Raw genomic sequence first — 56,661 nt, 5'->3', positions numbered from 1 at the left:
CAACAGTCCCTGCACCATCTCCTGCACGCTCGTCGCCATGTACGGCTGCGCCACGTCGCCGCTCATGGTTGTGACGCCTTCAGGTGATCGAGCAGCCCGCCGAACGCGGCGGCGTCGAGTACCAGGACCGGCCGGTCCTGGTTCGGGATCGCCCACTGCTTCGTGTCCCTGATCCCGACCTTGTCGCCGCCGGCGCCGACCTCCACGCACGCGTTTTCCTCCCAGTGCGTGTACGTCGACTTGTGCCAGCCGGTCATCGTGTCGTGGGGCGTGTCCTGCGTCATCGCTGCTCCCCGTCGTCTTTCTCGATCGCCACAAGATCGAGCATCGTTTGCCGGACGTTGGCGATCAGCAGTGACGCGGTCCGGAGGTCTAGTACGGCCTCGCGGTCGTCGAAAGTGATCGCCGCGACGGCAGCCCCGGAGTCGTGTCGAACGATCTTGGTGACCACGGGGACCAGGCGGCCGTCGTGGTCGACAAGCGTCACTCGTCGATCGGGTGTCCGCCGTGCTGCCATCTCCGTGATGGTCGCTCACGCGGCGGAGGCTCGCTAGGAAAATTGCGCAAAATCCTGTTGTTTCATCCGAATGCGCGCACTTGTGTGACGGAACGTGATCGCAATGCCTTGATCATCACCCGGTTGGCGGCGGCGAGTTGCGCGAAATCCTGGAGAGGATGAGGTTTCGATCCGACTCAGGAGGCAAAATGTTGCAAGATCCCCGCCCGTTCATGGCGTTCGCCACCACCAGCTCGGCCAGTGGTACCTGCCCGACGTTGTTCGTGACCAAGCGAAAAACCCTCGTGATCCAAGGGACGACCGTGACCGACCCGCTGGCGCTGGCCATCATGCGGGCGCGCGGGAACGGCATCCCGTCCTACGAAAGCGCGGTCGAGGTCCCGGCCGAACTGCTGCCGTTCGTCGACGTCGCCGCGCTCGAACAGCTGGCCTTCGCGCGCGAGGATCGGCCGGTGTTCCTGGTCGACCCGGCCGCGGCAGGCAACGCGGCCGCACTCGCCGCGACGATCACGCGGTCATGACCTGGGTGAACCGCGGCGCCGAGTTCGCCGACCTGCTGCGCACCTTCAAGACCAGCGCGTGGCGGTGGGAATGCCAGGGCACCTACCACGAACCCGAGGAACAAGGGCCGATCCAGGCGTGGCGGGAGGGGCGGCCCGACTTCGCATTCGTCGAACCGTGGTTCGCCCAGATCCGGCGGCAGCGCGCCGAGGGCAAGCGGTTCGAGCGGGTACGGATGCTGACCGACCCACTGACCGAGTACCTGCAGTGGCTCGCGGCCATGACACACCTGAACATCGCGGCGGGCGAGGATATCCGCTGGATTGGCGAGACCGAGGCGCGCGAGCTCGGCGCACCGCGGCACGACTTCTACATTCTCGACGACGAGCGGGTGGCGATCATGCACTTCGACGAGCGCGGGGCCGCCGGTGCCGAGGTGACCGACGATCCGGTGGTGGTCGACGATCACCGCCGGTGGCGTGACACCGTATGGCCCGTGGCGGTGCGCCACGCCGAACTTTTTGAGCCCGCCAAGAGGAGTCCATGACCGATCCGTCCGACCGTCGTCTGGAGTTCGGCGACCGGCTGCAGCAGATCCGCAAGGTACGGATGACCGCGAAGGACTTCGCCGACGCTGCAGGCTGGCAGCGATCAAAGATCTCGCGGATCGAGCGCGGCCAGTCGCTGATCTCCGATCCGGACCTGACGCACTGGGCGACGATTCTCGACGTGCCCGCGGACGTCGTCGACGAGCTGCGCGCCGAGCTCCGGGCGATCCGGCTGGACGATGCACGGTGGCGGGCACGCCTGCGCCGCGGCCACGAAAGCGTCCAGTGGTCGTTCGCTGAGGCCGAGGCCAAGGCCGCCAAGATCGTCGTATTCGAATCGTGGATCGTGCCCGGCCTCGTGCAGACACCCGCCTACGCGGAAGCTGTCTTCCGGAGCATGGCCGAGTTGAAGGACGGCGGCCGCGACGTCGCGGCCGCCGTCGCTGCACGCATGCAACGCCAGGCCGTGCTCTACGACAGCACCAAGAACGTCCAGCTGCTGATGACCGAGGCGGCGCTACGGAACCCGCTCGCCGACGCCGACGTGATGGCCGGCCAGATCGACCGCCTGGTGGCCGCCACCGCGCTGCCGACCGTCCGGTTCGGGATCGTGCCGCTGGGCGTACGCCTTCAGTTCCCGCCGCTGAACGGCTTCTGGTCGTTCGACGACTCCGCACTGGGCGTCGAGACCTTCCACACCGAGATAGTCACGACCGACGTCGACGACGTCCAGCCATACAACCGGTTCCTGTCGGCGGCGTGGGACGTCGCGGCCGAGGGCGACGACGCGCGCACGTTGCTGCTCAGGCTGCCCAGGATCGACGGCTGACGGCGGGTGCCCGGACGGACCGGGCCCAGGGCACCCGCTGGTCCTATCGCAGCTGCCGTCGTCTGTCGCTTTCGAACTGGCGGCCGCTGTGTTCGACGCGGTCGACCCGAGTTGCCGTTGCTCGAACCGGGCGGCCCGAAGTCCCGAACTCGACGTCGACGTAGACCCGGCCGAGGGTCGAGCGGCCGCGGTTCGGGTAGAAGCTGCTGACCTCGCGGACCTCGAACACTTCGGCTAGCAGTTCCGCGGCCCTCTCGGTCTCGGCCGTCGTGCCTTCGACACGGATCCTCACTGTCGCCTCCTGAGGGTTGGATCTTGGTGGGGGAAGTTCCCCGTTGGCCTCGGCTAGATGCCGTACCGCCACACGGTGAGCGAGTACGCCGAGTACCAGCAGCCCGCGAGGACGAACACCGCGGTGACGGCGACCGCCGTCGCCGTGCGGCGCTTGGCGAGTCCGATCGCGATGGGCAGCAGCAGGGCGAAGGCCGGCAGAAGGAATCTCGCGCGCATGAACGGGAAGCCGGCCGTGCCGACGGCGAGGGCCAGGACCCCGATCCCGTAGGCCGCGAGCGGCCACGGCACCCGGCTGATCGTCAGGACGCCCAGCGCGACGGCGCCGAGCGTCACGATCACCACCAGGAGCTCGAACGGGCTGGGTTCGCTCGTGAGGATCCGGCCGACGTACTCGACGGCTTCGCGGCCGCCGTCCCACCGCACACCCCACCCGCGCAGCTCGACGTCCTGCCAGCCCGTCAGGCTGCCCGTCCGTGCCGCGACGTATCCCCACCACCCCAGCAGCCCGAGCGGCGCGACGGCCGCCCAGCGGACCGCCGGCCACCGGTCGTCCGCGCGCCGCGCGACGGCGACCACCGCGGCGATCGCCACGACCGCGATCAGCACGACGGCGGTCGAGCGGACGGCGCCGCCGAACAGCACGCACAGCCCGGCCAGTGCCCACCGTCGCTCGAGCAAACCGACGAGCGCCCAGGCGGCGAACGCGACGAACAACGATTCGGTGTAGACCATGCTCTGGGTGATCGCCATCGGCGCCCCGGCCCACAGTGCGACGAGCACCAGGCCGACGCGGTCCCCGCCGACGAGCCGGCCGATCCGCTGCAGCCCGACCGCCGCGGCGATCCCGGCGACGGTCGACACGATCAGCCCGGCCACGACGAGCGGTACGCCCAACTGGCCTAGCACGTTGATCGTCCACGGATACAAGGGAAAGAAGCCCAGCGGCGCGTCCGCGTACGGCTGCCCGGCCGCGTCCAGCGTCCCCGTCATGCCGCGGTAGCCGTGCTCGGCCAGCTGCAGGTACCACTGCCCGTCCCAGGCGGTGAGCCGGTCGACGACGGGCAGCCCGCGCTGGGCAGCCATCGCGGTGAGCATGACCACGCTGACGACCCGGACGGTCAGGAAGACGAGCCCGGCCCGTAGCGCCCAGACCCGGGCCGCGGCCGGCGCCGGGGCATCCGGAGATGCCCCAGCGGCGCGGACCGCTTGGACCTCGCGCGGATCCAAAGTGATCCGTTTGTGATCCCTCGGACCGAACTGCGTCCAAGTTGCCGGGCCACACAGTGCGTGTGACCAGGCGCGACGTGCCCCCGGCAGGACTTGAACCTGCGACCTAGAGATTAGAAGGCTCTTGCTCTATCCAGCTGAGCTACGAGGGCCGACGTCGGCGACGTTGGGTGTCGCCCAGCATCGGCAGCTTAGCCGTCGCCAACCTGTCGATCGTTCGACACCGCCAGATCGTTTCAGGTCGAGCCCACCCTTTTTTGGAACGCCCGTGAGCGCGTCACGACGCGGGGTGACGCGCTCACGGGCCGGGGCCGCTTCGGGGGAGCGGCCCCTGGGTTCGCGCAGGTCGCGAGTCGACTCGTCCGCGAGCGACCGGCACGAACCGCCGGGGTGGTCAGTCCCAGATCTTGAGGGCGCGGATCACGAACGGGCCCTGGGGTACGTAGGTGCCGCCACCCGGATAGGTGATGAAATCTCCCTCCGTGGTGCACTCCTCGCTCTGATAAATCGTCACGTCCCGGCTCAGCCGGTTGACGAACGAATGCCCGCCGAAGCCTTCGGGTAAGGGAATGCATTCGTCGGGATTGGCGGTGCGCAGGTCGAATTTGTGCACCGCGCCGCCGTACGATTCCGCGCCCCAGACGCAGAACTCGCCCTTCTGGCAGGCGGGTTCCGGCGGCGCGGTGGTGGCGCTCGCGACTCCAGTGCTGGTCAGCAGGCCGAACATGGCCAGCAGGAGGACGTGCGGGAGGCGGGCGCGCAGGTTCGTCAAACGTCGTTGCATGGCTGGGTTCTCCCCCGGGAATCGGCGGCTCTATGGCCGTCGGTGAATGTGTGATTCCACGATGGCGCGCGGGGAAGGGTTTGTCTGCCCGCATTTCTACTTCTGTGGATAAGTAGTTGTGCGCCGCTCGATCGGGGCGAGTTGTCCACATATCGCCGGGGCGCCTTGCGCGTGCCGGAATCGGCTGCTACGCGGGCGCGGTGGAGTCCCGGACGACCAGTTCGGTGGGTACCTCGGCGGGCGCGGGGGCCTTCTCCCCGCGCAGCAGGCCCAGCACCAGTTCGCCCGCCGCCCGTCCCTTGGCGGCGAGGTCCTGCCGGACCGTCGTCAGCGGTGGTTCGGACCACCGGGCGGGGGAGACGTCGTCGTAGCCCACGACCGAAAGGTCACCCGGGACCGACAGGCCGAGCTGCCTGGCGGCCGAAATCGCCGCAAGGGCGAGCAGATCCGACATGCACAGCAGCGCCGTCGGCCGTGGCCGCCGGTCCAGCAGGCCGAAAGCGCTCGGGAGAGCTGCTTCGACCGACAGTCCGGACGCCTCCCAGATCGGCACGTCCGCCGCCGGGATCCCCGCCTCGGCCAGCGTCTCCAGGTAGCCGGCCATCCGTTCGCGGTTGTCGTGGAACCGGCTGTTCCCGGCCTCGGCCACGCTCAGTTCGCCGCCGCGCGGAGCCGAGAGGCATTGCGCCGAGAAGATCCCGATCCGCCGGTGCCCGAGCTCCACCAGGTGCCGCGCCGCGGCGGCCGCTCCGGCCCGGTCCGCGACGCCGATCCTCGCCGAACCGCGGATATGCGGCTGGTCGATCACCACCAGCGGCAGGCCCCGGTCCCGGACCGCGGTCAGCGCCGGGGCGCCGTCGGCCAGCGAATACGCCACCGCGATGTCGGCCTGCGCGGTCAGGATCCGCTCCGCGCGCGGGCCGCCGCTCTCGCCATCGCCGGGCAGCAGCAGAAGGGCGTGCCCCTCGGGGTCGACGACGGTCGAGAGCGCGTCGAGGGTGACCGACAACGCGGGATCCGAGAACGCCGTCGAAAGATTCGTGTCGAGCAGGACGGCGATCGCGCCGGTGCGGCTGGTGGCGAGGCTGCGGGCGGTCGGATTCGGCCCGGCGTACCCGATCTTCTTGGCCGCGCGAAGCACCTCTTCCCGCAGCTGGGCGGACAGCTGGTCGGGCCGGTTGTAGGCGTTGGAAACGGTCGCGCGGGACACCCCGACGGCGTCGGCGACATCGTCCAACGTCGGCCTTCGCCGTCGCGTGCTGGTCACCGCCGCAGTCTAGTCCCGGCCGGGGCCGGTGGACTTTCTGAAGCGCTTAAGTCATTCTGGGGGAAGAGGAATCGAAAGGAGACTGGGGTCTATGCGTGACCGTACGGCCGTTTTCGTCGTGTTCGCGCTCAACGGGGCCGCGCTCGGCTCCTGGGCGCCGCGGACGCCGGCGTTGTCGGAAAGGGTGGACGCCTCTCCGGGTGTCTTCGGGCTCGCCCTGCTGGGCGCCAGCGTCGGCATGTTGATCGCGGCGTCGGTTTCGGGGCGGCTGATCGAGCGGTACGGCGCCCGCGCGGTGGTCGCGGGCAGCACGATCATCGCCTGTGCGGCGTTGCCGATGATCGGCTTCGCGACGTCGGTCGTCCTGCTCGCCGGGGCGTTGTTCGTCCTCGGGGCGAGCGTCGGCGCGCTCGACGTGGCGATGAACGTCGCCGGAGTCGAGGTGGAGCGCCGGTCCGGGCGCGCGATCATGCCGATACTGCACGCCGGGTTCAGCTTCGGGGCGTTGGCGGGCTCCGTCGCCGCGGGGTTCGCCGCGTCGCACCAGTGGTCGCCGGGGAGGCATCTCACGGTCGCCGCGCTGGCCGCTCTGGTGGTGCTCGCCGTCGTCATCGCCGCCGTGCCCGGCGCGCGACCCGAACACGCCGAACCCGTCGAGAAGCCGCGAGTGGCGCCGATCAAACGTCCCGTCCTCTGGCTGCTCGCCGCCATCGCGCTGTTCTCGGCGATCGCGGAGGGCGCGAGTTCGGACTGGTCGGCGTTGCTGATGACGTCCGTGCACGGGGTCGGCGAGGGCGCTGCCGCCTTCGCGTACTCGGGGTTCGCCCTGGCCATGGCGCTCGCCAGGCTCGCGGGTGCCTGGCTTCAGAACCGTTTCGGCCCGACGCGTGCGTTGGCGGTGGGTGCCGGGATCGCGGCGGCGGGCCTCGTGCTCGCCGCGCTGGCCCACGTTCCGGTGTTCGGGTTCGTCGGTTTCGCGCTGGCGGGTGCCGGGCTCGCCGCGGCCTTCCCGATCGCCTTGAGCCTCGCGGGCGCGTCGGGCAAACGCGCCGACGGAACGGGGGGCGAGCGCGAACTGGCCTTCGTCACGGCGATCGCCTACACCGGTTTCCTCGCCGGGCCGCCGCTGATCGGCGGGATCGCGCAGGTGACGTCGCTTTCGGTGTCGTTCCTGTTCGTCGGGCTGACCGCCGCGCTGATCGTGCCGTCCGCGGTGGCCGCGGCGCGGGCGGGGAAACGGGAGGAGGTGGGCGAACCCGTCGCCCGTTGACATCTCCGCCGGACCCCGGGCAAGCTGGCACCTCGGTAAACTGAAATGAATGCGCTTCGGTCGCTGTTTCAGCAAGGCTAATCCTGGGAGGCGCTGATGCTCGGGGGTGGCGGAGGTATCCCGGCTCGGCTGGTGCGGACCACGGTGCCCTGGCTTACCGGGGTCCCGGTGGCGTTCCGGCTGGCGATGCTGGTGCAGGCGCTGTGGGCGGCGGGTGCGGGGTCGTCGGTGCTGTGGACGTTCGTGGCGCTGCATCTGGTGCCCAACATCGTCGCGGCCGTCTGGATCTTCCGCTGGTCCGCGGCCGGGACGAGGCTGGTTCCGTTGGTGGACAGCGCGTTCGCCGTGCTCTTCGTCTTCGGGGCCGCGCCGTTCGCGCAGGACACCGCGATCACGTCGATCACCTGGACCCACCTGATGGGCACGGTGATGATCTGGGCCCTGCTGCGCGGAGCGGCGGCCGGAGCGCTGGCCATCGTGGCCGCGGTGGTCCCGCACACGCTGCTGGACCCGGCCTCCTCGCTCGGTCTCCTGCTCACGCTCGCGACCGCGCTGGTGGTGTCCCTCGCGGTCGCCGGACTGGTCGGCGCGTCGATGCGGTTCGCGGTCGGATTCGGGGAGCAGCAGGGCCGGGCGGCGGAACGCGAACGGCACCGCCGCGACGTCCACGACACCGTCCTGCAGGTGATGGAGTCGTTCGCGATCCCGGCGCCCGCCGACGAAGTCGACCCGGCGGCCTGCCTCGACCGCGTCCGCCGGACCGCGCGCGCCCAGGCGATGCGCATCCGGATCAGCCTCGAACACGAATCCACCGAAGGGATCGGGCTGCATCAGCGGTTACGGCTGCTCGCCGCCGAAATGGCCGCGGAGGGGCTGCGCGCCGAGGTCGTCGTTCAGGACGACGCCGCGCCGGAGCTTTCGGAGGAGGCGGCCATGGCGCTGCACGACTCCGCCAGGGAAGCGCTGCGCAACACGCTGAAGCACTCCGGGACCAGGCGGGCCGTGGTGAGCGTCGAAGAGATCAGCGGCGGGGTTTCGCTGACGGTGCGCGACCACGGCACCGGTTTCGACGTCGGCGACCGGCGGCGCGGCTTCGGCCTCGAGAACTCGATCATCGCGCGGATGGCGGAGATCGGCGGTTTCGCGCGGATCGAATCCAGCCCGGGCCTGGGAACGAGGGTGGTGCTCCTCGCCCCCTCAGCCCTGAGTCTCCCCGTCGGGTGAGTCCCGCCACTGGAGGAACGGACGGTCCAGCGACCACTTGCCGTCCACCCGCTCCACGACGCGGTACTCGCAGGTCTTCGGGTTGGACAGGGACTCGAACAGCTCGATGCTCCAGCCGAAGAGCCGCCGGCACAGCAAGCGGATGGTGAGCCCGTGTGAGACGACCAGCACGGTTTCGGGGTGATCTTCGCCGCACGCCGCCAGCTCGCTGAGGAACGCCGCGACCCGGTCGTCGACGTCCGCCCCCGACTCGCCGAACGGGAGCCGGTAGAAGAAGTGCCCGAACTCGTGGCGGCGTTGTTTCTGGACCTCCTGCTCCAGCGGGTCCTGGAGGTTGCCCCAGTCCTGTTCCCGCAGCCGCGGCTCCGGCACGATCCGCTCGCAGGTGTCCCGGATGTCCAGTAGCCGCAACGTTTCCCGCGTACGCAGATAGGGGCTGACGTAGACGGCCGTCCGATGGCCGCCGAGGACCTCCTTGAGCTCCGGGCCCGCCAGCTTCGCCTGCTCACGACCGGCGTCGGTCAGCGGCAGGGCGTGGTCGGGGATCCGGGTGTAGGCGAGCTCGTCGACGTTGCCGAGCGACTCGGCATGCCTCAGCAGGATGATCCGCACGCCGCCATCTTGCCGGTTGCGCGTTCGGCATACCCTCGTGACGTGCCTTCAGACCCCGAGACGAAACCGGCCCCACCCGCACGGAAGGCCGGTGTCCTGCCGCTGGTGTCGATCGGGGCGCTCCTGGCCGCGGTGGTGGCCGTCGGCCTGGTCGCGCTGACCGGTGGCGCCGGTTACGTCATCGCCGGACTCCCGGACCCGGGCCTGGTGACCCGCTACGGCATCACCGTCGTCCGGGTGCTGGCCGAGGCGGCTTCGGTGCTGTGCGTGGGTTCGCTGCTGCTGGCCGCGTTCCTCGTCCCGCCGCAGAAGTCCGGCACGCTTGCCGCCGACGGTTACGCGGCCATCCGCGTCGCCGGCTTCGCGGCGTGGGTCTGGTTCTTCGCGGCCACCGCGTCGATCTTCTTCTCCGCGGCCGACGGCGCGGGCCGCCCGTTCACCGAGGTGCTCTCGCCGCAGGTGCTGGTCGACCTCGTCGACGCGATCGAGCAGCCGAAGGCCTGGCTGTTCACCGCGTTGATCGCGCTGCTCGTCGCGCTCGGCTGCCGTCTCGCGCTGACCTGGGGCTGGACGACGGTGGTCTTCTTCCTATCCGTCGGCGGCCTGGTCCCGGTCGCGGTCACCGGGCACTCCGCGAGCGGCGGCTCGCACGACATGGCGACCAACAGCCTGCTGTACCACCTGGTCGCCGCCGCGTTGTGGGTCGGCGGGCTGGTCGCGCTGCTGGCGCTCGGCTGGCGCCGCGGCGAGAACCTCAAGCTCGCCGCCACGCGGTTCTCCAAGCTCGCGCTGGTCTGCTGGATCGTGATGGCGGTCTCCGGCATCGTGAACGCGCTGGTGCGGATCAGGATCGCCGACCTGTTCACCACCGACTACGGCCTGCTGGTGGTCGCGAAGGTCGTCGCGTTGCTGCTGCTCGGTGTCTTCGGTCATCAGCAACGGCAGAAGGGCGTCGCCGGGCTGGTGAACGGTGCCGGCGGTGGTCAGCTGCTGCGGCTCGCCGCGGTCGAGGTGCTGATCATGTTCGTCACGATCGGCATCGCCACAGGTCTCGCGAAGACCCCGCCGCCGCAGGAATCGCTGACCCAGCCGTCGACGACGGAACTGCTGATCGGATACGACCTCTACGGTCCGCCGACCGTCTTCCGGCTGCTCACGGACTGGCGGTTCGACCTCGTCTACGGCACCCTCGCGCTCGTTCTCGCGGGGCTGTACCTCGCCGGGGTCCGGCGGTTGCGGCGCCGCGGCGACACGTGGGCAACCGGCCGGACGATCGCGTGGCTCGCGGGCTGTTTCGTGCTGCTGATCGCGACGTCGTCCGGTATCGGCCGGTACGCGCCCGCGATGTTCAGCGTGCACATGGGCAACCACATGTTGCTTTCCATGGTGGCGCCGGTGCTGTTCGTGCTCGGCGGGCCCGTGACGCTGGCGCTGCGCGCGCTGCCCACGGCGGGCAAGGACGCCCCGCCCGGACCGCGTGAATGGCTGCTCGCCTTCGTGCACTCGCCGCTTTCGCGGTTCCTGACCCATCCGATCGTCGCGCTGCTGCTGTTCGTCGGTTCCTTCTACGGCCTGTACTTCTCGGGCCTGTTCGATTCGGCGCTGAACTACCACTGGGCGCATCTGGCGATGAACGCGCACTTCCTGCTCGCCGGGTACGTCTTCTACTGGCCGGTGATCGGGGTCGACCCGGCGCCGAGACGGCTCCCGCCGCTGGGACGGCTGGGGATGATGTTCGCCGCCATGCCGTTCCACGCGTTCTTCGGGATCGCCTTGATGAGCATGCAGACCGTGCTCGGGCAGGACTTCTACCGCGGGCTGAAACTGCCGTGGGTCACCGATCTCCTGACCGACCAGCGGCTCGGCGGCGGGATCGCGTGGGCTTCCGGTGAGCTGCCGGTGCTGCTGGTGCTCGTCGCGCTGCTGGTGCAGTGGGCGCGGCAGGACGAGCGGGAGGCGCGGCGCCGGGACCGCCGAGAAGAGGCCTCCGGTGACGCGGATCTGAACGCCTACAACGCGATGCTGAAGAAACTCGCGGATCAGGGCCGGGGGCCTGGGCAGGGCTCTTAGTCGTCGGTCTGACGAACGGTGACCTGCCCGAACCGCCGCCTTACCACACCTCTCCGACCGCCCGGCCTTCTCCGCCCCGAGTTGTCCACAGGAAGCCCACAACGCCCGGAGTTGTCCACAGATCCGGCTTTCGTCCCTTTCCGCCCTTGAGTCCGAGGCAATCTGTGCTCAAGGGAAACGCCGGGAGAGTCCCGGAACGAGGAGAAGGGCGAGTGTGATGGCGATGGGCGAAACGTGGGTGACCATGATCGGCAACCTGACCAGCGAACCGGTCCACCATCCGGAGCGGGTGCACGGGCACGACGTCGTGTCGTTCGGCTTGCGGAGTGTCGAACGCCGATACGACAAGGAAAGAGGGGAGTGGGGTGAGGGCCGCCAGCTCGCGGTCAAGGTCACGTGCTGGCGCAAGCTGGCGATGGCGGCGTTCTCCTGCCTGAGCAAGGGAGACCCGGTGATCGTGGCCGGGCGCCTGCGCGGCGCCGAGACCGCGGAGGAGATCCCGGCACCTCTGGGTCTACCTGAGCTTGAGGCCTTCTCCATCGGGCCCAACCTCGCGCGCTGCTCGGCCGAGATCCACCGGGTCGGGCGGGATCGGCCCAGGGCGATCCCGCCGCTGCCGCCGTCCGCGGGGAATCCCATGGTCACCGCGCTGGAGGAGGCACCCGTGGGCTGAGGTTCCGATGCTCGCTCAGTGATATCGGGCTGACTGTCGGTAGCTCGGTGGTGACCGCCGTCAAGGCCGCGATCGCCTCGCTCTACGATCGTTTGCATGGCCGAGTTCATCTACACCATGAAGAAGGTGCGCAAGACCGTCGGGGACAAGGTCATCCTCGACGACGTCAGCACCGCGTTCTACCCCGGCGCCAAGATCGGCGTGGTGGGGCCGAACGGCGCGGGTAAGTCCACCGTTCTGAAGATCATGGCGGGGATCGAGCAGGCCAGCAACGGCGAAGCCTTCCTCCAGCCTGGCGCCAGCGTCGGCATCCTCATGCAGGAGCCGGAGCTCAACGAGGAAAAGACCGTCCGCGAAAACGTCGAAGAAGGCCTTGGTGACATCAAGGTCAAGCTCAACCGCTTCAACGAGGTCGCCGAGCTCATGGCGACCGACTACAGCGACGAGCTGATGGAGGAGATGGGCAAGCTCCAGGAGGAGCTCGACCACGCCGACGCGTGGGAGATCGACTCCACGGTCGAGCAGGCCATGGACGCGCTTCGCTGCCCGCCGCCGGACGAGCCGGTCACCCACCTCTCCGGTGGTGAGCGCCGCCGGGTCGCGCTGTGCAAGCTGCTCCTGTCCGCGCCCGACCTGCTGCTCCTCGACGAGCCCACCAACCATCTGGACGCCGAAAGCGTGCTGTGGCTGGAACAGTTCCTCGCGAACTACGCCGGCGCCGTCCTGGCCGTCACCCACGACCGGTACTTCCTGGACAACGTCGCCGAGTGGATCATGGAGCTCGACCGCGGCCGCGTCGTCGGCTACGAGGGCAACTACTCCACGTACCTGGAGAAGAAGCGCGAGCGCCTCGAGGTCCAGGGCAAGAAGGACGCCAAGCTCGCCAAGCGGCTGAAGTCCGAACTCGAATGGGTCCGGTCCAACGCCAAGGCGCGCCAGACCAAGTCGCGGTCCCGGCTCGACCGCTACGAGGAGATGGCGGCGGAGGCGGACAAGCACCGCAAGCTCGACTTCGAAGAGATCCAGATCCCGCCGGGGCCCCGGCTGGGCAGCGTGGTCGTCGAGGTCGAGAAGCTGCGCAAGGGTTTCGACGACCGCGTGCTGATCGACGGCCTGTCGTTCGACCTGCCGCGCAACGGCATCGTCGGCGTGATCGGCCCGAACGGTGTCGGCAAGACGACCCTGTTCAAGACGATCGTCGGGCTCGAGGAGCCGGACGACGGCCGGGTCAAGATCGGCGAGACGGTCAAACTGTCCTATGTGGACCAGAACCGCGGCGGGATCGACCCGAAGAAGACGGTATGGGAGGTGGTTTCGGACAAGCTGGACTACATCCACGTCGGGCAGACCGAAATGCCCTCGCGTGCCTACGTCAGCGCGTTCGGTTTCAAGGGGCCGGACCAGCAGAAGCCGGCGGGCGTGCTCTCCGGTGGTGAGCGCAACCGGCTGAACCTGGCGCTGACCCTCAAGCAGGGCGGGAACCTGATCCTGCTCGACGAGCCGACGAACGACCTGGACGTCGAGACCCTTGGCTCGCTGGAGAACGCTCTCGAACAGTTCCCCGGCTGCGCCGTGGTCATCTCGCACGACCGGTGGTTCCTCGACCGGGTCGCGACGCACATCCTCGCCTGGGAAGGCACGGACGAGAACCCCTCGCAATGGTTCTGGTTCGAGGGTAACTTCGAGGGCTACGAGAAGAACAAGGTCGAACGTCTCGGTGCCGAGGCGGCTCGTCCGCACCGCGTCACCCATCGCAAGCTGACCCGCGACTGAGGGCCGGGGGTTCCCCGTGGAAGCCAGCAAGCGCAAACGGCCGGGCTTGCCCACCAGCATGGTGGGCGGGCGGACGGCTGCCACCGGGGGAACCCTGTCCGCTGTCGGCAGGTTGATCGAACGCGCGGACGCCTTGCACCTGAGGGCGCCCGAGCTCGCACTGGTCCTCGGGGAGCGCGCGGCCGCGCTCGCCGAGGCCGCCGGTGCCGACGAGCAGTGGATCCGTGCGGAGAGCCTGGTGGTGAGCGCCCGGGTGCGGCTGGGAGGCCGTCCCCGGACGGTCGGCCGGGCCGTGGCCGCTCTGCGCGCCGCGGAACACGCGGGCTACGGCGACATCGCCGCCCGGCTGAGGATCGACCTGGCGGTCTGCGCGCGCAGCGTGGGCATCCCGCTGACTGGCCTGGCCGTGCTGCGTCCGTTGCTGGCCGATCCGGCGGTTTCGCCGTCGCACCGGGCCGAGGCGCTGTGTCATCTCGTGGGCTGCTTGGCGCAGTTCGGCCGCAAGGCGGAACTGGACCGGGTGCTCGCCGAGGCGGACAAGCTCGTGCTCGGCGACGGCTCGATGACGGCGGATTCCCAGTTGCTGATCCGCGCGCTGCTGCGGGTCGGGGTGTCGGCGCACCGTCGGCGGCACGGTGACCTGACGTCGGCCGCCGACGCCGCGCGGACCGGGCTGGGCATGCTCGAAAAGCTCGGAAACCCCGACGACGACGGAGGTCTCGTCCGGATCCGGCTGATCTTGCAACTCGTCTGCACGTTGCTGGACCGGGGCGACACGGAGATGGCGCTGGAGGTCGCGCAGCCGATCCTCGACGCGCCCGTCCGTGCCGCCGGGATCGCGCCCGCCGCGTGGCTGCGGCTGGCGGTGGCCACTCGTGTCCTGCTACCCGCGGGGTCAGGAGAAGCCGCGGGAATGCTCGTCCGTGAGGCGGTCTCCGGAGCCGAGGACCACAACCTGCATGCCGTCACGGCACGGCTGTGGCTGGAACTCGCGCAGATCGAGGAACGGCTCGGCCGCGCCGAGGAGGCCATCGGCTGCCTGCACCGTTCGCGTGCGGCCGAACATCTGCACGCCCGCGCGCGCAGGCAAGCGTGCAACGTCCTGGTCGGCGAATTCGGTGCGGCCGAGAACGCCGCCGTCGACCTGGACGACGTGCTGCGGGCAGTGGCCACGCGGCCGTCCGCCGCCGCGGCGACCGTTCCCGCGCCGGAACCGGCCGAGGTGACCGCGGTGATCCCGCCGATCGACGTGGCGCCCCCGAAACGGGCCGCGGCCGAGCCGCCGGTTCGCCGTGAGCCGTCGCAGCCCGCGCGGCAGAGCAGGCACGCGGAAACCGCGTCGGCCGAACCTACGCGCGCTGCGGCGCCGTCCCGCCCGGCGGAGCCTGCCGCGACACCGGTCGCGGAAAAGAGCGAGGCGCCGGTGCTGAAGCCGCCGTCCCGCCCCGAGCCCGCCCGGGAAACGGCGGCGTCCGACAGCGACTGGCGTCGTCGGGTGCCGAAGAAGGCCAAGGCGCCGGCCAGCGTCGAGACCAAGGCCGAACCCGTCGCGCCGAAACTGCTGCCACCGCCGAAGCCGGAACCCGCGCCGCGCCCAGAGCCGGTGTCGCGCCCCGAACCGGTGTCGCGCACCGAACCGGTGTCGCGCACCGAACCGGTGTCGCGCACCGAACCGGCGTGGCGTTCCGAACCGGTGTCACGTCCGGAACCGGAGCCCGTGCGCCGTCGCCGTCAGGAGGAGCCGGCGGCGCGCGAGACCGTCGCGCCCGAACCGGCGATCGCCCGGCCGGAACCCCCGGCTCCGGCCACGAGGCGCCGGGCCGAGGAGCCGTCACCCGTGGCGGCGTCGGAAACCGTCCTGCCGGAACTGCTTCTCGCTCCCGAACCCGCCGCCGAACCGCGGCCGCGCGTGACGGCGGAGACGCAGCCGCCGCGTCCGCCGGGCACCGCCGCGCCGTTGTGGGAGAGCGACGAGTGGGCGGCCGAAGAGCGGGCCCGCCGGTCTTCGGCGCCGGTCTCGCGCAAGACCCGGCACGACGCCGAACACGGTTCCGTGGCGGCGAAGTCGGTGCTGGACCGGCTCGGGATCTCGAGCACGGGCGGGCAGGGCGGTGGCCGCCGTCGCGCGGACGGCACCGCGGATCCCGTGCACCCCGAACCCGCCGCCGAAGAACGCGTTGTCGAAGAGCGCGCCGCCGAAGAACGTGCCGACACCGGCCGTCCCCGCCGGGATCATTCTCTGGCCGAGTACAGCGAACCCGCCGTCCCGCTCGCGCCGCCGCCCCGGGAGGACCCGGCGCCGTCGCAGGGAAGCGGGACGAGTGAAAGCCCTCGCCCGGCCGCCAAGGAAGAGGTCGCGGATCCGTGGTTGCCGCGGTTGCGGATGCCGCCGGCGCTCGACCCGCTGACCGACACCGGCTCCTGGCGTCCGATCACGCCCTTCCCGGAGAGCTACGCCCGCGCGATCGCGGAGGACGAGCCGCCGCCGGACGCCGGTCTCGCCGACCTGCTCGCCCGCGCGCTCGCGGAGCATCAGGCGGGCACGGCCAGTGCCGCCGCGCTCGTGAAGCAGCTCGGGTCCCAGGACTCGGGAAAGCGTCCCGTCAACGGCCACGACCGGCACCGGACCAACGGCGGCGACTGACCCGGGCGGTAGCAAAGGTCCCTTGCTCCCACCTCGGTGAAGCGGCGCTCGGCTTGAACGATTCAGTCGGCCCGGTGAGGTCGCCCGAAGTGGCTCCGTGCGGCAATGGGTGCTGGTCACCCCGGTGCGGCGGGTCGCGTCGAGGCCCGGACAGACCGCTGATGTGACCCGCGAGTAGCTGAACCGATCACGGCGATTCCGGTATCTGAGCAGGGAAATCTTCGACGGCCGGGAAGGACCCGGCCTTGTGGAGCCGACTGTCCGGAGCTGTAGGTTGGGTCTGGTCCGGTACAGAGTCGTGCCGGTCGCGGTGTCAATCTCGCTACAGTGGAGAGTTGCCTCAATGAGCTCGACGGGAGTCTCGTCCCCGCCCGGAAAAGATGTCGGCACCGAGGATGGCGCCCGGCGCCGGTCGGCGAACCCGGAGCAGATCCGGGACGACCTGATCGACGCCGCCGCGGCGTACGCCCCGGAGATCGGCGACTTGATCCGCTTGTACTACCGGCACATCCCCGCTGAAGAGATCCTCGGTGACGATCCGGTCGACCTCGTCGGCGCCGTCCGCTCGCATCTGCAGCTCGCGAAGGACCGGATGCCCGGCCGTCCCGCGGTGCGCTTGCTGAACCCGACGGGCCCCGAAGACGGCTGGACGCGTGAGGCCACCGTCGTGCAGGTCGTCACGGACGACATGCCGTACCTGGTGGATTCCGTCGCGGCCGAGTTCGCGCGCGACGGGGTGCAGGTGCAGCGCATCGTGCACCCGATCGTGGTGGTGAGCCGGGATCTGACCGGGGAGCTGCTGGAGGTCCACCCGGACGCCGACCCGGCGGAGCCGCCGGCGAATTCGGCGGCCGAGTCGTGGATGTACATCGAGATCGACCTGGTGACGGATCCGAACCGTGCCCGTGAGCTGGACAACCGGCTGTCGTCGGTGCTGGGTGACGTCCGCGAGGTCGTCGAGGACACCGACAGGATGGCGGAGACCGCGCGCCGGCTCGCCGACGAGCTGGACGAGAACCCGCCGAGCCTGCCCGGCCACGAGGTCGCGGAGGGTGCCCGGCTGCTGCGCTGGCTCGCCGACGGACACTTCACCTTCCTCGGGTACCGCCGTTACGAGCTGATCGACAACCCGCATCCGGACAACGACGAACCCGCCCTGCGCGCGGTGCTCGCCACCGGGCTGGGCGTGCTGCGCCAGGACAGTCTGGCCGCGCGCAGCCTCACCGCCGGCCCGGACACGGCGGCGTCCGCGCTCGCACCGACGCTGCTGGTGCTGACCCAGGCGAGCGCGCCGTCCACGGTGCACCGCCCGGTCTACCCGTACTACGTCGGCGTGAAAACGTTCGACGACAACGGGAACGTCACCGGCGAGCACCGGTTCCTCGGCATGTTCACCACCACCGCCCTGCACGAGAACGTGCTGGACATCCCGGTGGTCTGCAACCGGGTCCGCGAGGTCATCCACCGCGCGGGCTTCCCGATGGAGTCCTTCTCCGGCCAGCGGATGCTCGAAGTGCTGCAGAACTGGCCGCGCGCGGACCTGTTCTCGGCCGACACCGACTCCCTCTACTCGACGACGACGGGCGCGATCACGCTTTCGGATCGCAGACGGCTGCGCCTGTTCCTGCGCCGTGACCCGTACGGCCGTTTCTACTCGTGCCTCGTGTACCTCCCGCGCGACCGCTACACGACCCGTTCGCGGCTCGCGATGCAGGAGGTCCTGCTCGAAGAACTCGAAGGCACGCAACTGGAGTACAGCGCGCGTATCGGCGAGACCGTACTCGCGCAGGTGCACTTCATCGTGCACACCGATCCGTCGCAGCGGTCCGAACCGGACACCCTCCGCATCCAGGAACGGCTCAACGAAGCCGTGCGCAGCTGGGACGACCGGATGGTCGAGGCGATCCTCGCCGAACGCCGCGAGCGCGCCGGGGACGGCGGCGTCGCGATCGGCCTGATGGGTGAGGAGTCCGCCGGTGAGCAGGGGCAGCGGTTCGCCGCGGTGTTCCCCGAGGGCTACAAGGAGGACTTCACCGCGCTCGAAGCGCTCGCGGACCTCCGTGCCCTGGAGTCGCTGACCGACGAGGGCGACCTGTCGATGTCGTTCTACCTGCCCGCCGACGCGGAGGCGGGGGAGCGGCGCTTCAAGCTGTACCTGCGCGGCGAGGGCGTCACCCTCTCCCAGGTGCTCCCGGTCCTGCAGCGGATGGGCGTCGAGGTCGTCGACGAGCGGCCGTACGAACTGCGCCGCGAGGACGGCGGCCGGTCGTGGATCTACGACTTCGGCCTGCGGATCGACCCGCAGGTCCTCGACCACGCGGACAGCGACCTCCGTACCCGCTTCCAAGACGCCTTCCACGCCGCCTGGCGCGGCGACTGCGAGGTCGACGGCTTCAACGGCCTCGTCCTGCGCGCCGGGCTCACCTGGCGCCAGGCGGCCATCCTGCGGGCCTATTCGCGGTACCTGCGTCAGACGAAGATCCCGTTCTCGCAGGAGTACATCGAGAACACCGTCCTCGCGCACACCGACATCGCCACCGCGCTGGTGCGGCTGTTCGAGACGCGCTTCGACCTCGCGCTCGGCGACGAGGCCCGCGCCTCGCAGGCCGAACAGCTCACCGCCGAGATCGGCAGGCTGGTCGACGAGGTGACGAGCCTCGACGAGGACCGGATCCTGCGGCGGCTGATGTCGGTCATCCTCGCCACGCTGCGCACGAACTACCACGTCACCGACGAGGACGGGAACTCCCGCCAGTACCTGGCGCTCAAGCTCGACCCGAGCGCGGTGCCCGAACTGCCCGAGCCGCGGCCGAAGTACGAGATCTTCGTGTACTCGCCCCGGATCGAGGGCGTGCACCTGCGCTTCGGCGACGTCGCGCGCGGTGGCCTGCGGTGGTCCGACCGCCGCGAGGACTTCCGCACGGAGATCCTCGGCCTGGTCAAGGCGCAGGCGGTCAAGAACGCGGTCATCGTGCCTGTCGGCGCGAAGGGCGGTTTCGTCGTGAAGCGCCCGCCGGCGGCGACCGGTGACCCTGGCCTGGACCGCGACGCCCAGCTGAACGAGGGCATCGCCTGCTACCGGATGTTCATCTCGGGCCTGCTGGACGTGACCGACAACCGCGTCGAGGGCAAGACCGTCCCGGCGCCGCGGGTGGTCCGCCACGACGGCGACGACAGCTACCTCGTGGTCGCGGCGGACAAGGGGACCGCGAAGTTCTCCGACATCGCGAACGAGGTCTCGGCGAACTACGGGTTCTGGCTCGGCGACGCCTTCGCGTCCGGTGGCTCGGTCGGGTACGACCACAAGGCCATGGGCATCACCGCGAAGGGTGCTTGGGAGAGCGTCAAGCGCAACTTCCGCGAGCTCGGCAAGGACACCCAGACCGAGGACTTCACCGTCGTCGGCATCGGCGACATGATGGGTGACGTCTTCGGCAACGGCATGCTTCTCTCGGAGCACATCCGGCTCGTGGCCGCCTTCAACCACATGCACATCTTCCTCGACCCGAACCCGGATTCGGCGACCTCGTTCGCCGAGCGGCGCAGGCTGTTCGACCTGCCGCGTTCGTCGTGGGAGGACTACGACCGCTCGCTGATCAGCGAGGGCGGCGGGGTCTACTCGCGGTCGGCGAAGACGATCCCGATCAGCCCTCAGGTCCGCGAGGCGCTCGGCCTCGGCGAGGACGTCACGAAACTGGCGCCCAACGACCTGATGCAGGCGATCCTGCTGGCGCCGGTCGAGCTGTTGTGGAACGGCGGCATCGGCACCTACGTCAAGGCCGAGAACGAATCCCACGCGGACGCGGGCGACAAGGCCAACGACGCCCTGCGCGTCAACGGGAAACAGCTCCGCGTCAAGGTCGTCGGCGAGGGCGGGAACCTGGGCCTGACCCAGCTCGGCCGGATCGAGTTCGCCCGCGCGGGCGGCAAGATCAACACCGACGCGCTCGACAACTCGGCGGGCGTCGACTGCTCGGACCACGAGGTCAACATCAAGATCCTGCTGGACCACCTGGTCTCGACGGGGTCGCTGGACGCCGAGCAGCGCAACGAACTGCTGGAGCAGATGACCGACGAGGTCGGCGAGCTGGTGCTGGCCGACAACTACCGGCAGAACGCCGTGCTCGGCGTCAGCCGGGCGCATGCCGGCCCGATGGTGTCGGTGCACCAGCGGCTTGTCGCGGCCCTGGTCGCGAAGGGCGCTTTCGACCGCAAGCTCGAAGCGCTGCCGAGTTCGGCGGAGTTCCGCGCGCTGGAGAAGGCGGGCGAAGGCCTCACCTCGCCGGAGCTGGCGACGCTGCTCGCGCACGTCAAGCTCGACCTGAAGGACGAGCTGCTGGCGAGCGAGCTGCCGGACTCCGAGGTGTTCTCGCGTCGTCTGCCCGAGTACTTCCCGAAGCCGCTTCGGGAGCGCTTCGGCGACGCGATCTTCCAGCACCCGCTGAAGCGCGAGATCATCACGACGATGGTGGCCAACGAGGTCGTCGACGGCGCCGGGATCTCGTACGTCTTCCGCCTGATGGAGGAGATGAACGCGACCGCGACCGACGCCGTCCGCGCGTACGCCGTGGTCACCCACGTGTACGACCTGCCGTCGCTGTGGGCCCAGATCGACGCGCTGGACAACGTCGTGCCGACCGAGGTCGCGGACGAGATGATGCTGGAGACCCGCAGGCTGCTCGACCGGGCCGCCCGCTGGTTCCTCACCAACCGGCCGCAGCCGCTGGCCCCGCTCGCCGAGATCAACCGGTTCGGCCGTGTCGTCGGCGAGCTGGCCCCGCGGGCGCACGAGCTGCTTCGCGGTGTCGAGTGCGCTTCGGTGGACGCGAACACCGAGCGGCTGATCGAGAAGGGCGTCCCGGCCGAACTCGCCGGACGCGTGGCGCTGCTGCTGCACACCTACGGCCTGCTCGACGTCACCGACGTCGCGGAGCTGGCCGAGCAGCAGGTGGGGATCGACGCGGTGCACACCCCGGCGGAGACCGCGGGCCTGTACTACGCGCTGTCCGACCACCTCGGCATCGACAAGATGCTGACGTCGATCAGTGGCCTCGAACGCGGCAACCGCTGGCACGCGCTCGCACGGCTGGCGCTGCGGGACGACGTCTACGGTTCCTTGCGGACGATCACGCTGGACGCGTTGCGGCACAGCGATTCGGGTACCGACCCGGACGAGAAGATCGCCCACTGGGAGAAGACGAACGCCTCACGGTTGCAGCGGGCCCGCGTCGCACTGGACGAGATCAGCAAGTCCGGCAAGCTCGACCTGGCGACGTTGTCGGTGGCGGCGAGGCAGATCCGGAGCACGGTGAGGTAGTGAGCTACATTTCCCTGATCCGGCCGCGTTGGTCGGATATGGACGTCTACGGGCACGTCAACCACGCGAATCTGGTGACCCTGCTCGAAGAGGCACGGATCCCCCTGCTGTTCGGGGACGCCGTCCGCGCGGGGCTCACCGAACTGCCCAAGGGCATCGTGGTGGTGAAGCTGGCCGTCCATTACCGTTCGCCGATCGTGGTGTCCGATCAGGACATCCGGGTGGAGATCTCGTTGAAGGACTTGAAGCACGCCAGCTTCACCCTCGGGTACCGGGTGCACGACGGCCCGGCCGAGGCCGACAAGGTCGCGGTCACCGCCGAGACGGTGCTCGCGCCGTTCGACACCGCGTCGGAGCGGCCCCGGCGGCTGACCGAGGACGAACGTGCCTTCCTGGAGAAAGGGTTCGCGGATGCCTGAGCTCGTCATCCCGGACGCGGGCGACCGCGAAACGCTCGGCGCGTTCGTGGCCAGGGCGGTCCGGCTCGACCAGAACACGCTGGTGCGGTTGCGGCAGCGTGGTGACGGCGTCGTCGAGGCGTGGACCACGACCCCGTTCGAGGTCCTCGCGACCAGGGCGGTCGCCGGCGACATCACGCCGTCGGACGTCACGGTGTCCGGGAACGAGCTGCTCGCCGCGCTGACCGTCGCCGGTGGTGAGCGGATGGATCCGGGCCCGGCCCGCGACCTGATGTGGCACTCGGAGCTGCCCGCCCCCGGCCGCTGGCAGCTGGTGGACGAGCTGCCGGCGACGGTGATCTCGGAGCTGGCCGATCGGGGCGTCACACTGGCCCGCGACAACGTCGGCCCGCACGGCAACCCGCCCGCCTCGCTGATGGACCAGACGGTGCTCACCGTTTCGGGCAACGAGCAGGAGATCAAGGTCCAGATGCGGTGCCTGTTCGCGCTGTCGGGGATGGGGTTCGTGGACTCGTCGATCGACGGTGACGTCGTCCGCGTCACCGCGACGGATTCGTGGATGCGCATCGACGCGCGGTACGGCGCGGTCCTCAAGCGCCGTCACGCGCTTCTGCCGCTGCTGTTCTGACGGGTTTCTTACCGCTCGACGCCGCGGGTGGCTTCCGGCCGCCCGCGGTGTCAGGCTGTCTCCATGAGCGACAAGGACGGGGAAGACCCGACGGCGGATTTCCTCGCCGAGGTCCGGCCGGAGGAGACCCCGTGGCGGACCGAGCGCCCGCCGGGTGAGGAGGCGCCGGAACGCGCCGAACGCCCGGAGAAGTGGGGTCGCGCCAAATCCGCGGGACGGGCCGCGGCGAAGGCCGCGCCCTACGTCCAGGCCGCCGCGCTGGCGACCTGGATCGTCTCGGGCACCCTCGACGACGACTCCGGCGACTCCGGGTTCGACCTCGGCTCCTCGGGCGAGGCCTGATCCGCGAGGGATCAGAGCTTTCCGCGCATGGTCTTCATCCGCTCGATCTCGGCGGACTGGCCGGTGATGACCTCCTGCGCCATCTCCTGGGCCTTGATCTCCACACCCTTGCCGAGCTGGGCTTCGGCCATGGTCAGCGCGCCCTGGTGGTGCGCGATCATCAGATCGAGGAACAGCTTTTCGAACGCCACCCCGCTCGCCGCGCGCAGATCTGCCAGCTGGGCCTCGGTCGCCATCCCCGGCATGAGCGCGTGATCGTGCCCGCCACCGTGACCCGCGTGCCCGTCGCCCGGCACCGGCTTGCCGCGGTCGGACAGCCAGGTCTTCATCATCGTGATCTCGCCGTCCTGCGCGACCGAGATCCGCCCGGCGATCGCCCGGATCTGCTCGTTCGCCGTCTTGCCCGGCACCAGGTCGGTCATCACCTTCGCCTGCTGGTGGTGGGGGATCATCATCGTCATGTACTCGACGTCGGCCTCGTTGGGCTGATCGCGGTTCACCGGGCCGGGGGAGCCGGTGCCCGCCTGCTCTCCGGGCTTGCCGGGCACGATCACCGGAGCGCTTTGGGCCGGTTGCGCCGGGGTTTCGCCGCCGGTGCAGCCCGAGACTACGAAAGCAGCGGCGACCAGGGCCGATGTCAAACTATTTCTCATCCCGGGAGTTCCTCCGTTGGTCGGTATCTGTTGAGCCTAAATAAGGAATAAGGTGCGCGTAAAGCTGGGTGGAAGGAGAGCCATATCGTGCTGCAGCCTGGGCTGAAACGCCGCTTGACCAGGGTCTTCGTGTCGGCGGCCGCAGTCGCCGCCCTCGGGGCTTCCAGCGCGCTCGCCGCGCCGGCCGTCATCGCCGAACCGTCGGCGACCGCGATTCCGGGTGTGGACGAGATCGTCCACAGCCCCAACCTCCGATCGATCGCGAACGTCCCGCAGCAGGGACCGTTCACCAAGGACTCGACCGGCACCGACATCGCGTTCACGAAGGGTCACGCGATCGTCGGCACCTACGACGGGTTCAACGTCTACGACGTCCGCAACCCGTACCGCCCGAAGATCGTCAGCCAGGTCCTGTGCCCCGGCGGGCAGAACGACGTGTCGATCTCCGGCGACCTGCTCTTCCTGTCGACCGACGCGTCGCGCAGCGACAACTCGTGCACCAGCGTCTCGAAGCCCGCCTCGGACAAGACGTCGTGGGAGGGCATCAAGATCTTCGACATCTCGAACCTCGCGGCGCCCAAGTACGTCGCGGCGATCGAGACGGACTGCGGTTCGCACACCAACACCCTGGTGCCGGACAAGCGCGGCAAGGACGTCTACATCTACGTCTCGTCGTACGCGCCGGCGGCCAACCTGCCCGACTGCCAGCCGCCGCACGACAAGCTGTCGATCATCAAGGTCCCCGTGAAGGACCCGGCGAAGGCCGCGCTCGTCGCGACCCCGGTGCTGTTCCCGGCCACCGAGGGTGGCGGCAACCCCGGCGGCACCAACCCCGACGGCACCCGCCGGTCGCCGACCACCGGCTGCCACGATCTGACGGCGCTGCCGGAGAAGGACCTGATGGCCGGTGCCTGCATGGGTGACGGCGTCCTGCTCGACATCTCCGACCGGCTCAAGCCGCGGGTCATCCACCGCGTGCAGGACAACGTGAACTTCGCGTTCTGGCACAGCGCCACCTTCAACAACGACGCCACCAAGATCGTCTTCACCGACGAGCTCGGCGGCGGCGGGATGGCGACCTGCCTGGAGAAGTTCGGCTCCACCCGCGGCGCCAACGGCATCTACCAGATCACCGGCCGCGGCGACGACCGCAAGCTGGAGTTCGTCAGCTACTACAAGATCCCGCGTCTGCAGTCCGAGACCGAGAACTGCGTGGCGCACAACGGCTCGCTGATCCCGGTGCCGGGCAAGGACATCATGGTCCAGTCCTGGTACCAGGGCGGCGTCTCGGTGTGGGACTTCACCGACGCGAAGAACCCGAAGGAGATCGCGTTCTGGGAGCGTGGCCCGCTCTCGAACGAGAAGCTCGTCGGCGGTGGCACGTGGTCCGCGTACTGGTACAACGGCCACATCTACTCGTCCGACATCGTGAAGGGCCTGGACGTCCTGGACCTCAACGACTGGCGGACCTTCCCGGCGAAGCTCGTCCGGCAGAACGAGTTCAACGCCCAGACGCAGTACAAGCTGCACCCGGGCTTCAACAAGTAGCCCGCTAACGCTATGAACGGGCCGTTCCTTGTGAATTTCGCAAGGAACGGCCCGTTTATTGCGTCTGTGCCCGGATGGATCTGTGCTTAGCTGTCGCTGACAGCATGATCTATCTGGGGGTTTTCGAGATGAAGCTTCGTCGTAGATCCACCGCGCTCCTGGCCATCGGGGTGGTGGCGTTCAGCGCCGCACCGGCCCAGGCGAGCGCCACATCCCTGATCGCCGAGCCCACGGTGACATCGGCCGAGTACCCGGACGACGGTGCCTGGCACCCCGGCGCCGGAATGCCGGGTTCGTTCACCTTCAACGCCAACGGTGATGACGCGGTCATCGGGTTCTATTACGGGAACACCGATCCGGCGGGCACCTACGTGGCGGCCGACCACCCTGGCGGGACGGCGACCGTTTCCTACATCCCGCAGACTTCCGGCCCGAACGATCTCTACGTTGCGAGCGTCGACAGCGCGGGCAACCGGTCGCCTCAGCACGTCCACCACTTCTACGTGCAGTCGACGGAGCCGCAGATCACCGGGCCACGGGAAACCGGCGTCGGTGTGCCCGCCGAGTTCCGGTTCGCCCCACGTATCGCCGATGTCGTCTCGTACACCTATCGGATCGACGACGGGCCGGAGACCACCGTCGCGGCCTCGGCCGATGGCGCCACGACCGCGAACATCGTCACGGCGAGCAAGGGGCTTCACCGGCTCTACGTGTGGAGCACGACTGGCGCCGGCTTGACGTCCGGCACCGCCGACAGGATTTACACGGCCAGTGACGCCCCGCTGGTGGCGAGCACCGACTACCCGGATTCCCAGGGCAGCGGCGGTCCCGGCGTCGCCGGCGTCTTCACCCTGACCCCTCGTATGCCGGGCGTTGTCGAGTACACGTACTACCTCGACGAGGAGTGGAGCAAGCCGACGGTGGTCCCGGCCGCGGCCGACGGCACGGCGAGCTTCACCTTTACACCCGCCGCTTCGGGTTTCCACTCCCTCAAGGTCTTCAGCCGGGCCGCGGATGGCACCCGGTCGGACGGCAGTCGTGACTACTACGTCGTGGTGAACTGAGTCGCCCTGGCTCGTCTGGTCTCCCGGCCGAGGTCAGACGAGCCAGGCGGCCGCGTCCGGCGGCAGTTTCCCGTTCACCAGCGGAACGCTCGACAGCAGCACCTCGCCCGGCGGCAGCGCGATCGGGCTCGCCGACGTGTTCAGCGCGCACACCAGCCCGCCGCCCCGCCGCCGGAACGCGAAACATCCCGCGGGCGCGCCGTACCATTCGAGGTCGTCGCCGCGGAAAGCCTTGTGCGACTTACGGATCTCGATCGCTCGCCGGTACAGCGACAACGTCGACGCCGGATCTTCCAGCTGCGCTTCCACGGTCACCGACGCCCACGAAGCGGGCATCGGCAGCCACGTGCGCGGATTGCGTGAGAACCCGAACGGCGGCAGGTCGCCTTCCCACGGCAGCGGCACCCGTGACGCGTCCCGGCCGAACTCGGCGCCGGAGGTCTTGGCCCGCGGGTCCGCGACCGCGTCGGGCGGGATGTCGACGTTGCCGAGCCCGAGTTCTTCGCCGTTGTACAGATAGACCGCCCCGGGCAGCGCGAGCTCGACGAGCGCCATCGCCCGCGCGCGCCGGACGCCGCGTTCACCGTCGCCGTACCGGCTGACCTGCCGCCAGACGTCGTGGTTGCCCAACGTCCAGGTGGCGGGCGCCCCGGCGGATTTCGGCACCGCCAGCGACCGCTCGATGGCCGTCCGCAGCGCGTCCGCGTCGAAATGCGTGAGCACGAGCCGGAAGTTGAACGCCAGATGCAGCTCGTCCGGCCGCAGGTAGCGGGCGAGCCGTTCCTCGTCGGTCACCCAGATCTCGCCGACGGCCATGGTGCCCGGGTACTCGTCGAGCACCTTGCGGATCATCTGGTGGATCTCGTGGACGCGGTCGTTGTCGAACCGCGGATCGTAGAACTCGCTCGGCCCCAGCGGGTTCACCCGCGGGTCCATGTCCGGCAGGCCCGGCGGTTTCGCCATCCCGTGCGCGACGTCGACGCGGAAACCGTCCACGCCGTGGTCCAGCCAGAACCGCAGGGTCCGCTCCAGATCGGCGGCGACCTCGTGGTTGGTCCAGTTCAGGTCCGGCTGCTGCGGCGAGAACAGGTGCAGGTACCACTGGCCGTCCGGGACCCGCGTCCACGCCGGGCCGCCGAACGCGCTGACCCAGTTGTTCGGCGGCTGGTCGCCGCGCGGGCCGAGCCCGTCACGGAAGATGTAGCGATCCCGTTCCGGGCTGCCCGGCGGCGCCGCCATCGCCGATTTGAACCAGGCGTGGGTGTTGCTGGTGTGGTTGGGGACGACGTCGACGGTGACCTTGATCCCGCGTTTGTGCGCCTCGGTCAGCAGGACGTCGAAATCGCCGAGGGTGCCGAACATCGGGTCGACGTCGCGCGGGTCGGCGATGTCGTAGCCGTGATCGGCCATGGGGGAGCGGTAGAACGGCGTCAGCCACAGCGCGTCGACCCCGAGCAGCTCCAGGTACCCGAGCTTGCCGCGGATGCCTTCGAGGTCACCGACGCCGTCCCCGTCCGAATCGGCGAACGAGCGTACGTAGACCTGGTAGAAGACCGCCTGGGCCCACCAGGTCACGTCGCGTTCCATCACACGAAGCTGTTCATCATGCTGTTGGCGGCCATCTCCAGGTACGCCCACAGCTGGGAGCGGTAGGGCTCCTCGATGTTCTCCTCGTCGACCGCGATCTTGATGCAGCGCAGCCAGGCGTCGCGTTCGATCGGGCCGATCTTGAACGGAGCGTGCCGCATCCGCAGCCGCGGGTGACCGCGCTGATCCGAGTAGGTGTGCGGGCCGCCCCAGTACTGCATGAGGAACAGCCGGAAACGCTCCTCGGCCGGGCCGAGGTCCTCCTCGGGGTACAGCGGGCGAAGCACCTCGTCGACCGCCACTTCGGCGTAGAACCGCGCGACGATCCGGGTGAAGACCGGTTCACCGCCGATCGCTTCGTACAGGGTGGTGGGGTCAGGTTCGGTCACGGACACAGCTCCATTCTGCCCTTGTCCTACTGGGCCGCGGGGCCGGACGACATAAAGCGTCCCAGTGGCGGCTCGAAGCCGGCTTCGTCGAGCGCGGCGAGCAGATGCGCACGCAGCGCGCGCTGCACGGCCCACTGCTTACCGGGCCGGACCTTCACCGTCAGGCGGAGCTTGATGCTCTCGGGGGTGACGGTCTCCACGCCGAGCATCTCCGGCGGCTCCAGCACGTTCGGTGCGAGCCCTTCACTCTCCAGGAGCGTCTTCGCCTTGTCGGCCATCAGCTCGGTGGCCTTCTCGACGTCGGCCGAGTAGCTGAGCGGGACGTCGACGACGGCCACCGCGAAGCCCTGGCTCGAGTTGCCGACCCGCAGCACCTCGCCGTTGCGGACGTACCAGACGGTGCCGTTGATGTCACGCAAGGTGGTGATCCGGAGACCGACGGCCTCGACGGTGCCGGACGCCTCGCCGACGTCGACGACGTCACCGACGCCGTACTGGTCCTCGATCATCATGAACATGCCGGACAGGAAGTCCTTGACCAGGTTCTGCGCGCCGAATCCGAGCGCCACGCCGACGATGCCCGCCGAAGCGATGATCGGCGCCAGGTCGATGCCCAGTTCGCCGAGCACCAGGATGAACGCGAGGCCGTAGATCAGGAACGTCGCCATCGACTTGAGCACCGAGCCGATGGTGGCGGCGCGCTGACGGCGCCGTTCCATCACCGCCGACCCGAGCACCTCGGGAGCCTTCTCCCGCAGCGGTCTCAACAGGGCGGGCAGCTTCGAGGAACCGCCGTTCGGCATCCGCGTCACGCGGTTGATCAGGCGTCGCACCAGATACCGCAGCAGGAACGCCACGGCGACGATCATCAGGATCCTCAGCGGCTTCGTCAGAAGCCAGCCCGCCGACGCGGAGAGCCATTCGTTCTTTGTGACCTGGAACACCTGGTAGCACAGGCTGCCGGCCTCGCGCGTGCAGGCCGGGGGTTCGGTGGGCAGCAGGTTCACGGAGAGGAAATGTCCTTTCGTACTCGACGGGGACCGGTCACGCCGCTCGTCCCCGGCGGATGCGAATCGGCCAACATCATGTGGCCGCCGGGTCGCGTGCATGTGACACGTCCAGTAACACACGTGCACTTTGGGGCTGATCTGTGGTCGACTATGCCTGCACCGGTGGAGGTGGTCGAGTGCCAGACCGACAACCCATCCCCCTCGGCGTCCCGAGCCAAGCCGTGGCCGGACAGGCGCCGGAGGTCGTGTTGCGCGCACATCCGGGAGGTGCCCCCTCGCACGGGGCTCCACCGGGCGGGCCGGGAACGCGGCCAGGGGGTGTTGCCCGCCCGCCCGGACAGCGTAGAGGGCGGGACCCGTCGACTTCGGCGGTACCCACTACGACGACGGCGTCGTCCTGGGGCCGCAGACGGGTATTGCTGTTGAACGCCACGTTCGAACCGCTCACGGCGCTGCCGTTGCGGCGCGCGGTGGTCCTCGTGATGTGCGGCAAGGCCGAGGTGGTGCACGGAGACCCGGCAGGGCTCGAACTGCACGCCGCCACGGTCTCGCTGCCCGTGCCCTCGGTGATCCGGCTGAGCACCTACGTGCGCGTGCCCTACCGCGCGCAGGTGCCGCTGACCCGGGCCGGGCTGATGCACCGCGACCGGTACCGCTGCGCCTACTGCGGAGGGCGGGCCGAGACGATCGACCACGTCGTCCCGCGCAGTCGTGGCGGACCCCACAGCTGGACGAACTGCGTGGCCTGTTGCGCCAAGTGCAACCACCGGAAGGCGGACAAGCTGCTTTCCGAGATCGGCTGGCGCCTGCGCGTCGTGCCGAGGGCCCCGCACGGGCCGCACTGGAGGCTGCTCGCGCATTCGAAGGAAGCCGACCCGTTGTGGCGGCCGTACCTGGGCACCGCGGCCTGATCTGACCGCGAACACGTCGGCGCCCCGGCTGCCTTACGGCGGCCGGGGCGGGCCGATGATGCCGTGATGGAGCTCGTTACGAGTACGCCGTCCCCTACAAACCGGTCGTGCTCGGACTCAGGCGGCGAGGGAGAAGTCGCTCTGGCAGGTGACGCGGGTGCCACGGGTGACCCGGGTTCCGCGGGTGACGCGCGTGCCGCACGTGACGCGGGTTCCGGCCGTCACGCGGGTGCCGCGAGTGACGCGCGTTCCGCGGGTGACGCGGGTGCCGGCGGTGACCCGGGTGCCTCGGGTGACGCGGGTGCCACGGGTCACCCGGGTGCCGGCGGTGACCCGCGTACCGCGAGTGACACGAGTACCGCGCGTAACCCGTGTGCCCGCCGTCACACGCGTACCGGGGACGAATCCAATTTCGAAGAGTGACGAAATGTCGTCGATGATCGCCTGGCCGGGTGTCTGGGTGCTCTGCATGACATGTCCTCCTGCGACCGGTGCGTTACCTGCTGGGGTGGGGGAGCTGGGCGCAAGGCCCGTACAGGTGAAAAAGCTACGAGGATTTCAAGGCCGCGACAAGACGACAGCGCCGGGTGCGGCCGCCCGTACGTTGAGTTGCAACCTTTCGGCCTTGCGGGCTTCGCCCCAACGTGGGAGCGCTTTCGCGGCAAGCGGCGGACGGCCCCCTCCGGACGACGAGCGGTAGGTGCCGTGCGAGCGGGTGCGGCCGCACGCCATCGGATACGCTCACGCGCGTGAACCTTGTCGAGACGATCCTGGTCTTCGCGGTGATCCCCTTGGTCATCTACGCGCTGTGCGGGGTGGCCACGCTGCGGTCGAAGGGCGCGGGCGTCGCCCGGTACCGGCCGGGGCAGCCGTGGGAGTACCCGGCCATGTGGTGGAGCGCCAACCCCGACGGGGTCGGCGCCAGGCATTCGCACGCGGGCGGCGCGACCGCCGTCGGTGCGGCGGACGAAGCTTCGGTGACGGGAGGCGCTCGTGGCAACTGGTGAACTGACCCATTCGTCCACCGCTGTTGACGAAGAGCCCGGTTACGGCGCCGCCGTTACGTCCAGCGGCCGGATTTCCGCCGCCAAGATGTACGAACCGGCTGGTCCGATCAGCCCATTCACCACCCAGCAGCTTGCCCGGCTGGACGAGGCGCTGACGCTGGCCAGCCGCGAGACCGGGCTGGACTTCAGCGTGTACCTCGGCGACCTCGGCGAGGACACCCGCGCCACCGCCGAAGGCCTGCTGACCTCGACCGACAACCCCGCCGACGGCGTCGTCGTCGCCGTGTCGCCCGGGCAGCGCGTCATCGAGATCGTGACGGGCTCGCAGGCCCGGCACCGCCTGCCCGACCGCGGCGCGAAGCTCGCCGTGGCCAGCATGGTCGCTTCCTTCAAGGAAGGCGACCTCATCGGCGGCCTCGTGAACGCCCTCCGCATGCTGAGCGACCAGGCCGGCGCTCCGCAGCACTGACGCTTTACGCCGTGAAGGCCTCCTTGCCTACCTTGAGGGTAGGGAAGGAGGCCTTCACGGCGTTACGGGACTAGACCCCGGCCTGCGAGTCGAACTCACGGGCGGCCAGCGCCCGCACGATCCCGGCCCGGCCCTCCGAAACGAGACGGCGCAGCGCCGCCGGGTGCTCCCCGGCCAGCCACTCGTCCGACGCCTCCACCGTCGACGGCTCGACGGCCCACGACGGGTACAGCCCGACCACGGTCGGCTGCGCACGCTCGCTGGAACGCCGCTGCCACACCTCGTCGATGACCTCGAAGTAGCGCGTCACGTAGCCGCCGAGCAGGTGCTTCTGGCCCGGGTGGGAGAAGCCGGTGATGAGCGAGTCGCTGACCGCGTTGGGCAGCTCGTCGTCGTACACCGCCCGCTGCCATGCGTCGGCCTTCGCGTCCTCGGTCGGCCGAAGCGCCCGCGAGCGCTCCGCCTGGCGCCGTCCGGCCGCGGTGTCGTCCTTGCCGAGCTCCGCGTCGATCTCCGGGTTCTCCGCCTTGCCGTGCGCGACCAGCGCGTGCAGTAGTCGCCAGCGCAGGTCGGTGTCGACGGTCAGGCCCTCCAGGGGCGCCGTGCCGTCGAGCCAGCCCGCGATGATCCGCAGCGTCTTGTCGTCCAGCACGCAACCGGCGAGCGAGTTCACGAACGCCAGCTGGTGGTCCGAACCGGCCTCCGCGCCCTGCGCCAGCTCCAGCAGCCGCGCGGAGAACTCCGGCCAGCCCTTGTCCGCCGCCCACGCCGGGTTCGCGTACGAGTTCAGCGCCGTCTGCGCCTGCAGCAGCAGCCGCTGCACCACGCCGACCTCGGTCTCGGTGTGCACGCCGCGCTGCACCAGGGTGACGAAGTCGCGGGCCTTGAGCTCGGCCTCGCGCGTCATCTCCCACGCCGCCGACCAGCACAGCGTGCGGGGCAGCGGTTCGGTGATGTCGGCGATGCGGTCGATCAGCGTGGTCAGCGACGCGGGGTCGAGCCGCATCGTGCAGTAGGTCAGGTCGTCGTCGTTGACCAGCACGAGCTTGCCCGCCGGGAGCCCGACCAACGCCGGGACCTCGGTGCGCTCGCCGTCGACGTCGAGCTCGACGCGGTGCTTGCGGACGATCTTGCCGTTCTCGTCCTCGTCGTAGACGCCGACCGCGACGCGGTGCGTCCGCAGCTCACCGGCACCCGGCTTGGCGCCGGTCTGGGTGACGGCGAACGCGGTGTACGTGCCGTCGGCGCCGACCTCGTAGCGCGGGCTCAGCGAGTTGAGACCGGTGGTCTCCAGCCACTGCGCGCTCCACCACGACAGGTCACGGCCCGAAGCCTCTTCGAGCGCGCCCAGCAGGTCCGCCAGGGTCGCGTTGCCCCAGGCGTGCTTGCCGAAGTAGACCTTGAGCCCTTCGAGGAAGTGCTCCAGCCCGACGTAGGCGACGAGCTGCTTGAGCACGCTCGCGCCCTTGGCGTAGGTGATGCCGTCGAAGTTCACCTCGACCGCGTGCAGGTCGACGATGTCCGCGGCGATCGGGTGCGTCGAGGGCAGCTGGTCCTGCCGGTACGCCCACGACTTCTCGATGTTCGCGAAGCTGGTCCACGCGTTCTTGTACTCGGTGGCCTCGGCCTGGGCCAGCACGCTCGCGAAGGTCGCGAACGACTCGTTCAGCCACAGGTCGTCCCACCAGCGCATGGTGACCAGGTCGCCGAACCACATGTGCGCCATTTCGTGCAGCAGCGTCTCGGCGCGGCGCTCGTAGGCGTAGCGGGTGACGCGGCTCCGGAAGACGTAGTCCTCCAGGAAGGTGACCGCGCCGGCGTTCTCCATCGCGCCCGCGTTGAACTCCGGCACGAACAGCTGGTCGTACTTGGAGAACGGGTACGGGGTGGCGAACTTCTCGTGGTAGAAGGCGAAACCCTGCTTGGTCTCGGTGAACAGCTTGTCCGCGTCCATGTGCTCGGCGAGCGAGGCGCGGCAGTAGATGCCCAGCGGGATCGTGCGGTGTTCGTCGGAGAATTCGTCGCGCCACTCGCTGTACGGGCCGGCGATCAGGGCGACCAGGTAGGTCGAGATCCGCTCGGACACCTTGAAGACCGTGCGGACGGCGCCCTCGGGGGTCTCCTCGGTGGATTCGATCAGCGCGTTCGAGATGACCTTCCAGTCCTTCGGCGCGATCACGGTGAGCCGGTAGACCGACTTGAGGTCGGGCTGGTCGAAGCAGGCGAACATCCGCTTCGCGTCCGCGGTCTCGAACTGCGTGTAGAGGTAGACGCCGTCGTCGACCGGGTCGACGAACCGGTGCAGGCCCTCGCCGGTGTTCATGTACCGGCAGACCGCGTCCACGACGAGCTCGTTCGACCCGGCGAGGCCGGGCAGCTCGACGCCCTTGTCCTCGACGTACCCGCTGACGTCGAGTTCCGTCCCGTTGAGGACGGCCGACTCGATCCCCTCGGCGACGATGTCGACCCACGACGTTTCGCCGCTTCTGGCGCTGGCGAACTTGATCGTCGTCTTCGACGTGAAGGTCTTCTCACCGGGACCGCCGTGGCCGTCGGTCAGATCCAGCTCGATGTCGTAGGACTCGACGTCGAGCAGCTCCGCGCGCAGCTTGGCTTGGTCTCGGGTCAGGTTGGGGGCGGGCACTGGCACCTCTGGTCATCGGTATCGGTTTTGGTTTCCAACTACAGGCATCCAATCATGTCGGGGCCCGTGCTGACGACGGGAACAACGCCGACGGCCGCGATGTTGGCTCGCTGTGTAGCACCCTGTGTGTGTACCGGCCCGCCCAAGACGATGGCACTGGGAGAACCTGATGACCGCCCCGTCCGAGAAGACCAAGGTCGACTTCTACTTCGATCCGATCTGTCCCTTCGCCTGGATCAGCTCGCGCTGGATCCTCGAGGTGGAGAAGCACCGCGACCTCGACCTGAGGTTCCGGATCATGAGCCTGTCCGAGCTCAACAGTGGCCGTGAGGACCTGCCTGAGCAGTACAAGGAGCTGTTGAGCCGCGGCTGGGGCCCCGTCCGCGTGGCCACCGCGCTCGCCAAGAAGAACGGCGAGGAGGCGCTGCGCGACTTCTACACGGAGTTCGGCACGCGCCACCACAACCAGGGCGACAAGGACATCCCGAAGGTCATCAAGGAGACCCTCGAAGCCATCGGCGCGCCTGCCGAGCTGGCCGATGCCGCGGAGTCGGCCGAGTACGACGAAGCGCTCAAAAAGAGTCACTACGAAGGTATGAATCCGGTCGGAATGGACGTCGGCACCCCGACCATCCACATCGACGGCGTCGCCTTCTTCGGCCCGGTGCTCAGCTCGATCCCGCGTGGCGAGGACGCCGTCAAGGTCTTCGACGGCGCCCGCGCGCTGGCGAGTTACCCGGACTTCTTCGAGCTGAAGCGCACCCGTACCGGTGAGCTGAACTTCGACTAAGGGGTTTCCAGGGCGGCCTTGGTGACATCGCCGGGGTAGGGGGACCTCTCGACGGCTTCGTCCGACGTGAGGTCTCCCGCCGCGACCCGGGCCTTGAGCGCGACGAGTTCGCGCAGCCCGTCGCGGTGCTTCTCGATGAACGCGGTGCCGACGGGGTCCCCGTGCCCGGCCACGATGATCTTCGGCTCCAGCGCGAGGATCGCGTCCATCACGCCGGGCCATTCGGCCAGGAAACTGCCGTCGTTGAACGAGAACGCGCTGAAGCCTGCTTCGGCGTTCTCGACGGCGTCGCCCGCGAAGACGACCCCAGCGTCGGGCACCTGCACGAACAGGTCGTGATCGGTATGCGCCCGGCCGAGGAACCGCAGCACGACGGTGCGGCCGCCGAGGTCGATCTCGGCGGTGTCGGTGACCGGCTTGTCCGGCAGGGTGATCTCGGTGCGCTCCAGCGCCTCCGCCATCTCCGGCCGGTTTTCGCCGAGGTAGTGCTGGATCCACTTGCGCCGCGCGCTCTCGCCGTAGGTGATCAGTTCGGCGAAGCACCCTTCGTGCGCCCAGACGTCGCAAGGCAGGAACGCCGTCGTGCCGAAGGCGTGGTCGAAATGCGCGTGGGTGTAGACGACCGACCACGGCAGCGGCGTGATCTCCCGCACCGCCGCGGCCAGTTCGGCGCCCTGGTCGACGTCACCGCGGACGTCGACGACCAGGCAGCGCTCACCGCCCACGACGAGGCCGACGGTCAGGTCCAGCTCCTCGTAACGGCGCGCGTACACGCCGTCCGCGAGTTCGAGCCAAGTCACGAATCCTCCAGAATTCCGTTGCGCAGCACCGGAACCGTGCCGCTGGTGTCTCGCATCGCGGCGAGTTTCACGTCGTTCGCGTGCCCGGCCGCGGCGAGCTCGCGTCCTGAAGAACACTCTGTCAGTGCTTCGGCGATGTCGATCGCTTTCGCCGCCGCGGCGGCGAGACGGGCTTCGGCGGACAGGCGGCCGTAGCCGTCCAGCGCCGCGACGATCGCTCCCGCGCCGAGCTGATCCTCGACGCACGGTCTGAGCGGTCCGAACGCCTTGGCTTCGGTGCGGATGTCGATGCCCCAGCGTTCGCCTGCCGGGATGACACCGATCGGGCGCCCGTTCGCCAGCTCCGCCGCGCGGGCGGCGACGGCGGTCGCGTTGCGCAGGCAGCCCGCCAGGACTTCGGCACCGGTGGTGGCAGCGGCGTCGCAGAGCGTGGCGCCGTTGGGGGAGGGGAGCGCTAGGAGCGTGCCGGAAGGGATTTCCGTCACAGACGAAGGGCGCAAGGACCAGTGTTTTTCACCCGCGAGGATGGCACCGCGCGCTTTCGCGTCCTCCTCGCCGCGGTGGTCGCGCCAGCGGACCGGCAGCACGCGGCCGCCGTTGCCGAGCACGAGATCCGTTGTGGTGCAGAAGGAAAGCACGTCGACGATGACGAGAACGGCACAGTCCGCGCCCAGGGCGGCGACGCCCTCGCTTCCCCATTCGAGTCCGATGTCCACCCCCACAGCATGCTCGCCCCGGAACGTGATGGCAGACTCCGCGCTGTGCGTGTTTACCTTGGCTCTGACCATGCCGGTTTCGAACTGAAGAACCACCTCGTGGCCCACCTCAAGGAGCAGGGCCACGACGTCGAGGACGTCGGCCCCTTCGTCTACGACGCGGCCGACGATTACCCCGCGTTCTGCATCGAGGCGGCCCGCCGCGTCGTCGCGGACGAGGGCAGCCTCGGCATCGTCGTCGGCGGTTCCGGCAACGGCGAGCAGATCGCGGCCAACAAGGTCAAGGGCGCTCGCGCCGGCCTCGCGTGGAGCGTTGAGACCGCGAAGCTCACCCGCGAGCACAACCACGCCCAGCTGATCGGCGTCGGCGCGCGGATGCACACCACCGAGGAGGCCACGGAGATCGTCGAGGCGTTCCTCGCGACCCCGCCGAGTCCGGACGAGCGCCACGGCCGCCGCGTCCAGCAGATCCTGGACTACGAGAACACCGGCTGGCCGCCGCCGCTGCCCGAGCACTGACATGCCCGAGGGGCACACGCTCCATCGCCTGGCACGTCTGCACAAACGCCGGTTCGCCGGTCACCCGGTCGAGGTGAGCAGCCCGCAAGGACGGTTCGCCACCGAAGCGTCCCGTGTGGACGGCCGGGTGCTGGTGAAGGCCGAGGCGTACGGGAAGCATCTGTTCCACGACTACGGTCCACACGGGACGGTGCACGTCCACCTCGGCCTCTACGGCACGTTCTCCGACGTGCCGCTGCCCGCTACGGAACCGGTGGGGCAGGTGCGGATGCGGCTGGCCGGTCCGACACACTTCGCCGACCTGCGCGGCCCGACCCGGTGCGAACTCCTCGACGGGCCCCAGGTCGACGCGATCAAGGCACGGCTGGGCCCGGATCCGTTGCGCCGGGACGCGAAGCCGGGCAAGGCGTGGGAGCGGATTTCGCGGTCGAAGACGTCGATCGCGGCACTGCTGATGGACCAGTCGGTGCTGGCGGGCGTCGGCAACGTGTATCGCGCCGAGGTGCTGTTCCGGCACGGTGTCGCGCCGCTCGTCCCTGGCCGCGCGCTCGATCGCGGGCTGTGGGACGACATGTGGGCGGATCTCGTGACGCTCATGCGACACGGTGTCCGGGTGGGACGGATCGACACGGTCGCGCCGGAGCATCTGCCCGAGGTCACGGGCCGCGCGCCGCGGCAGGACCGGCACGGAGGCGAGGTCTACGTCTACCGGCGCGAGGGGATGCCTTGTCTCGTGTGCGGGACGGCGGTGCTGCGGAGCGATCTGGCGGCGCGGAACCTCTTCTGGTGCCCGACCTGCCAGCCCGCCTGACGGCCTCGGCGCCTGCTGCGCGTTCCCCTCAGGCCTGGGTGCCGGTACTCGTGTCGCGAAAGCCACTTTCGGGACATCTGACGTCCCGAAAGTGGCTTTCGCGACACGCCCGTCCGCGCCGGACCAGGCCGTGGCTGATCGGCCGCCCGTTCGTCGGCGTTGCGAAAGCCACTTTCGCAACGCTGAAGGTTGCGAAAGTGGCTTTCGCAACGTGCCGCGGTGGCCTAGCCGCCCGAAACCGGCCCCGAACGCCATGAAAGGTCCTTTCCTTGCGGATTCCGCAAGGAAAGGACCTTTCATGGCGCTTGAAGAGCGGCGCTAGAAGTCGAAGCCTCCGCCGTCGAACCCGCCACCATCGAAGCCGCCGCCGTCGAACCCGCCGGCGTCCCCGCCCATGTCTCCGCCCGCGTCGCCGCCGGCATCACCGGCGCCGGCGTCCTCCTGGCCCGCGTCGTAACCCGACTCCCAGGCCGACGCGCTCGCGATCCCCGCCATACCGGAGAACATCGCGCTGAACAGCAGCATCGAACCGAGACCCCAGGCACCGGCGACGAGCGCGGGCTTCCACCACGGCTCGCTGTACCAGCCCTGCGGCACCGGACGGCCGGCCACGCGGCCGCCGGGGTAGTAGTGCGGCGTCCGCTGGCTCGGGTCCGGCGAAGCCTCGTAGTGCTCGCCCTCGACGTCGACCGAGCGGTACTCGGTGACCTTGCCCGCCCTGTCCCGCTCTTCGCTGCCGGGCAGTTCCGGACCGGGGTCCATGCCCATCGCGAGGCGGGCCGCGCGGACGTAGTAGAGCCCTTCGATGGCGGTCTCGCGCACCAGGCGGGCCTGCTCCACCGTCTGCGCCTGCTCCATCTGGGAGCCCGCCGCGGTGAAGCGTTCGGACGCGTCCGCCATCGCCTGCTGGGAGGCGGTATCCGTGCCGGTGAGGTTCATGACCTGACCGCCGAGTCGTTCGACGAGGCGCCGTGCGTCCGCCTTCGCGTCGTCCAGCTGGCGCTTCTTGGCCGCCGCCTGGGATTTCGCGAAGTAGATGCCGCCGCCGACCACGACGACGAGGAGCACGATCAGGAAGATCGCGGTGCCCATGGGTTCACTCCAGGAATCGTTCGGCCTTTGCCCGGATCAACGCGGGGAACCCGCCGGGGGTTCCCCGAGGACACTGGCGGGTGAAACTAGAACACGTTATAGTTCGGCTCCATGAAGTTCACCCTGTCGATCGCGATGAATCCGCTCGATCAGCTGGGCGAGCTCGCCCGGGCCGCCGAAGAGGCGGGTTTCTCCTCGATCGCGCTCCCGGATTCCCTGTTCTATTCCGAAACGGTCTCGGCCGACTATCCGTACACGCCCGACGGCAGTCGCTTCTGGACCGAGGAGACGCCCTGGGCGGATCCGCTGGTCGCGGCCGCGTCGATGGGCGCGGTCACCGAACGGCTCACCTTCTACACCTCCGTGCTCAAACTGGGTTCCCGCAACCCGGTGCTGCTCGCCCGCCAGGTCAACTCGGTCGCCGCGCTGACCGGCGGCCGCTTCGGGCTCGGGCTCGGCGTCGGCTGGTCGCCGGAGGAGTTCCGCTGGTGCGGCGCGCCGTACGAGAAGCGCGGCAAACGCGTGGACGAGGCCATCGAGGTGCTGCGCCTGATCCTCGACGGCGGGATGGTCGAGTTCCACGGCGAGTTCTTCGACTTCGACAAGCTCCGGATGAGCCCGACGCCGCCGTCTCGGGTGCCGTTCTACATCGGCGGGCACACCGATGTGGCGCTTCGCCGGGCCGCGCGCGTCGCCGACGGCTGGTCTTCGGCGATGATGAAATTCGACGACCTCCGCGACACGATCGCCAAACTGCGCGGGCTGCTGGCCGACCAGGGCCGAGCCGACGACCCCTTCGAGTACCAGGCCGTCTGCATCGACAAGTTCGGTCTCGACGGCTACCGCGAGCAGGGCGATATCGGCGTCACCGACATCATCACCATGCCGTGGGTGTTCGACGGCCTCGGTTTCGACGCCGAAGTCGGCCCGAAGCTCGATTCCATCAAGAAGTTCGGCGACGAGATCATCGCGAAGATCGGAGACTGAACATGGGTGTCGACGTCTGCTGGGACCCGGCCACCGAGCAGCCGCCCGCGCGGCAGGCCGCGTTCCGCTCGATGACCGCCGTCACCGCCGGGGACAAGGCCGCCTGGCTCGCGCTCTTCGCCGGAGACGCCGTGGTCGAGGACCCCATCGGTCCGTCGATGTTCGACGAGGAGGGCAAGGGCCACCACGGTCAGGACGGGATCAGCGCCTTCTGGGACAAGACGATCGCGAATGTCGAACGTTTCCAGTTCACCATTCGCGATTCGCACGCGGCCGGTGACGAGGTCGCGAACGTCGGCACCATCACGACGTACCTGCCCGGTGGCTACCGCGTCGACACCGACGGCGTGTTCGTCTACCGGGTGCGCGAGGACGGGCTGATCGTGTCGATGCGCGCGTTCTGGGAGACCGAGCGCGCCATGGCCACGGCCAGGAAGGCCGACGAGTGACACCCGGGTAGGTTCCACGCCATGCGGGTCGGCGTGGTCAAGGTCGTAGTCCTGGTGGTGGGGTTCTACGCCTTGGCCACGCTGATCTTTCTTCTGCTCGCCTTCGGTGGCGGCTTCCTCCTGGCCGGGATCGACAACGTCCCGCTGTTCATCCTCGCCGGGCTCGGCCTGGGGTCGCTGCTCGGCGCCGGGGTTGTAGCGCTCCTGCCGATGCGCCCGGTGCCCTTCGTGCCGAAAGGGGTTCCGCTCTACCGCGACGACGCCCCCGAGCTGTGGGCGACCCTCACCGAACTGGCGGAGACGATCGGCACCCGGCCGCCGGATCAGGTCTGGCTCACCGCCGGGCCGGGGGCGTCGGTGGTCGAGGAGGCGCGGCTGTTCGGGCTGAAAGCCGGTCGCCGGTTCCTGTCGATCGGCCTTCCGACGCTCCAAGCGTTCACCCGCGCACAGGCGCGCGCCGTGCTGGCACACGAGTTCGCTCACTACGCGCAGCTCGACGGCCGGACCAGCGTGACCGGCTACCGCTCCCACGTCGCCGTCGCACGGATGCTCGACCGCTTTCCCCGGAGCACGATCAACCCGCTGACGTGGCTGTTCCGCGGCTACGCGCGGCTGTTCGTCCTCGCCCAGCGGGTGGCGAGCCGCCGTCGTGAGTACGGGGCCGACCAGGTCATGGGCCGGATCGCCGGGCGGGCCGCCGCGCATTCGGCGTTGCGGCTGCACGCGCGGCTCGGCGAGGAGTGGACGCGGTATCTGAGCGTCCACGTCGGACCCGGCGCGGACGTCGGGATGGCCCCCGACGACGTCTACGGCGGTTTCGCCGGAATGCTCGAAGCACGCCGTGAACGGCTGGCCACCGTCGACGAGCCGATCCGGCTCCCCTCGCGCTGGGACACCCACCCGCCGACGACGGAACGGTTGTGGGCCTTGGACACCGCGCCCGACAAGTCCGATGTGGACGAACGTCCGGCGGTGGGCCTCCTCGCCGATCCCGTCCGGTCCGCCGCCCGGCTCGAGGAGGCGTCGTTCGACTTCGGTGAGTGCCGTCGTCTCCCCTGGGACACGTATCCGCGTGAGGTGGCACTGGCGCGGCTGAAGGTCGACGCCGAGGCCGCGTACCGGGCCATCGCGCGGGCGTCGGGGCAGCCAGGCGGAAGCCTCGAAGCGCTGCTCACGTTGCCGGGAGCTGATGTCCCGGAGGACGGGCTCACGGCCGCCGTCGTGCTGGCAGCCTTGGCCGCGGGCACGATGCGGTTCGTGCACCGGTGGGACGACGAACCGGATTTCGTCCTCGCCGACGGTTCCTTCCTGGACTTCGATCTCGTCGAGGATCTGCTGATCGGCGAACCCGAGCACGCCGCGCGCGCCCGTGCGGCACTGGCGCGGCTGGGCATCGACCCGGCCGCCGCGCACGGCGGGGCGGAGCGGCTCTCACCGGGTGAGGCCCCGGTGATCGGCGGGCTGGCGAACGTGAAGTTCGACGATCGGCCCGGCCATCTGGTCATCACCGAACGCGGCCTGATCTTCTCGCCCGACCCGGAGGCCGAGGCAGGCTCCGGGAAGGACGCACTGCTCGCGCTGATGGCGCAGGCACCGTTCGCGGTCGCCGCGCGGGCCGGCGCGGTCTGGTTGCCGTACGAGGAGTTCTCACACGTGGAGAAGCAACGCGACATCCCGCTCAAGGCGACCGTGACCCTCTACAACGGTGTCGAGCACCGGATCCACACCGTCTACACCGGCTACGTCCACGAGAAGTCGCACGAGACGATCCTCCGGGTGCTCAGATGAGCCGCTCCGCGCGCCGCGTCAGGTACTGCTTCTCCGGTTCGCTCGCGGTCTTGCCGGCGGCCCGGAGATAGGCCTCGCGCGCGGATCCGGTGTCCCCGGCCAGTTCCAGCAGGTGCCCGCGGACGGAATCGAGCCGGTGCGTCTGGCTCATCCGGCTGTCGTCGTCGAGTGTGGCCAGCAGTTCGAGGCCCGCTTCCGGCCCGTTGACCTCGGCGACCGCGACGGCGCGGTTGAGCGTGACGACCGGGCCCGGCGAAACCTTCTCGAGCACGTCGTAGAGGGCGAGGATCTGCGACCAGTCCGTGTCGTCCGCGGTGGGCGCCTCGTCGTGGACGGCGGCGATCGCGGCCTGCACCTGGTACGGCCCGACCGGGCCCGCCTCCAGCGCCTCGCTCACCAGCGACACGCCTTCGGCGATCATCTCCGCGTTCCAGCGCGAACGGTCCTGCTCGGCGAGGGGGACGAGCGAGCCGTCCGCACCGGCGCGGGCGGCGCGGCGGGCATCGGTCAGCAGCATGAGCGCCAGCAGGCCGGTGACTTCGTCCTCGTCCGGCATCAACCGCCGGAGCAACCGGGTCAGCCGGATCGCCTCGGCGGTCAGGTCCGCGCGGTGGAGGTCGGGGCCGCCGCTGGTCGTGTAGCCCTCGTTGAAGATCAGGTACAGGACCTGGAGGACGACACGGAGCCGTTCGGCCAGCTCCCCGGCGGGCGGCAGGACGAACTCGGCGCCCGCCTTCTTGATGGTCTGTTTCGCGCGGCTGATCCGCTGGGCCAGCGTCGATTCCGGGACGAGGAAGGCGTTCGCGATCTCGCCCGTGGTCAGGCCGCCGACGGCGCGCAGGGTGAGCGCGAGTTGCGACGGCGGGGACAGGGAAGGGTGGCAGCAGAGGAAAAGGACGGTGAGCGTGTCGTCCGAATCGGACACAGTGGCTGGAGCGGGGGCCATCAGCGCGTCGTTCTCCTCGCGCCGCCGTCGCGCGCTCTCGCTGCGCCACTCGTCCACCAGCCGCCGGGTGGCGACGGTCGCGAGCCAGGACTTCGGACTGTCCGGGATGCCCTGCTCCGGCCATTGCTGCGCGGCCGAGAGCAGGGCTTCCTGGACGGCGTCCTCGCAGGCGTCGAACTGCCCGTGCTTGCGCACCAGCAACCCGATGACCTGCGGGGCCAGCTCCCGCAGGAGCGCTTCCACCTGACGATCGTCCTTCACGACGCCAGTCTTACCTCATACGCGCGGTCAGGCGACGGGGGAGTAGTGCGAAGCGTCGCCTTCGAGGGATTCGCTCGGCACCCCGTCGATACCCACCGGCACGTCACCCGCCACGGTCACCCGGTTCAGGCGGCGGGGCAGGTCGTCGTAGTTGTCGACGGCGTAGTGCTGGGTGATGCGGTTGTCGAAGAGCACCAGCTGGTTCGGCTCCCAGCTCACCCGGACGACGTTCTCCGGCCGCGTCACGTAGGACTGCAGCAGCCGCAGGACGTCCCGCGACTCGCCCTTCGACAGCCCGATGATCCGCTGCGCGAACCCGCCGATGTACAGCCCGCGCTCGCCGGTCACCGGATGCACCCGCACCACCGGGTGGACCGTGCGGAACTTCTGCGAGACGAACACTTTGCGGCGTTCCTGCTCCGCCTCGTCGAGGGTTTCCGGCGCCTTCGCGTAGTCGTAGTCGTTGGTGTGCTCGGCGCGCAGCGTGTCCGCGAACGCCCGGAGCGGTCCGGGCAGATCCCGGTACGCCGCGGCCGAGTTGGCGATCAGCGTTTCCCCGCCGTACGGAGGGACGACCAGGCTGCGCAGCGTGCTGGCCTTCGGCGGGTTGAGCACGAAGGTGACGTCGGTGTGCCACTGGTTCGCGCGGCCCTGCTCGCTGTCGACCGGCAGGATCGCGGGCTCGCCGTCCACGGACGGGACGGTCGGATGCGCCTTGGTCAGTTCGCCGAACCGCTCGGCGAACCGCTGCTGGCCCGCGTCGTCGAGGTCGACGCCCGAGAAGACGAGCGCCTTGTGCTCGTGCAGGGCCTCGGTGAGGAACGCGACGGTCGCGGCGTCGAGTTCCCCGGCTGGGTCGACGCCGAGGACGTGCGCGCCGATCCTTCCGGTGATCTTGCGGACCTCGACCTGGGTGTCGATGGCGGTCATGCGGCGTGCTCCTTCACTGGGGTGCGGTGGACAGGGCGGGCGAGGCCGTAGTGGCCGCGCAAGGTCGTGGCGGTGTACTCGGTGCGAAACAGGCCGCGCTTCTGTAGCTCGGGGACGACGAGGTCCACGAAGTCCTCGAGACCACCCGGAAGCGTGGGCGGCATGACGTTGAAGCCGTCTGCGGCGCCTTCGGTGAACCAGTGCTCCAGCTGGTCGGCGACCTGCGTGGCGGTGCCGGCGAACACGCGGTGCCCACGGCCGCCCGCGAGCCGCTCGATGAGCTGGCGGATGGTCAGGTTCTCGCGCCTCGCCAGGCCGGTGACCAGCTCGAACCGGCTCTGCGCGCCTTCGGTGAACGTGCCGACGTCGGGCAGCGGACCGTCGAGCGGGTACGCCGTCAGGTCGTGGTCGAGCATGGTCGACAGCTGCCGCACGCCGTACGCGGGCGTGATGAGGGCGTTGAGTTCGGCCTCGCGCTCCTTCGCCTCGGCCTCGGTGCGGCCCAGGATCGGGCTGATCCCCGGCAGGATCTTGATCTCACCGGGAGAGCGGCCGTATTTCGCGAGCCTTCCCTTGACGTCGTCGTAGAAGGCCTTGCCCTCGGCGAAAGTCTGCTGTGCGGTGAACACCGCCTCGGCGAACCGGGCCGCGTATTCCTTGCCCGTCTCCGAAGAACCGGCCTGCACGAGCAACGGATGACCCTGCACCGGACGCGGGATGTTCAGCGGCCCACGCACCTGGAAATGCGTGCCGTCGTGGTCGATCCGGTGGATGCGGTCGGTGTCGGCGTAGACCCCGGTCGCTTTGTCGACGACGGCCGCTCCGTCGTCCCAGCTGTCCCAGAGTTTCTTGGCGACCTCGACGAATTCGGTGGCCCGTTCGTAGCGCAGCGCGTGCGAAGGCCTGGCGTCGCGGTTGAAGTTGCGGGCCTCGTCCTCGCCCGCCGACGTCACGATGTTCCAGCCCGCGCGGCCACCGCTGAGGTGGTCGAGCGACGCGAACTTCCGCGCCAGGTGGTACGGCTCGTTGTAGGTGGTCGACGCGGTGGCGATCAGCCCGATGCGCTCCGTCGCCCCGGCCAGCGCCGACAACAGGGTCAGCGGCTCGAACAGGGTGTGCGAGTTGTAGCGGACGTTGCCCCACAAGGCGACGCCGTCCGCGAGGAACAGCGAATCGAGCTTGCCGCGCTCCGCCGTACGGGCGATGTCGACGTAGTGCTTCAGCGTCGCGGCGCGGTGCGGATCCGTGCTGGGATGCCGCCACGCCGCCTCGTGATGACCGTTCGGCATCACGAACGCGTTGAGGTGCAGGTGTTTCATGACTTCTCCTTGACCCGCCAGGTGGAGAACCGCCGCTCCAGCGCGACGAAGCCCGCGTTGATGGCCAGGCCCAGCACCGAAACCGTGATGATCGCGGCGTACATCTGCTGGATCTGGAAGTTGACCTGCGAGTTGTTGATCAGATAGCCGAGCCCGGCCTTGGCGCCGACCATTTCGGCGGCGATCAGGATGAGGATCGAGTACGCCGCCGCCATCCGGATACCGGTGAAGATGGTCGGCACCGCCGACGGCAGGATCACCTTCCGGAACAGGCTCGGGCTCGACAGCCCGAGCGAACGCGCGGCCTTGACCAGCAACGGATCCACGGTGTTCACCCCGGCGATCGTGTTGAGCAGCACCGGCCAGACGCAGGCGTAGACGATCAGCGCGATCTTGGACACCTCACCGATGCCGAGCAGGAGCGTGAACACCGGCAGCAGCGCCAGCGCGGCGGTGTTGCGGGCCAGCTCCAGCAGCGGGTTCAGGAACTCGGCGAGTGGCCGGTACCAGGCGATCAGCAGGCCGAGTGGCACCGAGACGCCCACCGCGATCACGAATCCGGCGGCGGACCGGCCGAGGCTCGCCAGCAGATGGTCGGCCAGCTGCCCGTTGAGGACGAGTTCCCAGAGGGCGACGAGGTCTTCCGACAACGGCGGCAGGAAGGTCCTGGTGCTTTCGTCGAGGACGTATCGGGGAGCGAGCTCCCAGACGGCGAGGAAGAGCAGGATCGCCGCCGAACTGCGGAACGCCTTGCGCAGCGGGTTCTTCCTGCGGGGCTTCTCGGCGGTTTTCGGTCCAGTGTGGACCTTCGGCGCTTCGAGTGTCGCGGTCATGCGGCCCTCCGGATCTCGTCGTGCAGCAGTTCCCACAGCCGGTGGCGGTGGGCCACGAACGCGGGTGCCGAGCGCAGGTCGTCGTTCGAGCGGTCGCCGAGGTCGATGTCGACGACGGCCTTGAGCCTGCCCGGCCGGGACGTGAGCACCGCGACCTTCTGTCCTAAATAGACGGCTTCTTCGATGCTGTGGGTGATGAAGACGATGGTCTTGCCGGTGCGCAGCCAGATCCGCCGCAGTTCCTCCTGCAGCAGTTCGCGGGTCTGGGAGTCCAGCGCGGCGTACGGCTCGTCCATCAGCAGCACGTCCGGGTCGTAGGCGAGGCTCCTCGCGATCGCGACCCGTTGTTTCATGCCACCGGAAAGCTGGTGGGGGAGATGGTCTTCGAAGCCGGAAAGCCCGACCAGGCCGAGGAATTCCCTGGCCCTGTCGGCGCGCTGCCGCTTGGTCAGCGTGCCGCCTTCGAGGCCGAACTCGACGTTGGCGCGTGCGGTGCGCCACGGGAACAGCGCGTACTGCTGGAACACGACCCCGCGGTCCAATCCCGGCCCGGTGACCGGTTTCCCGTCGATCAGGACCTCGCCGGAGGTGGGTTTCGCGAGCCCGCCGAGCAGATCGAGCAGCGTGGACTTGCCGGAACCGCTGGGGCCGACCAGCGAGAGGAACGTGCCGTCCTCGATGTCGAGGGAGACGTCGTCCAGCGCGGTCAATGTACCGAAGGTCTTGGTGACCGAGCGGAGACTGATCTTGGCGGTCATGCGCCACCGCCTTCGCGGTACGGGTTGAATTCGTTGGTGTAGATCTTCTTGAGGTCGACCTGGTCGTTCTTGATGAACCCGGACTGCTTGAGCCAGCCGGTCCAGAGGGTGTAGTCGTGGTCGGAGATCAGCCCGCCCTTGGTGACGCCGGTGCTCTTCCAGTACTTGAGCGTGTCGGTGTTCTCGTTGCGGCCGCGGTTCTGGATGATCTTGGTGAACCGGGCGATCACCTCGTCGCGTGGTGTGGTGCGCGCCCATTCGATCGCCTTGGCCACGCCGGTGACGAAGGTCTTCGTGGTCTCCGGGTACTTCTTGATGAAGTCGGTCCGCAGCACGTACGGCCCGCCGTTGTAGGGGCCGAACGCCTCGACGTCCTTCACGATCGGCCGCACGCCGCCTCCCGCCACGGCGCGGTCCTGGAGGACGCCGTTGAGTGCGGCGACGTCGATCTGGCCGTTGCGTAGGGCTTGTTCGGTGTTGATCGGCGGCAGGACGACCAGTTGCACCTGGTCGATCTCGGCGTCGGAGAGACCGCTGCGCTTGAGCCAGGTGTCGAGGGCGGCCTCCAGGTTCGCGCCGACGGTGTTGACGCCGACCTTCTTGCCGATGAGGTCGCGTGGCGTGCGGATCGGGCTGTCCTCCTTGACGTAGAAGCCCAAGAAGGTCTTCTCGTCGGAGCCGTAGTAGTTGACGACGGCCTTGATCGGGGCGCCGGCGTCGACGAGTTTGGCGACCGCGCCGGTGAAGGCGCCGCCGAAGTCGGTCTGGTCGGTCGCGGCGGACTGGATGTCCTGCGGCCCGCTGATCGTGTTGCCGACCCACTTGAGTTTGACCGGGCCGAAGTACCCGAGGTCCTCGGCGAGTTCGGGGAAGGTGACGTTGTTCGCCGACCCCTGGTAGCGGAGTTCGAGCTTCTCCGGCTGCCCGGCCACGCCGGCCGGGGTCGCGGAGGCGCCGCAGCCCGACAGCGCCAATCCGGCGATGAGCGCGGCGATCAAGGGCACTGGTTTCTTCACGGTGGGCTCTTTCGTTCGGGTTCGCGTCGTTGAAGAAGATTCTTCGCAGGCCCGGCGATGAGCGTCAATTTTGCGATTTAGTGAAGTAACTCAGGAGGCGTTCGCCAGCTTCGTGAAAAGCGGATCCTCATAGAGGGCGTTCAGCATGACCGCGCCACCGGCGGTCGCCAGTTCGGTCCCCGGAAAGCTGGACGCCACAACGTTTTTCGCCGGGTCCTGGCAGATCCAGGAGCGTCGGGCGACCTCGTCCCGGATCGTGGAAAGGCAGCCTTCGACGTCGCGTACACTCTGGTCGAGCACGATGAGGATTTCCGGATTGAGGACGTCGAAGAGCAATGCGGCGGCCTGTCCGATGATTCTCGCGCGTTCATGGAAAAGGGTGACCGCGCTTTTGTTCCCCGACGCCGCCAAACGGAGTACGTCGGCGAAGATCGGTTTTTCGACGATTTGCGCTTCGACGGCTTTGCGCGCGACCGTGCGCTCCGAAACGGTGGCTTCGAGACAGCCGGATCGGCCGCAGCGGCACGGTTCCTCGCTGTCGTCGACCCGCAGATGCGCGACGGCCCCCGCCGCCGACCGCGGTCCATGATGGACGGTGTCGCCGGTGGCGAAGGCGGCGTCGACCACGTTGCCGGTGAACAACTGCACCACGCTGCGGCGCGCTCTCGGTTGCCCCAGCAGGCGTTCGGCGTGGATGAGTGCCCGCGAATGCCCGTCGACCCGGACGTCGAGACCGGTGACCTCGGTGAGCAGATCGCGCAGCGGGACTCCGCGCCAGCCGAGCAGACCGTGCTCCACCACGGTTCCCGACGACTCGTCGACCCAGCCGCCGGTCGCCACGCCCAACCCGAGCGGCGTCCGCTCCGGCGCGTGTCCGACAAGGAGGTCGTCGAGCAGCTCCGCGATCTGCGCGGCCTGTACGGCAGGTTCGGCGCCGTGATGCGGGGTTTCGTGCTGCGCCAGCACTTTCCCGCGCAGATCCAGCAGCCCGACGGTGAGATGGTCGACCGCGACATGCGCTCCGCACACCACGAACCGTCCCGTGTCGAGGTCCACCGGCACGAACGGCCTGCCGACCGCGCCGGCGACCTCGGGCAGCTCGGTGAGGAACCCGCGGCGCATCAGCTCCGCCACGTGCCCCGTGACGGCCGCCGCGCTCAGCCCGGTGCGGCGCGCGATGGTGCTGCGCGCGATCGCTCCTTCGTCCAGCACCACGCGGAGCACCGCGCTAGCACTGGCACTCCGCCTGCCGGTCACGGTGCCGATGTTCGCAAGCGGGTGCCGGTGGGCCTAGGGCTCTCACGATCCGGGAGTGCTCAGCCTTCGGAGGAATCGTGCGCTGCGTTCGCAGTGGTCCTCGTATCCCCGCGCGCGATAGAAGGCGTGCGCGGCGGTCCGGTGGCGGGAGCTGGTGACCTCCATGGTGTCGCAGCCCCAGCGCAGCGCCTCCGCTTCGGCCGCGGCGACCAGCTCGCGTCCGATGCCCGAGCCTCGCCGGGTCTCGTCCACCACCAGGGCGACGATCCGCCCACCGGACCCCGGCCGCTCGAGAAGCGGGATCGCGACGACCGCGACGACACCGACCACCGTTCCGTCCGCCTCGGCGACGAACGCGGCACCTTCGGGATGGCGGGCCCAGCGTTCGAGCCGTCCGCGCACGTCGGTCTCGTCGTTGTCCGGGTAACCGAGCTCGGTGAGGAGGGCGGTCACTGCGGGGGCGTCGGTGGGGCGGGCGTGGCGAATCTCCATGATCCTCATCTTGCCCGGACGGGTCGGCCGCCGACTCGGAGTGAGGTGTGTGGAAACAGGGACGTTGAGCGTCCCTGTTTCCACACACCTGTCGTGATCGGTCCGGTCACGACGGGACCGTGTGGATTTCGGGTCATCCAACGCACCGAAATCCACACGGTCGATGTCGCCGGTCCACGTCCGCGTCGAGCGGCTGCCGGCCTGCACTGAGACGTGGATCAGGTCCATCGAAGCGGAGGGTCGCCGCGCTCAACGCCGGCCAAGGTGCGGCACCGTACGTGTGCCCTTACTGCGGAGCGAAGGAAGGTACGCGCGACGGCCGCTGGATTCCGGACATCCTCACGAGAACCCCGGAGTGGGAGACGAGCGTTCGCCGAGGCCGTGCTCTACACGATGTGCGACAAGCCCTACGCCGTCTGGTCCGGGTCCGTGTTGGCCAAGACCTCGCAGTCGCAATACCCGCCGGCGTCCGCAAGAGCCTCCCGGAGCGTCGGCCAGTCCATACCCCGCTCCGACGCCCACACCTCGGTCAGCCGGACGCTGTGGTCACAGCCTTCGGCGCCAAGCCGCTCATCCAGCCGGTCATACAACGCGTCCAGCTCGGCACGATCAAGCCCCAGCGCATTCCAGGCGGCGGCACGCTGCTGCTCCTTGTACGCGTTGCGCAACGCCTTGCGCCGCGCCGCCTCACCCGAATCCACAGACCCCAGTGTGCAACACACCTGATCAACATTGAACAGGCCTTAGGCCGCGTTCCGCTCGGCGGCGAGGCGAGCTCGGGAGCGGGCTGGAGAGTGCGATGCGGCAGGTGAAAATCCTCAAAGCGGAGTGTCACTGAGCGCCGCACTAGCCGCCGAAGCGGCTCCGCCGCTCCGAAAGAGGGTGTTCATGCAGGCCAAAGGCCTAGGGTCGGGATGACAGGATTTGAACCTGCGACCCTCCGCTCCCAAAGACCCGGTTGAGCGGTTTGTGAGGGTACCCCAAGTTGCATCCGTGCTGGTCAGAGCAAAACGGGCGACATGGGCAACGCTGTGAAACGGTATGAACTGAGACGGAAACTGAGACGGCCGCAGCGTCGCCGGAAGGACCTTGCGGGCTCTCCCGTGCCGAGATCCAGGTGCTGGGCCACGCAACATGTATGGGTAGATGAACCCATGGATTTGTCCATGGCAAGTTTGGTCGTGACGAGTGCTTGAGCGAAGACGCACGCCATGCGCCGCATCTACACGACTCCAAAGGGTCGATTTTGAAACAGCGCTACGCCATACTTAGCATGCCTTGCAGTCGTCCAGCATGAGCTGCGACATTAGCAAAAGGGAACGAGCATCGTTTCTTGTCCTCATCAGTTGGCAGACAACGATTTCCAGGGGTTATCCGGGGTAGTCGTAATCCAGTCATTGCGTACCCGGGCGACGACCACGTCAGACCTACGCCCCCCTTGGAGGGGATATCAGCGCTCAGCACACGCTAGTCGAAGCAAAGGTCACACTACAGAATGAATACAAGTAGTAGTTGAATGGATACAAACAGTTACTGAGACGCAAAAATCCGATCGCGACCAGCCCAACAGCTGCGCTTTCGTTATGTATATGTTATGTTAACGCATCTGGGGCGAGATGTTTACTTGTCTCTCGCAGGTGAACTTGACAAACGGACTATCCACAGACTCAAGTTCTGACATACACTTAGCGGCGCGATCTCAGCCAAGTTGGCCGAGATCGCGCCGCTGACTGTACTACCCAGACACAGAGAGGGTCGCTTCGATGCTGCTCCGCTTCAAGGTGGCCAATCACCGCTCCCTACGAGATCCCACCGTCCTCACGCTGACTCGGCCGTCTCTTCGAACGAACGTGCCAATGGACGGAAACTGGGTCGGAGCAACTAGTCGCGTTGCTGGAATCTATGGCGCAAATGCTTCAGGCAAATCAACCTTGCTTCATGCACTAAATTTCGTGGGAGAAGCCGTACAATATTCCGCCTCCCATTGGGCTGACGGCCCGTTTCCATACTTTCCCTTTGCTCTTGAAAAAAAGATGAGGGAAAGTGACTCCGAATACGAGCTGGACATCGTAGTCAACGAAGTCCGCTACACGTATGGCTTTCAGTCGAGTCATGATGGAATATCCAGAGAGTGGCTATACTCTTACCCCAATCAGAGGCGAAAGACACTCTTTGAACGAGACCCAGTACATGATGGTGGATACTTCTTTGGACGAAGTCTGCAGGGAGAGAATCAGACAGTAAGAAAGCTGACGGAGCCTCACAACTTATTTCTTTCCGTCGCAGGTCGCGCCAAACATTCAACACTCGGCAAGATTTATGAATACATTAGCCACAACTTGCGATATGCCGCCTTCACGCACTATGACCAGAGTAATCGGATGTCACTAGTGAAGCGCGTCCTCGAAGATAAGGTTCTACTAAAAAAGACCGAGGCATTGTTGCGCTTTGCCGATATGGGCATAGCTGGAATTGCTCTCGAAAACGAGGAGCTGGATGCCAGGCTTCAGGAAGTAATTCGTAATTTTGCCGCCTCGTTGACTGAGCCTCCAGACGAAGAGACGATCACTAGCACCTTTGAAGAGCTCAAAAAACAAGTCTTCTTTCAGCACTTTACAGAGTCTGGTTCTACTCCCGCCAAGCTAAGTCTTGATGATGAGAGCGCGGGAACTACCGCATGGCTCTCGCTTTCGGTTCCGGCGCTACTGACCATCGAGATGGGAGGAGTTTTCCTGGTTGACGAGCTTGACTCTTCTATGCATACCAAGCTTTGCGCTGCCCTCATCTCTTTATTCAAGGATCCAGATATTAACCAGACTGGCGCACAATTGATATTTACCTCCCATGACGTCTCACTACTTGGCAGAATCGGAGGTAATGTACTGAAGCCAGACGAAGTCTGGTTTACAGAGAAGACGTTCGGTGCGACCGAAATATTCTCACTGCACGAGTTCCAAACACGCGAGAGGGACAACTTTGAGAAACGCTATCTCGAAGGACGCTACGGCGCGGTTCCCATGATTGAGATAGACCAACTTAAGGCTGATCTCGTCTATGCAAACGCAGCACTGGACAGCGAAGAGTGAGTCAGCGCGGCCACAGCTCTCCTCGTGCTAAGTGGAGAGCTCCTCACGGCTCAAGGAAAGAACGTGCACGAATACTTGTCGTAACCGAAGGACTAGTAACTGAGCCACAGTACTTCAAAGGTCTTGCGAAGCACTTCAAGGCGACTGGAGTTCGCGTCTGCGGCTTAAAAGTAATCGGCGATGGCCGAGGCGACCCACTAAAAGTGGTAAAACGTGCCGACCTGGAAACCAATAATGGCCACCTAGTCGGGAAACGTGACGGCTTCGATTCGGTTTGGTGCGTCGTAGACGTAGATACTCACGTTTCGCTAGGAGATGCAATCATTGAGGCGAAAAGAAGGAACTACAATATAGTAGTGAGCAACCCATGCTTCGAGATATGGCTAGTTTGGCATTTCGGAGAGCATCGCGCATATCTAACTTCGCGCCATGCTGAAAAGATTTCAGAGAAACATGGAATACTTGAGAAGCGTCTCCCATACGATTTCCCTTACGGAGATGTGACTCTAGCAATTGAGCGATCCCAGCGCATTGAGACTGAAATTCCATCTAACCCTGGGAGTACGGCGTGGAAGCTAGCCAAAGTTATCTCGCAACTATAGCTCTGGGTTTCCACTTCCAATTGAGGGCCTCTTCGTCCATCCCGTCGACCTGGCGTCAGCCCGATCGAGCCTGTCAAGGGGGCGCCGGTCCTGCCGTCGTGAGCGGGCCGCCAGACCGCCCCCTTGACAGGCTCGATAGCCCTCAGGAGGTCGATGGGGTGGACGACAGGCACTCACGAACGCGAGTTCCGCGCTCTCCTCGACCATCCCGGAGACCTGCCCGTCCGGCGAGGACATTGCTCTTGTTGACGGAACCTCACCGCAGGGCCACGCCGGCACTGCCGTATCCCCTGGGCCACGGCTCGTACCCTTGTTGACGGCCCCTCCGACGGCGGGGCCGCGGGCCGGTTCTTCCACGGGCGACCGCCGGGGACCGGGCGCCAGCCCGCATGCCCCGGCGGGGCTTGCCCGTGGATCAAACACCCTTGTTGACGGCCCCGGAGGGGCCGCCTTGAACAGGAAAGGAAACTTGAGCACGGCGGCTGCGACCGATCCGGCTAGACAGCGACTGGATCTGCGACCCCTTGCAGACAGTGCTGCGGTCCGGCGAGCAGTGCAAACCGGAGTCTCGCGTCGGTACGCCAGCAGGCGGCCATGCGTCATACTGGGGCCATGATGGCTGCCCGTCATAGTCCGAACTCGGTTGGCTTCCGGTGTGTAACGTGCGGAAAGATGACTGCCGCAAATCGGCGCACCGGCCTGCTGAATTTCCATCATCGACCCAGAACTCGCGAGCAGTGCTCTGCGGGTGGTCAACGAGTGCTGTCCGCCGCAGAGGACACCGCCGCGGCGGTTGATCCGCCGAAAAACCTTGATTCAGTTGCATTTCATTGCCCCGAATGCGGCACCAAGACTCGGGCCAACACCCGTACTGGCCTCTTGTACTCGCATCAGCTCGATGGGGGAACTGATACGTGCCCAGCCTCGGCGCAAGCTGTGCTGGAGTCGGAAGGCGGCAACTCGCCAACTCTCATTCGAGAGAAGGCCCCGAACACCGAACGCGCACCCGGAGTACGGCGGCCGCCCTCGTCCTCAACGAGCGTGCACACGGTCAGCGGCGGTTTGCCTGGGTTAGGGCGTCGGCACTGATGCTGGCCAGGCAGAGGGACCAGATCTTGCAATGATCATGAGCCTCGTCAGCGGGGTATGTCGAGCACTGGTTCGCCGTGTTCGAGGTACACCGTGGTCTGGCGTTCGTGCGCCTCGTGTGCACGAGTGAGTCGGCGCAAAAGGCGTGGAATGACGTAGTCCTGAAGGTGGCGTACAGGAACCCACTCCCAGTGGTCAAGCTCTTCGTCGTCAAGTACGATCCGCTGCTCGTCATCGCCGAGTTCACCGCAGTCGAAAATGTACAGAAGCTTGTCGCCCTCCCTGTCGTTCGGCGCCCAGTCCTGCGCCAGGAGAGACGACGGCGCACGGTCAATGCCGAGTTCCTCGCGCAGCTCCCGTCGACACGCTGCGGCTGGTGACTCGCCACGGTCCACGTAGCCGCCGGGGATATCCCAGCGGTTCCCGTAGGTCTTGCGAACAAGTAGGACGCGGTCGGCGTCAACGAACAACGCCCCGGCGGCGACCCGGGGCGTTGCGAACTTCTCAGATGGATCGGTCACAGCTCCTACCCTACGACGTGCATCCTCCGCGCGAGCTGGTCCAGTTCGAATGCAGGCTTACCGTGCGTGTTGCGGATCCAGTTCAGGACCAGCTGCCTGCTCAGGTAGTGGTGACGTACCTGGTCGGGCGCCATTCGCTCGGCATCCAGCACTGTTGCGACCGCAGCCTCCCTCCGCCCGGATGTGTTGTAGGCCCGCGCGACGTCAAGGAGGTGGCGGACCCGTCGTTCAAGGGGAAGGGTGCTCGTGTCAAGACTCGGGCCGAGGTCGAGGGCGATTTGCACATCACCCAGCTCCATTGCGGTGTTGACCCGGTGGATCGCCACGTTTGTCGGCCCGAATGCCGTCCATAGATGGTTGCCGTCGATACCCAGCCGGCGGGCGGCATCCTCTGCTTCGGCGAGGTAGGAACGGGTCGTCGAGCGATCGTCCGATCGCGACGCTGCCATCGAACCAGCAAGAAACAACATGCCGTAGGCCGACAGCAGGTCGCCGCCGCCTTCGCCAAGGTGAGGCTGGAGATAGGCGGCACCGGCCTCAGTGAGGCTTGTCGCTGGCTCGTGGCGACCTGTCGAAAGCAGCGCGAACGCAACGGAACGAAACAGGGAGCCGGTGATCGCGTGGTTGCCTGTTTCTTGCGCTGCCGCGAGACCGCGCTCGGCGGCCATCCACGCGAGGTCAGCTTCACCCAGCTTGGTGAGTACCGACGCCGACGCCTGGTAGCTCAAGGCAAGTAGCTCATGCGCACGGATTCTGTCGTCGCCTTCATGCTGGCGGGCGGCTAGTAGTGCGTCGGCGAGCAGCAGTGGCGAACGACCGGCGGCGAAACCGAAACGTGAGTTTTGGTATGCGTCAAAGACTGTCCGAAGCTCACTGGCAAGCTCGTTCAGGTTCGGAGGTTCCGCGTCTGAGGCGGGCGCGTTGAGAATCGGGGTCAGCTGGCGGTAGTCCATCAAAGCCGCCCGGAGCGCGGGAACTGTCGATGTTCCGCTGTCCGGTGTCCAGTCCAGCAGCGTGGGTTCGCCGATCAGATCGCCCAATGCGACGTCGAGGGCATCGGCCAACCGGCGAATGACAGACAGTCGATCGAGTTCAGCTCGGTTATTCTCCGCCTTTCGCAGCCACTCGCCCGTACGGCCAACGAGGCCTGCCAACGCCTCTTGGGACATGCCGCGGCGGCGGCGATACCACGCGACACGCTCGCCAACGGTCAGGTTTTCGCTCATTCCTCTCATGAACACCACCCTCCCTGCTCGCAAGAAACGTACCGGGAAAGTTATTCCCGGGTGGATCGGCAAACCGGCCCCAGGCTGCTCTTATGAGAAACCAGCGACGTCAGGTGGCCCCAGTGGCCACCGTCCGTAGTGCGACGCTCGAT

54 protein-coding genes and 1 tRNA gene (1 of these 55 cut by a window edge) are annotated in these 56,661 nt (G+C 68.1%); 26 read left to right on the top strand and 29 right to left on the bottom strand.

Annotated elements, in window-relative coordinates:
* The 3 genes in view from NQK81_RS13215 to NQK81_RS13205 are tightly spaced (each overlapping or abutting the next) and all read right to left on the bottom strand, a layout consistent with a single transcriptional unit that may run on beyond the window.
* Nucleotides 1-66 carry the start of a hypothetical protein gene (locus NQK81_RS13215; protein ID WP_257488414.1) on the bottom strand. The gene continues 282 nt to the left of window position 1, outside the view, so the window shows 66 of its 348 coding nt (coding positions 1-66); the start codon lies at nt 64-66; its stop codon lies beyond the left edge, outside the window.
* Nucleotides 63-284, bottom strand: coding sequence for a DUF397 domain-containing protein (locus tag NQK81_RS13210; RefSeq protein ID WP_257488413.1), 222 nt, complete (start codon nt 282-284; stop codon nt 63-65). The genes NQK81_RS13215 and NQK81_RS13210 overlap by 4 nt, the downstream gene beginning before the upstream one ends.
* A complete protein-coding gene (locus tag NQK81_RS13205) occupies nt 281-487 on the bottom strand; it encodes a hypothetical protein (RefSeq protein ID WP_257488412.1) in 207 nt (68 codons plus the stop codon). The genes NQK81_RS13210 and NQK81_RS13205 overlap by 4 nt, the downstream gene beginning before the upstream one ends.
* Nucleotides 488-705: 218 nt before the next feature.
* Between NQK81_RS13205 and NQK81_RS13200 the strand changes: the two genes are divergently transcribed.
* From NQK81_RS13200 to NQK81_RS13190, 3 genes are read left to right on the top strand one after another with little or no spacing between them, the layout of a single operon-like run.
* Nucleotides 706-1,038, top strand: a complete 333-nt coding sequence (locus NQK81_RS13200; protein WP_257488411.1) for a hypothetical protein — start codon at nt 706-708, stop codon at nt 1,036-1,038.
* Entirely contained in the window at nt 1,035-1,565 is a 531-nt protein-coding gene (locus NQK81_RS13195; protein WP_257488410.1) for a DUF6879 family protein, read from the top strand. The genes NQK81_RS13200 and NQK81_RS13195 overlap by 4 nt, the downstream gene beginning before the upstream one ends.
* Nucleotides 1,562-2,395: a helix-turn-helix domain-containing protein gene (locus tag NQK81_RS13190; RefSeq protein ID WP_257488409.1), complete on the top strand. Its 834-nt coding sequence runs from the start codon at nt 1,562-1,564 to the stop codon at nt 2,393-2,395. Before NQK81_RS13195 ends, NQK81_RS13190 begins: the two co-directional genes overlap by 4 nt.
* Nucleotides 2,396-2,438: 43 nt before the next feature.
* Here NQK81_RS13190 and NQK81_RS13185 read toward each other — a convergent pair whose 3' ends face one another.
* The 5 genes from NQK81_RS13185 to NQK81_RS13165 form a co-directional block, all read right to left on the bottom strand.
* Nucleotides 2,439-2,687: a hypothetical protein gene (locus NQK81_RS13185; RefSeq protein WP_257488408.1), complete on the bottom strand. Its 249-nt coding sequence runs from the start codon at nt 2,685-2,687 to the stop codon at nt 2,439-2,441.
* 53 nt (nt 2,688-2,740) lie between these two features.
* Nucleotides 2,741-3,916: a putative hexosyltransferase gene (locus tag NQK81_RS13180; protein ID WP_257488407.1), complete on the bottom strand. Its 1,176-nt coding sequence runs from the start codon at nt 3,914-3,916 to the stop codon at nt 2,741-2,743.
* Between the two features lie 78 nt (nt 3,917-3,994).
* Nucleotides 3,995-4,068 (bottom strand) — tRNA-Arg (locus NQK81_RS13175).
* Between the two features lie 242 nt (nt 4,069-4,310).
* Nucleotides 4,311-4,700 (bottom strand): peptidase inhibitor family I36 protein, encoded by a 390-nt coding sequence (locus NQK81_RS13170; RefSeq protein WP_257488406.1) that lies wholly within the window; start codon nt 4,698-4,700, stop codon nt 4,311-4,313.
* 187 nt (nt 4,701-4,887) lie between these two features.
* A complete protein-coding gene (locus tag NQK81_RS13165) occupies nt 4,888-5,937 on the bottom strand; it encodes a LacI family DNA-binding transcriptional regulator (RefSeq protein ID WP_257489748.1) in 1,050 nt (349 codons plus the stop codon).
* 121 nt (nt 5,938-6,058) lie between these two features.
* Here NQK81_RS13165 and NQK81_RS13160 point away from each other — a divergent pair, with 121 nt between their 5' ends.
* Nucleotides 6,059-7,237: an MFS transporter gene (locus tag NQK81_RS13160; protein ID WP_257488405.1), complete on the top strand. Its 1,179-nt coding sequence runs from the start codon at nt 6,059-6,061 to the stop codon at nt 7,235-7,237.
* Between the two features lie 96 nt (nt 7,238-7,333).
* Nucleotides 7,334-8,461: a sensor histidine kinase gene (locus NQK81_RS13155; RefSeq protein WP_257488404.1), complete on the top strand. Its 1,128-nt coding sequence runs from the start codon at nt 7,334-7,336 to the stop codon at nt 8,459-8,461.
* Here the strand turns inward: NQK81_RS13155 and NQK81_RS13150 are convergent.
* A complete protein-coding gene (locus NQK81_RS13150; RefSeq protein ID WP_257488403.1) occupies nt 8,435-9,073 on the bottom strand; it encodes a histidine phosphatase family protein in 639 nt (212 codons plus the stop codon). The two genes, NQK81_RS13155 and NQK81_RS13150, sit on opposite strands and share 27 nt — an antisense overlap.
* Before the next feature lie 42 nt (nt 9,074-9,115).
* On the opposite strand from NQK81_RS13150, the gene NQK81_RS13145 reads away from it, so the two are divergent.
* The 8 genes from NQK81_RS13145 to NQK81_RS13110 all read left to right on the top strand — a co-directional run bounded on the left by NQK81_RS13145 (nt 9,116) and on the right by NQK81_RS13110 (nt 22,939).
* On the top strand, nt 9,116-11,143 hold the full coding sequence (locus NQK81_RS13145; protein ID WP_257488402.1) for a bifunctional copper resistance protein CopD/cytochrome c oxidase assembly protein: 2,028 nt from the start codon (nt 9,116-9,118) through the stop codon (nt 11,141-11,143).
* 223 nt (nt 11,144-11,366) lie between these two features.
* Nucleotides 11,367-11,816: a single-stranded DNA-binding protein gene (locus tag NQK81_RS13140; RefSeq protein WP_257488401.1), complete on the top strand. Its 450-nt coding sequence runs from the start codon at nt 11,367-11,369 to the stop codon at nt 11,814-11,816.
* 96 nt (nt 11,817-11,912) lie between these two features.
* Nucleotides 11,913-13,589: an energy-dependent translational throttle protein EttA gene (gene ettA / locus NQK81_RS13135; protein ID WP_125676410.1), complete on the top strand. Its 1,677-nt coding sequence runs from the start codon at nt 11,913-11,915 to the stop codon at nt 13,587-13,589.
* Between the two features lie 16 nt (nt 13,590-13,605).
* Nucleotides 13,606-16,233: a hypothetical protein gene (locus NQK81_RS13130; RefSeq protein ID WP_257488400.1), complete on the top strand. Its 2,628-nt coding sequence runs from the start codon at nt 13,606-13,608 to the stop codon at nt 16,231-16,233.
* A gap of 343 nt (nt 16,234-16,576) precedes the next feature.
* Entirely contained in the window at nt 16,577-21,550 is a 4,974-nt protein-coding gene (locus NQK81_RS13125; protein WP_257488399.1) for an NAD-glutamate dehydrogenase, read from the top strand.
* Nucleotides 21,550-21,969, top strand: coding sequence for an acyl-CoA thioesterase (locus NQK81_RS13120; protein WP_034313873.1), 420 nt, complete (start codon nt 21,550-21,552; stop codon nt 21,967-21,969). Before NQK81_RS13125 ends, NQK81_RS13120 begins: the two co-directional genes overlap by 1 nt.
* Nucleotides 21,962-22,597, top strand: a complete 636-nt coding sequence (locus NQK81_RS13115) for a DUF8010 domain-containing protein (RefSeq protein WP_257488398.1) — start codon at nt 21,962-21,964, stop codon at nt 22,595-22,597. Before NQK81_RS13120 ends, NQK81_RS13115 begins: the two co-directional genes overlap by 8 nt.
* A gap of 63 nt (nt 22,598-22,660) precedes the next feature.
* Nucleotides 22,661-22,939 carry a hypothetical protein gene (locus NQK81_RS13110; RefSeq protein ID WP_257488397.1) on the top strand — a complete coding sequence of 93 codons (279 nt, stop codon included), beginning with the start codon at nt 22,661-22,663 and terminating at the stop codon, nt 22,937-22,939.
* An 11-nt stretch (nt 22,940-22,950) separates the two neighbouring features.
* Here NQK81_RS13110 and NQK81_RS13105 read toward each other — a convergent pair whose 3' ends face one another.
* The gene (locus NQK81_RS13105; RefSeq protein ID WP_257488396.1) at nt 22,951-23,592 is read right to left on the bottom strand and encodes a DUF305 domain-containing protein; all 642 of its coding nucleotides are present in this window, start codon (nt 23,590-23,592) and stop codon (nt 22,951-22,953) included.
* A gap of 87 nt (nt 23,593-23,679) precedes the next feature.
* Here NQK81_RS13105 and NQK81_RS13100 point away from each other — a divergent pair, with 87 nt between their 5' ends.
* Both NQK81_RS13100 and NQK81_RS13095 read left to right on the top strand, forming a co-directional pair.
* Nucleotides 23,680-25,140: an LVIVD repeat-containing protein gene (locus NQK81_RS13100; protein ID WP_257488395.1), complete on the top strand. Its 1,461-nt coding sequence runs from the start codon at nt 23,680-23,682 to the stop codon at nt 25,138-25,140.
* Between the two features lie 104 nt (nt 25,141-25,244).
* Entirely contained in the window at nt 25,245-26,204 is a 960-nt protein-coding gene (locus tag NQK81_RS13095; RefSeq protein WP_257488394.1) for a hypothetical protein, read from the top strand.
* Between the two features lie 33 nt (nt 26,205-26,237).
* On the opposite strand, the gene NQK81_RS13090 is transcribed toward NQK81_RS13095, so the two are convergent.
* Genes NQK81_RS13090 through NQK81_RS13080 form a run of 3 tightly spaced genes read right to left on the bottom strand, consistent with a single transcriptional unit; the run spans nt 26,238 to nt 29,187 of the window.
* The gene (locus tag NQK81_RS13090) at nt 26,238-27,791 is read right to left on the bottom strand and encodes a glycoside hydrolase family 13 protein (RefSeq protein ID WP_257488393.1); all 1,554 of its coding nucleotides are present in this window, start codon (nt 27,789-27,791) and stop codon (nt 26,238-26,240) included.
* The gene (locus tag NQK81_RS13085; RefSeq protein ID WP_125676391.1) at nt 27,791-28,186 is read right to left on the bottom strand and encodes a globin; all 396 of its coding nucleotides are present in this window, start codon (nt 28,184-28,186) and stop codon (nt 27,791-27,793) included. The genes NQK81_RS13090 and NQK81_RS13085 overlap by 1 nt, the downstream gene beginning before the upstream one ends.
* Nucleotides 28,187-28,206: 20 nt before the next feature.
* Nucleotides 28,207-29,187: a mechanosensitive ion channel family protein gene (locus tag NQK81_RS13080; RefSeq protein WP_126729832.1), complete on the bottom strand. Its 981-nt coding sequence runs from the start codon at nt 29,185-29,187 to the stop codon at nt 28,207-28,209.
* A gap of 419 nt (nt 29,188-29,606) precedes the next feature.
* On the opposite strand from NQK81_RS13080, the gene NQK81_RS13075 reads away from it, so the two are divergent.
* Nucleotides 29,607-30,101, top strand: coding sequence for an HNH endonuclease (locus NQK81_RS13075; protein WP_007034711.1), 495 nt, complete (start codon nt 29,607-29,609; stop codon nt 30,099-30,101).
* A 117-nt stretch (nt 30,102-30,218) separates the two neighbouring features.
* Here NQK81_RS13075 and NQK81_RS13070 read toward each other — a convergent pair whose 3' ends face one another.
* Nucleotides 30,219-30,572 (bottom strand): hypothetical protein, encoded by a 354-nt coding sequence (locus NQK81_RS13070; protein ID WP_016332309.1) that lies wholly within the window; start codon nt 30,570-30,572, stop codon nt 30,219-30,221.
* A 278-nt stretch (nt 30,573-30,850) separates the two neighbouring features.
* Here NQK81_RS13070 and ctaJ point away from each other — a divergent pair, with 278 nt between their 5' ends.
* Both ctaJ and NQK81_RS13060 read left to right on the top strand, forming a co-directional pair.
* Nucleotides 30,851-31,108, top strand: coding sequence for an aa3-type cytochrome oxidase subunit CtaJ (ctaJ, locus tag NQK81_RS13065; protein ID WP_257488392.1), 258 nt, complete (start codon nt 30,851-30,853; stop codon nt 31,106-31,108).
* Nucleotides 31,095-31,577 (top strand): DUF5130 family protein, encoded by a 483-nt coding sequence (locus tag NQK81_RS13060; protein WP_257488391.1) that lies wholly within the window; start codon nt 31,095-31,097, stop codon nt 31,575-31,577. Before ctaJ ends, NQK81_RS13060 begins: the two co-directional genes overlap by 14 nt.
* A 70-nt stretch (nt 31,578-31,647) precedes the next feature.
* Here the strand turns inward: NQK81_RS13060 and pepN are convergent, their stop codons facing one another.
* On the bottom strand, nt 31,648-34,221 hold the full coding sequence (gene pepN, locus NQK81_RS13055) for an aminopeptidase N (RefSeq protein ID WP_257488390.1): 2,574 nt from the start codon (nt 34,219-34,221) through the stop codon (nt 31,648-31,650).
* 169 nt (nt 34,222-34,390) lie between these two features.
* Here pepN and NQK81_RS13050 point away from each other — a divergent pair, with 169 nt between their 5' ends.
* Nucleotides 34,391-35,011, top strand: a complete 621-nt coding sequence (locus NQK81_RS13050; RefSeq protein ID WP_257488389.1) for a mycothiol-dependent nitroreductase Rv2466c family protein — start codon at nt 34,391-34,393, stop codon at nt 35,009-35,011.
* Here the strand turns inward: NQK81_RS13050 and NQK81_RS13045 are convergent.
* Both NQK81_RS13045 and NQK81_RS13040 read right to left on the bottom strand, forming a co-directional pair.
* Nucleotides 35,008-35,811 carry an MBL fold metallo-hydrolase gene (locus tag NQK81_RS13045; protein WP_257488388.1) on the bottom strand — a complete coding sequence of 268 codons (804 nt, stop codon included), beginning with the start codon at nt 35,809-35,811 and terminating at the stop codon, nt 35,008-35,010. The two genes, NQK81_RS13050 and NQK81_RS13045, sit on opposite strands and share 4 nt — an antisense overlap.
* Nucleotides 35,808-36,527 carry a 2-phosphosulfolactate phosphatase gene (locus NQK81_RS13040; protein WP_257488387.1) on the bottom strand — a complete coding sequence of 240 codons (720 nt, stop codon included), beginning with the start codon at nt 36,525-36,527 and terminating at the stop codon, nt 35,808-35,810. The genes NQK81_RS13045 and NQK81_RS13040 overlap by 4 nt, the downstream gene beginning before the upstream one ends.
* A gap of 45 nt (nt 36,528-36,572) precedes the next feature.
* Between NQK81_RS13040 and NQK81_RS13035 the strand changes: the two genes are divergently transcribed.
* The gene (locus NQK81_RS13035) at nt 36,573-37,046 is read left to right on the top strand and encodes a ribose-5-phosphate isomerase (RefSeq protein WP_007034718.1); all 474 of its coding nucleotides are present in this window, start codon (nt 36,573-36,575) and stop codon (nt 37,044-37,046) included.
* Between the two features lies 1 nt (nt 37,047).
* Nucleotides 37,048-37,857, top strand: coding sequence for an Fpg/Nei family DNA glycosylase (locus NQK81_RS13030; protein ID WP_257488386.1), 810 nt, complete (start codon nt 37,048-37,050; stop codon nt 37,855-37,857).
* A 318-nt stretch (nt 37,858-38,175) separates the two neighbouring features.
* Here the strand turns inward: NQK81_RS13030 and NQK81_RS13025 are convergent, their stop codons facing one another.
* Entirely contained in the window at nt 38,176-38,949 is a 774-nt protein-coding gene (locus tag NQK81_RS13025; RefSeq protein ID WP_126729820.1) for a hypothetical protein, read from the bottom strand.
* Between the two features lie 111 nt (nt 38,950-39,060).
* Between NQK81_RS13025 and NQK81_RS13020 the strand changes: the two genes are divergently transcribed.
* Genes NQK81_RS13020 through NQK81_RS13010 form a run of 3 tightly spaced genes read left to right on the top strand, consistent with a single transcriptional unit; the run spans nt 39,061 to nt 42,173 of the window.
* Nucleotides 39,061-39,936 carry a TIGR03619 family F420-dependent LLM class oxidoreductase gene (locus NQK81_RS13020; protein ID WP_257488385.1) on the top strand — a complete coding sequence of 292 codons (876 nt, stop codon included), beginning with the start codon at nt 39,061-39,063 and terminating at the stop codon, nt 39,934-39,936.
* A 2-nt stretch (nt 39,937-39,938) separates the two neighbouring features.
* Complete coding sequence (locus NQK81_RS13015) at nt 39,939-40,385, top strand: nuclear transport factor 2 family protein (protein ID WP_257488384.1); 447 nt, start codon at nt 39,939-39,941, stop codon at nt 40,383-40,385.
* Nucleotides 40,386-40,406: 21 nt separating this feature from the next.
* A complete protein-coding gene (locus NQK81_RS13010) occupies nt 40,407-42,173 on the top strand; it encodes a M48 family metallopeptidase (protein ID WP_257488383.1) in 1,767 nt (588 codons plus the stop codon).
* On the opposite strand, the gene NQK81_RS13005 is transcribed toward NQK81_RS13010, so the two are convergent.
* The 9 genes from NQK81_RS13005 to NQK81_RS12965 all read right to left on the bottom strand — a co-directional run bounded on the left by NQK81_RS13005 (nt 42,166) and on the right by NQK81_RS12965 (nt 50,686).
* The gene (locus NQK81_RS13005; protein WP_257488382.1) at nt 42,166-43,380 is read right to left on the bottom strand and encodes an RNA polymerase sigma factor; all 1,215 of its coding nucleotides are present in this window, start codon (nt 43,378-43,380) and stop codon (nt 42,166-42,168) included. The genes NQK81_RS13010 and NQK81_RS13005 overlap by 8 nt on opposite strands.
* A 27-nt stretch (nt 43,381-43,407) precedes the next feature.
* On the bottom strand, nt 43,408-44,310 hold the full coding sequence (locus NQK81_RS13000; protein ID WP_126729812.1) for a TauD/TfdA dioxygenase family protein: 903 nt from the start codon (nt 44,308-44,310) through the stop codon (nt 43,408-43,410).
* Complete coding sequence (locus NQK81_RS12995) at nt 44,307-45,629, bottom strand: LLM class flavin-dependent oxidoreductase (protein ID WP_257488381.1); 1,323 nt, start codon at nt 45,627-45,629, stop codon at nt 44,307-44,309. Before NQK81_RS12995 ends, NQK81_RS13000 begins: the two co-directional genes overlap by 4 nt.
* Nucleotides 45,626-46,462: an ABC transporter permease gene (locus NQK81_RS12990; RefSeq protein WP_257488380.1), complete on the bottom strand. Its 837-nt coding sequence runs from the start codon at nt 46,460-46,462 to the stop codon at nt 45,626-45,628. The genes NQK81_RS12995 and NQK81_RS12990 overlap by 4 nt, the downstream gene beginning before the upstream one ends.
* A complete protein-coding gene (locus NQK81_RS12985; RefSeq protein WP_126729807.1) occupies nt 46,459-47,220 on the bottom strand; it encodes an ABC transporter ATP-binding protein in 762 nt (253 codons plus the stop codon). Before NQK81_RS12985 ends, NQK81_RS12990 begins: the two co-directional genes overlap by 4 nt.
* The gene (locus tag NQK81_RS12980; RefSeq protein WP_257488379.1) at nt 47,217-48,236 is read right to left on the bottom strand and encodes an ABC transporter substrate-binding protein; all 1,020 of its coding nucleotides are present in this window, start codon (nt 48,234-48,236) and stop codon (nt 47,217-47,219) included. Before NQK81_RS12980 ends, NQK81_RS12985 begins: the two co-directional genes overlap by 4 nt.
* Nucleotides 48,237-48,326: 90 nt before the next feature.
* Nucleotides 48,327-49,493 carry an ROK family transcriptional regulator gene (locus NQK81_RS12975; protein ID WP_257488378.1) on the bottom strand — a complete coding sequence of 389 codons (1,167 nt, stop codon included), beginning with the start codon at nt 49,491-49,493 and terminating at the stop codon, nt 48,327-48,329.
* A 42-nt stretch (nt 49,494-49,535) separates the two neighbouring features.
* Nucleotides 49,536-49,985 carry a GNAT family N-acetyltransferase gene (locus NQK81_RS12970; protein ID WP_257488377.1) on the bottom strand — a complete coding sequence of 150 codons (450 nt, stop codon included), beginning with the start codon at nt 49,983-49,985 and terminating at the stop codon, nt 49,536-49,538.
* Between the two features lie 407 nt (nt 49,986-50,392).
* Complete coding sequence (locus NQK81_RS12965; protein ID WP_257488376.1) at nt 50,393-50,686, bottom strand: DUF2695 domain-containing protein; 294 nt, start codon at nt 50,684-50,686, stop codon at nt 50,393-50,395.
* A 1,062-nt stretch (nt 50,687-51,748) separates the two neighbouring features.
* On the opposite strand from NQK81_RS12965, the gene NQK81_RS12960 reads away from it, so the two are divergent.
* Complete coding sequence (locus NQK81_RS12960; RefSeq protein ID WP_257488375.1) at nt 51,749-53,071, top strand: AAA family ATPase; 1,323 nt, start codon at nt 51,749-51,751, stop codon at nt 53,069-53,071.
* Entirely contained in the window at nt 53,068-53,673 is a 606-nt protein-coding gene (locus tag NQK81_RS45400; RefSeq protein WP_371878865.1) for an RloB family protein, read from the top strand. Before NQK81_RS12960 ends, NQK81_RS45400 begins: the two co-directional genes overlap by 4 nt.
* A gap of 1,136 nt (nt 53,674-54,809) precedes the next feature.
* On the opposite strand, the gene NQK81_RS12955 is transcribed toward NQK81_RS45400, so the two are convergent.
* Together NQK81_RS12955 and NQK81_RS12950 are read right to left on the bottom strand one after the other, a co-directional pair.
* Nucleotides 54,810-55,283, bottom strand: coding sequence for an NUDIX domain-containing protein (locus tag NQK81_RS12955; RefSeq protein ID WP_257488374.1), 474 nt, complete (start codon nt 55,281-55,283; stop codon nt 54,810-54,812).
* Between the two features lie 5 nt (nt 55,284-55,288).
* A complete protein-coding gene (locus tag NQK81_RS12950; protein WP_257488373.1) occupies nt 55,289-56,509 on the bottom strand; it encodes a helix-turn-helix domain-containing protein in 1,221 nt (406 codons plus the stop codon).
* Between the last annotated feature and the right edge of the window lie 152 nt (nt 56,510-56,661).

It is taken from the genome of Amycolatopsis roodepoortensis, from assembly GCF_024628825.1.
GTDB classification, from domain to species: Bacteria; Actinomycetota; Actinomycetes; order Mycobacteriales; family Pseudonocardiaceae; genus Amycolatopsis; species Amycolatopsis roodepoortensis.
Note: the sequence above shows the minus strand (reverse complement) of the source record. Positions and strands in the feature narration are given on the sequence as shown.

Bases quoted from the DNA above. Each gene is read 5' to 3' on its own strand.
- NQK81_RS13170 (WP_257488406.1), bottom strand. From the start codon at position 4,700: ATGCAACGACGTTTGACGAACCTGCGCGCCCGCCTCCCGCACGTCCTC.
- NQK81_RS12995 (WP_257488381.1), bottom strand. From the start codon at position 45,629: ATGAAACACCTGCACCTCAACGCGTTCGTGATGCCGAACGGTCATCAC.
- NQK81_RS13020 (WP_257488385.1), top strand. From the start codon at position 39,061: ATGAAGTTCACCCTGTCGATCGCGATGAATCCGCTCGATCAGCTGGGC.
- NQK81_RS12985 (WP_126729807.1), bottom strand. From the start codon at position 47,220: ATGACCGCCAAGATCAGTCTCCGCTCGGTCACCAAGACCTTCGGTACA.
- NQK81_RS13115 (WP_257488398.1), top strand. From the start codon at position 21,962: ATGCCTGAGCTCGTCATCCCGGACGCGGGCGACCGCGAAACGCTCGGC.
- NQK81_RS13050 (WP_257488389.1), top strand. From the start codon at position 34,391: ATGACCGCCCCGTCCGAGAAGACCAAGGTCGACTTCTACTTCGATCCG.
- NQK81_RS13070 (WP_016332309.1), bottom strand. From the start codon at position 30,572: ATGCAGAGCACCCAGACACCCGGCCAGGCGATCATCGACGACATTTCG.
- NQK81_RS13210 (WP_257488413.1), bottom strand. From the start codon at position 284: ATGACGCAGGACACGCCCCACGACACGATGACCGGCTGGCACAAGTCG.
- NQK81_RS13025 (WP_126729820.1), bottom strand. From the start codon at position 38,949: ATGGGCACCGCGATCTTCCTGATCGTGCTCCTCGTCGTCGTGGTCGGC.
- NQK81_RS13140 (WP_257488401.1), top strand. From the start codon at position 11,367: ATGGGCGAAACGTGGGTGACCATGATCGGCAACCTGACCAGCGAACCG.
- NQK81_RS13190 (WP_257488409.1), top strand. From the start codon at position 1,562: ATGACCGATCCGTCCGACCGTCGTCTGGAGTTCGGCGACCGGCTGCAG.
- NQK81_RS13090 (WP_257488393.1), bottom strand. From the start codon at position 27,791: ATGGAACGCGACGTGACCTGGTGGGCCCAGGCGGTCTTCTACCAGGTC.
- NQK81_RS13160 (WP_257488405.1), top strand. From the start codon at position 6,059: ATGCGTGACCGTACGGCCGTTTTCGTCGTGTTCGCGCTCAACGGGGCC.
- NQK81_RS13095 (WP_257488394.1), top strand. From the start codon at position 25,245: ATGATCTATCTGGGGGTTTTCGAGATGAAGCTTCGTCGTAGATCCACC.
- NQK81_RS13015 (WP_257488384.1), top strand. From the start codon at position 39,939: ATGGGTGTCGACGTCTGCTGGGACCCGGCCACCGAGCAGCCGCCCGCG.
- NQK81_RS12950 (WP_257488373.1), bottom strand. From the start codon at position 56,509: ATGAGCGAAAACCTGACCGTTGGCGAGCGTGTCGCGTGGTATCGCCGC.
- NQK81_RS12990 (WP_257488380.1), bottom strand. From the start codon at position 46,462: ATGACCGCGACACTCGAAGCGCCGAAGGTCCACACTGGACCGAAAACC.
- NQK81_RS13010 (WP_257488383.1), top strand. From the start codon at position 40,407: ATGCGGGTCGGCGTGGTCAAGGTCGTAGTCCTGGTGGTGGGGTTCTAC.
- NQK81_RS13110 (WP_257488397.1), top strand. From the start codon at position 22,661: ATGAGCGACAAGGACGGGGAAGACCCGACGGCGGATTTCCTCGCCGAG.
- NQK81_RS13195 (WP_257488410.1), top strand. From the start codon at position 1,035: ATGACCTGGGTGAACCGCGGCGCCGAGTTCGCCGACCTGCTGCGCACC.
- NQK81_RS13200 (WP_257488411.1), top strand. From the start codon at position 706: ATGTTGCAAGATCCCCGCCCGTTCATGGCGTTCGCCACCACCAGCTCG.
- NQK81_RS13125 (WP_257488399.1), top strand. From the start codon at position 16,577: ATGAGCTCGACGGGAGTCTCGTCCCCGCCCGGAAAAGATGTCGGCACC.
- NQK81_RS13155 (WP_257488404.1), top strand. From the start codon at position 7,334: ATGCTCGGGGGTGGCGGAGGTATCCCGGCTCGGCTGGTGCGGACCACG.
- NQK81_RS13105 (WP_257488396.1), bottom strand. From the start codon at position 23,592: ATGAGAAATAGTTTGACATCGGCCCTGGTCGCCGCTGCTTTCGTAGTC.
- NQK81_RS13000 (WP_126729812.1), bottom strand. From the start codon at position 44,310: ATGACCGCCATCGACACCCAGGTCGAGGTCCGCAAGATCACCGGAAGG.
- NQK81_RS12960 (WP_257488375.1), top strand. From the start codon at position 51,749: ATGCTGCTCCGCTTCAAGGTGGCCAATCACCGCTCCCTACGAGATCCC.
- NQK81_RS12970 (WP_257488377.1), bottom strand. From the start codon at position 49,985: ATGGAGATTCGCCACGCCCGCCCCACCGACGCCCCCGCAGTGACCGCC.
- ettA (WP_125676410.1), top strand. From the start codon at position 11,913: ATGGCCGAGTTCATCTACACCATGAAGAAGGTGCGCAAGACCGTCGGG.
- NQK81_RS13030 (WP_257488386.1), top strand. From the start codon at position 37,048: ATGCCCGAGGGGCACACGCTCCATCGCCTGGCACGTCTGCACAAACGC.